Origin of the sequence: Aliamphritea spongicola (genome assembly GCF_017051665.1) — a bacterium.
Taxonomy (GTDB): domain Bacteria; phylum Pseudomonadota; class Gammaproteobacteria; order Pseudomonadales; family Balneatricaceae; genus Amphritea; species Amphritea spongicola.
The window spans coordinates 702,866-760,536 of record NZ_JAFIDL010000003.1 but is presented as its reverse complement, the minus strand read 5'-3'; the positions used below and the strand labels follow the sequence as shown (position 1 = coordinate 760,536).

44 protein-coding genes (1 of these 44 cut by a window edge) are annotated in these 57,671 nt (G+C 51.5%); 15 read left to right on the top strand and 29 right to left on the bottom strand.

The window, feature by feature from the left end; translation table 11 throughout:
* Positions 1 to 642, bottom strand: the 5' portion of a protein-coding gene (locus JYB63_RS13415; RefSeq protein WP_205658351.1) for a winged helix-turn-helix domain-containing protein. The gene continues 561 nt to the left of window position 1, outside the view; 642 of the gene's 1,203 nt are visible here — the first part of the coding sequence; the start codon lies at positions 640 to 642; its stop codon lies off the left edge, out of view.
* Between the two features lie 174 nt (positions 643 to 816).
* On the opposite strand from JYB63_RS13415, the gene JYB63_RS13410 reads away from it, so the two are divergent.
* Together JYB63_RS13410 and JYB63_RS13405 are read left to right on the top strand one after the other, a co-directional pair.
* On the top strand, positions 817 to 1,260 hold the full coding sequence (locus tag JYB63_RS13410) for a DMT family transporter (protein ID WP_205658350.1): 444 nt from the start codon (positions 817 to 819) through the stop codon (positions 1,258 to 1,260).
* 305 nt (positions 1,261 to 1,565) lie between these two features.
* The gene (locus JYB63_RS13405; protein WP_205658349.1) at positions 1,566 to 2,666 is read left to right on the top strand and encodes a malate dehydrogenase; all 1,101 of its coding nucleotides are present in this window, start codon (positions 1,566 to 1,568) and stop codon (positions 2,664 to 2,666) included.
* Here JYB63_RS13405 and JYB63_RS13400 read toward each other — a convergent pair.
* Positions 2,659 to 3,585 (bottom strand): LysR substrate-binding domain-containing protein, encoded by a 927-nt coding sequence (locus JYB63_RS13400; protein ID WP_336510886.1) that lies wholly within the window; start codon positions 3,583 to 3,585, stop codon positions 2,659 to 2,661. The two genes, JYB63_RS13405 and JYB63_RS13400, sit on opposite strands and share 8 nt — an antisense overlap.
* Before the next feature lie 195 nt (positions 3,586 to 3,780).
* Here JYB63_RS13400 and JYB63_RS13395 point away from each other — a divergent pair, with 195 nt between their 5' ends.
* Complete coding sequence (locus tag JYB63_RS13395; RefSeq protein WP_205658348.1) at positions 3,781 to 5,037, top strand: M24 family metallopeptidase; 1,257 nt, start codon at positions 3,781 to 3,783, stop codon at positions 5,035 to 5,037.
* 70 nt (positions 5,038 to 5,107) lie between these two features.
* Here the strand turns inward: JYB63_RS13395 and JYB63_RS13390 are convergent, their stop codons facing one another.
* The 3 genes from JYB63_RS13390 to aptA form a co-directional block, all read right to left on the bottom strand.
* A complete protein-coding gene (locus JYB63_RS13390; RefSeq protein ID WP_205658347.1) occupies positions 5,108 to 5,770 on the bottom strand; it encodes a TetR/AcrR family transcriptional regulator in 663 nt (220 codons plus the stop codon).
* A 213-nt stretch (positions 5,771 to 5,983) separates the two neighbouring features.
* Positions 5,984 to 7,474: a CoA-acylating methylmalonate-semialdehyde dehydrogenase gene (locus tag JYB63_RS13385; protein ID WP_205658346.1), complete on the bottom strand. Its 1,491-nt coding sequence runs from the start codon at positions 7,472 to 7,474 to the stop codon at positions 5,984 to 5,986.
* Positions 7,475 to 7,552: 78 nt separating this feature from the next.
* The gene (aptA, locus tag JYB63_RS13380; protein WP_205658345.1) at positions 7,553 to 8,893 is read right to left on the bottom strand and encodes an omega-aminotransferase AptA; all 1,341 of its coding nucleotides are present in this window, start codon (positions 8,891 to 8,893) and stop codon (positions 7,553 to 7,555) included.
* 135 nt (positions 8,894 to 9,028) lie between these two features.
* On the opposite strand from aptA, the gene JYB63_RS13375 reads away from it, so the two are divergent.
* The 5 genes from JYB63_RS13375 (at position 9,029) to JYB63_RS13355 (ending at position 17,143) form a co-directional block, all read left to right on the top strand.
* Positions 9,029 to 9,955 (top strand): LysR family transcriptional regulator, encoded by a 927-nt coding sequence (locus JYB63_RS13375; protein ID WP_205658344.1) that lies wholly within the window; start codon positions 9,029 to 9,031, stop codon positions 9,953 to 9,955.
* A gap of 83 nt (positions 9,956 to 10,038) precedes the next feature.
* On the top strand, positions 10,039 to 11,523 hold the full coding sequence (locus tag JYB63_RS13370) for an aldehyde dehydrogenase (protein ID WP_205658343.1): 1,485 nt from the start codon (positions 10,039 to 10,041) through the stop codon (positions 11,521 to 11,523).
* A gap of 473 nt (positions 11,524 to 11,996) precedes the next feature.
* Complete coding sequence (locus JYB63_RS13365; protein WP_205658342.1) at positions 11,997 to 14,006, top strand: methyl-accepting chemotaxis protein; 2,010 nt, start codon at positions 11,997 to 11,999, stop codon at positions 14,004 to 14,006.
* Positions 14,007 to 14,616: 610 nt separating this feature from the next.
* Positions 14,617 to 16,248 carry a methyl-accepting chemotaxis protein gene (locus tag JYB63_RS13360; protein WP_205658341.1) on the top strand — a complete coding sequence of 544 codons (1,632 nt, stop codon included), beginning with the start codon at positions 14,617 to 14,619 and terminating at the stop codon, positions 16,246 to 16,248.
* 202 nt (positions 16,249 to 16,450) lie between these two features.
* A complete protein-coding gene (locus tag JYB63_RS13355; protein ID WP_205658340.1) occupies positions 16,451 to 17,143 on the top strand; it encodes a pirin family protein in 693 nt (230 codons plus the stop codon).
* Between the two features lie 2 nt (positions 17,144 to 17,145).
* Here the strand turns inward: JYB63_RS13355 and JYB63_RS13350 are convergent, their stop codons facing one another.
* The 8 genes from JYB63_RS13350 to JYB63_RS13315 all read right to left on the bottom strand — a co-directional run bounded on the left by JYB63_RS13350 (position 17,146) and on the right by JYB63_RS13315 (position 26,973).
* On the bottom strand, positions 17,146 to 18,666 hold the full coding sequence (locus JYB63_RS13350) for an aldehyde dehydrogenase (protein ID WP_205658339.1): 1,521 nt from the start codon (positions 18,664 to 18,666) through the stop codon (positions 17,146 to 17,148).
* Between the two features lie 87 nt (positions 18,667 to 18,753).
* A complete protein-coding gene (locus JYB63_RS13345) occupies positions 18,754 to 19,269 on the bottom strand; it encodes a nitrous oxide reductase accessory protein NosL (RefSeq protein ID WP_205658338.1) in 516 nt (171 codons plus the stop codon).
* A gap of 14 nt (positions 19,270 to 19,283) precedes the next feature.
* Positions 19,284 to 20,117 (bottom strand): ABC transporter permease, encoded by an 834-nt coding sequence (locus JYB63_RS13340; RefSeq protein WP_243431962.1) that lies wholly within the window; start codon positions 20,115 to 20,117, stop codon positions 19,284 to 19,286.
* The gene (locus JYB63_RS13335) at positions 20,114 to 21,055 is read right to left on the bottom strand and encodes an ABC transporter ATP-binding protein (protein WP_205658337.1); all 942 of its coding nucleotides are present in this window, start codon (positions 21,053 to 21,055) and stop codon (positions 20,114 to 20,116) included. Before JYB63_RS13335 ends, JYB63_RS13340 begins: the two co-directional genes overlap by 4 nt.
* Positions 21,055 to 22,413 (bottom strand): nitrous oxide reductase family maturation protein NosD, encoded by a 1,359-nt coding sequence (locus JYB63_RS13330; RefSeq protein ID WP_205658336.1) that lies wholly within the window; start codon positions 22,411 to 22,413, stop codon positions 21,055 to 21,057. The genes JYB63_RS13335 and JYB63_RS13330 overlap by 1 nt, the downstream gene beginning before the upstream one ends.
* Positions 22,414 to 22,465: 52 nt before the next feature.
* Positions 22,466 to 24,373: a TAT-dependent nitrous-oxide reductase gene (nosZ, locus tag JYB63_RS13325; RefSeq protein ID WP_205658335.1), complete on the bottom strand. Its 1,908-nt coding sequence runs from the start codon at positions 24,371 to 24,373 to the stop codon at positions 22,466 to 22,468.
* 23 nt (positions 24,374 to 24,396) lie between these two features.
* A complete protein-coding gene (gene nosR / locus JYB63_RS13320; protein WP_243431961.1) occupies positions 24,397 to 26,589 on the bottom strand; it encodes a transcriptional regulator NosR in 2,193 nt (730 codons plus the stop codon).
* Between the two features lie 21 nt (positions 26,590 to 26,610).
* Positions 26,611 to 26,973, bottom strand: a complete 363-nt coding sequence (locus tag JYB63_RS13315) for a copper-binding protein (protein ID WP_205658334.1) — start codon at positions 26,971 to 26,973, stop codon at positions 26,611 to 26,613.
* A 360-nt stretch (positions 26,974 to 27,333) separates the two neighbouring features.
* Between JYB63_RS13315 and JYB63_RS13310 the strand changes: the two genes are divergently transcribed.
* Positions 27,334 to 27,978: a glutathione S-transferase family protein gene (locus tag JYB63_RS13310; protein WP_205658333.1), complete on the top strand. Its 645-nt coding sequence runs from the start codon at positions 27,334 to 27,336 to the stop codon at positions 27,976 to 27,978.
* Positions 27,979 to 28,059: 81 nt separating this feature from the next.
* Here the strand turns inward: JYB63_RS13310 and JYB63_RS13305 are convergent, their stop codons facing one another.
* The 6 genes from JYB63_RS13305 to JYB63_RS13280 form a co-directional block, all read right to left on the bottom strand.
* Positions 28,060 to 29,802, bottom strand: a complete 1,743-nt coding sequence (locus JYB63_RS13305) for a SulP family inorganic anion transporter (protein ID WP_205658332.1) — start codon at positions 29,800 to 29,802, stop codon at positions 28,060 to 28,062.
* A gap of 352 nt (positions 29,803 to 30,154) precedes the next feature.
* A complete protein-coding gene (locus tag JYB63_RS13300) occupies positions 30,155 to 30,430 on the bottom strand; it encodes a hypothetical protein (RefSeq protein WP_205658331.1) in 276 nt (91 codons plus the stop codon).
* A gap of 258 nt (positions 30,431 to 30,688) precedes the next feature.
* Positions 30,689 to 32,053, bottom strand: a complete 1,365-nt coding sequence (locus JYB63_RS13295; RefSeq protein WP_205658330.1) for an NAD-dependent succinate-semialdehyde dehydrogenase — start codon at positions 32,051 to 32,053, stop codon at positions 30,689 to 30,691.
* A 172-nt stretch (positions 32,054 to 32,225) separates the two neighbouring features.
* Complete coding sequence (locus JYB63_RS13290; protein WP_205658329.1) at positions 32,226 to 33,149, bottom strand: dimethyl sulfoxide reductase anchor subunit family protein; 924 nt, start codon at positions 33,147 to 33,149, stop codon at positions 32,226 to 32,228.
* A 144-nt stretch (positions 33,150 to 33,293) separates the two neighbouring features.
* The gene (locus JYB63_RS13285) at positions 33,294 to 33,980 is read right to left on the bottom strand and encodes a 4Fe-4S dicluster domain-containing protein (RefSeq protein WP_205658328.1); all 687 of its coding nucleotides are present in this window, start codon (positions 33,978 to 33,980) and stop codon (positions 33,294 to 33,296) included.
* 21 nt (positions 33,981 to 34,001) lie between these two features.
* Entirely contained in the window at positions 34,002 to 36,941 is a 2,940-nt protein-coding gene (locus JYB63_RS13280; protein ID WP_205658327.1) for a molybdopterin oxidoreductase family protein, read from the bottom strand.
* Positions 36,942 to 37,698: 757 nt separating this feature from the next.
* Between JYB63_RS13280 and JYB63_RS13275 the strand changes: the two genes are divergently transcribed.
* The 4 genes from JYB63_RS13275 to JYB63_RS13260 all read left to right on the top strand — a co-directional run bounded on the left by JYB63_RS13275 (position 37,699) and on the right by JYB63_RS13260 (position 42,458).
* Positions 37,699 to 38,445 carry a sulfite exporter TauE/SafE family protein gene (locus tag JYB63_RS13275; protein ID WP_205658326.1) on the top strand — a complete coding sequence of 249 codons (747 nt, stop codon included), beginning with the start codon at positions 37,699 to 37,701 and terminating at the stop codon, positions 38,443 to 38,445.
* 331 nt (positions 38,446 to 38,776) lie between these two features.
* Positions 38,777 to 39,775 carry an AAA family ATPase gene (locus JYB63_RS13270; RefSeq protein ID WP_205658325.1) on the top strand — a complete coding sequence of 333 codons (999 nt, stop codon included), beginning with the start codon at positions 38,777 to 38,779 and terminating at the stop codon, positions 39,773 to 39,775.
* A complete protein-coding gene (locus JYB63_RS13265; protein WP_205658324.1) occupies positions 39,762 to 41,549 on the top strand; it encodes a cobaltochelatase CobT-related protein in 1,788 nt (595 codons plus the stop codon). Before JYB63_RS13270 ends, JYB63_RS13265 begins: the two co-directional genes overlap by 14 nt.
* A 513-nt stretch (positions 41,550 to 42,062) precedes the next feature.
* On the top strand, positions 42,063 to 42,458 hold the full coding sequence (locus JYB63_RS13260; RefSeq protein ID WP_205658323.1) for a DUF3461 family protein: 396 nt from the start codon (positions 42,063 to 42,065) through the stop codon (positions 42,456 to 42,458).
* Between the two features lie 59 nt (positions 42,459 to 42,517).
* Here the strand turns inward: JYB63_RS13260 and JYB63_RS13255 are convergent, their stop codons facing one another.
* The 4 genes from JYB63_RS13255 to JYB63_RS13240 form a co-directional block, all read right to left on the bottom strand.
* The gene (locus tag JYB63_RS13255) at positions 42,518 to 44,626 is read right to left on the bottom strand and encodes a metallophosphoesterase family protein (RefSeq protein ID WP_205658322.1); all 2,109 of its coding nucleotides are present in this window, start codon (positions 44,624 to 44,626) and stop codon (positions 42,518 to 42,520) included.
* A gap of 188 nt (positions 44,627 to 44,814) precedes the next feature.
* Positions 44,815 to 45,258 (bottom strand): universal stress protein, encoded by a 444-nt coding sequence (locus tag JYB63_RS13250; RefSeq protein ID WP_205658321.1) that lies wholly within the window; start codon positions 45,256 to 45,258, stop codon positions 44,815 to 44,817.
* A 44-nt stretch (positions 45,259 to 45,302) separates the two neighbouring features.
* Positions 45,303 to 46,805, bottom strand: a complete 1,503-nt coding sequence (locus JYB63_RS13245; RefSeq protein ID WP_205658320.1) for a tripartite tricarboxylate transporter permease — start codon at positions 46,803 to 46,805, stop codon at positions 45,303 to 45,305.
* A 29-nt stretch (positions 46,806 to 46,834) separates the two neighbouring features.
* The gene (locus JYB63_RS13240; RefSeq protein WP_205658319.1) at positions 46,835 to 47,326 is read right to left on the bottom strand and encodes a tripartite tricarboxylate transporter TctB family protein; all 492 of its coding nucleotides are present in this window, start codon (positions 47,324 to 47,326) and stop codon (positions 46,835 to 46,837) included.
* A gap of 527 nt (positions 47,327 to 47,853) precedes the next feature.
* Here JYB63_RS13240 and JYB63_RS13235 point away from each other — a divergent pair.
* Positions 47,854 to 49,068 (top strand): ROK family transcriptional regulator, encoded by a 1,215-nt coding sequence (locus JYB63_RS13235; protein ID WP_205658318.1) that lies wholly within the window; start codon positions 47,854 to 47,856, stop codon positions 49,066 to 49,068.
* An 8-nt stretch (positions 49,069 to 49,076) separates the two neighbouring features.
* Entirely contained in the window at positions 49,077 to 49,598 is a 522-nt protein-coding gene (locus JYB63_RS13230) for a tripartite tricarboxylate transporter TctB family protein (protein WP_205658317.1), read from the top strand.
* A 1-nt stretch (position 49,599) separates the two neighbouring features.
* Here the strand turns inward: JYB63_RS13230 and JYB63_RS23380 are convergent, their stop codons facing one another.
* The 6 genes from JYB63_RS23380 to JYB63_RS13200 form a co-directional block, all read right to left on the bottom strand.
* Positions 49,600 to 50,979, bottom strand: coding sequence for an anaerobic sulfatase maturase (locus tag JYB63_RS23380; protein ID WP_272873573.1), 1,380 nt, complete (start codon positions 50,977 to 50,979; stop codon positions 49,600 to 49,602).
* A 165-nt stretch (positions 50,980 to 51,144) separates the two neighbouring features.
* Complete coding sequence (betC, locus tag JYB63_RS13220) at positions 51,145 to 52,695, bottom strand: choline-sulfatase (RefSeq protein ID WP_205658316.1); 1,551 nt, start codon at positions 52,693 to 52,695, stop codon at positions 51,145 to 51,147.
* Positions 52,696 to 52,865: 170 nt separating this feature from the next.
* Positions 52,866 to 53,798 carry a Bug family tripartite tricarboxylate transporter substrate binding protein gene (locus JYB63_RS13215; RefSeq protein ID WP_205658315.1) on the bottom strand — a complete coding sequence of 311 codons (933 nt, stop codon included), beginning with the start codon at positions 53,796 to 53,798 and terminating at the stop codon, positions 52,866 to 52,868.
* Positions 53,799 to 54,151: 353 nt separating this feature from the next.
* Positions 54,152 to 55,429, bottom strand: a complete 1,278-nt coding sequence (locus JYB63_RS13210; protein ID WP_205658314.1) for a TRAP transporter large permease — start codon at positions 55,427 to 55,429, stop codon at positions 54,152 to 54,154.
* A gap of 10 nt (positions 55,430 to 55,439) precedes the next feature.
* Complete coding sequence (locus JYB63_RS13205; RefSeq protein WP_205658313.1) at positions 55,440 to 55,964, bottom strand: TRAP transporter small permease; 525 nt, start codon at positions 55,962 to 55,964, stop codon at positions 55,440 to 55,442.
* Positions 55,965 to 56,105: 141 nt separating this feature from the next.
* Positions 56,106 to 57,353: a TRAP transporter substrate-binding protein gene (locus JYB63_RS13200; protein ID WP_205658312.1), complete on the bottom strand. Its 1,248-nt coding sequence runs from the start codon at positions 57,351 to 57,353 to the stop codon at positions 56,106 to 56,108.
* Positions 57,354 to 57,671: the final 318 nt, after the last annotated feature.

The following is a 57,671-nucleotide window of genomic DNA, read 5'->3' as shown; positions in this document are numbered from 1 at the left end:
AGCGTTAAGAAAACGCCTGATCAAGTATTCCAGATACTCCCGCTCATCAGGTACAGACGTATCTATTCCGTCAGGCAATGCCCGCTCTGCCAAATCATAAACCTTCTGAAAGCCACGCCGCTCCACAGCCATCAGCTCACCTTCCATGAACAACTGCTCCAACGCCCGCTTAGCAGGTTTCCAGTCCCACCAGCCCACTGTGCCTTTACGGGGTTGCTCGAAATCCCGGGCCATTAACGCCCCCTCAGCAGTGATTCTTGCTCTGATCTCCTGCATCAGACGACTATGATCATCCCGGTTAAACCAGTGTTTATCTCCCCCGGCGATCGCCTGCTTTCGGGGCAAACTGAACCGGTAATCTCGCATCGGCAAATACGCCGCCGCATGGGACCAGTATTCAAACACCTGCTTCTTCGCAACCAGAGCATCAAGATGGTCCGGATGGTAACCGGCTACCCGGTTCCACAACGTGTGATGATGCGCACGCTGCACCACCGAGATGGAATCGATCTGCACATACCCCAGCCGAGTAACAGCCTCCAGAGTCTCTTTCACGCCCTTACTGCGGGGTTTCTGCACGCCCTGCGCCAGCAGAACAAGTTTACGCGCTTGGGCAAGGCTAAGCTCCGACACAGCTGTCATATCCATCCCTCATATATTGCATTTCGATGATCATAAACCCTCCGCCCACCGGGACCAATACAGCCACAAAAGTATTATCAGCCCGATAACCGCCACGATCTGAAACCGACAGAATTTAACTTCCTGACGGAAGGTCTATAATGACGCCCGCATTTCTTTCAACAGGATAACCCTATGGTCTGGTTAAGTATTTTTCTGGTATTCATGGCCGGCGCAATGCTGCCCCTGCAGGCCGGCATCAACTCTCAGCTGGCAAAAGCCAGCGGTCATGCTATCTGGGCATCCGGACTGTCTTTCGTTGTCGGCACCCTGGCCTTGCTGAGTATATTCTTGATGATGCGTCTGCCATGGCCAGGCATTATTCAGCTCAAAGAAGCCCCGGCAATCGCCTGGACCGGCGGTTTAATGGGCGCGTTTTTTGTAACCTGCATGGCTTTCTTTGCGCCAAAACTGGGTGCAACAACCCTCCTGGCACTGATCATTGCAGGGCAAATTGTGATGTCAGTGTTGCTGGATCATTTCGGAGCCGCCGGGTACATCCAACAGGAAATAACCCTGCCCAGAATACTCGGCGTACTCCTGATTGCCGCTGGCGTGGTACTGGTTAAAAAATTCTGAAGCAGGTGTTCTCGCTGAATCAGAACTCTGTTCTGAATAAAGTAACGATTTCATTATGCAAAAAATGAAACAATGTAGAACACATCTTAAAGCTGACTTTTAAGTCAACTTTAAGAGTCGCACTATCTTTTAAAAACAGTTATTTACAAACAGAAAGCTTCGAATTCTTCTGTAAAAATCTTCCCTGACACCTGCTAACCACTCCCACATCGCGGAAATACAACTCTCCGTCACTGTCTTCTTAGCTTCATACAAAAGTTGTAGGCTGAATTTACTTTCCCCACAGAACAGTCAGAGGTGACACAATGAGAAGGCCAGTTCGTATTGCGGTGACAGGCGCAGCCGGTGCCATCGCTTATAGCTTATTATTCAAAATTGCTGCCGGCGAAATGATGGGTAAAGACCAGCCTGTCATTCTGCAACTGATTGAAATTCCGGAAGCCATTGGCGCCTTACGGGGGGTCGCTATGGAACTGGAAGACTGTGCCTACCCATTACTCCATACTGTCACCCTGCACGATACGGTTGAAGAAGGTTTCAAAGGTTGCCACTACGCCCTGTTGGTTGGCGCACGCCCCAGAGGACCAGGCATGGAACGAAGCGACCTGCTGGAAGTTAATGCCGAAATCTTTGCCCGCCAGGGTAAAGCCTTGAATAAATTTGCCAGCCGGGATGTAAAAGTACTGATTACCGGTAATCCGGCCAATACCAACGCACTGATCGCCAGCCGCAATGCTCCGGATTTAAGCCCTTCACAGTTCACCTGCCTGACACGGCTGGATCACAACCGTGCCAAGGGCATTCTGGCCAGCCAGACCGGTGCGTCATCACGGGATATCCACAACATTATTATCTGGGGAAACCATTCCCCTACCCAATACCCGGATCTGCACCACGCTACGATTCACGGCACACCGGCATTGCAGCAGATTGATCAGGACTGGTACCGGGAACAGCTCATTCCCAAGGTACAACAAAGGGGTGGGGAGATCATCCAGGCCCGGGGCTTATCCAGCGCCGCATCTGCCGCTCAAGCCATCGTCAATCAGATGCATGACTGGGTACTGGGCACTGCGCCGGGGGAGATTGTCAGCATGGGCATTCTCAGTGATGGCAGCTACGGCATCGAAAAGGGCATCTTCTTTTCATTTCCGGTGCGCTGTAACTATGGCCGTTATCAGATCGTTCCCGGTTTTGATATTAATGACTACAGCCGGAATATGCTGCGCACAACCGAACAGGAATTACTCGACGAAAAGGCAGTGATTGAGCACTTACTGCCCGCAGAAACTGAAGCCTCACATATGAACTTGTCTATCTGTCTGAAATCCGGCGTCACCCTGTATGCAGATGACACAGGACCAAAGTCAGAATGCACCTTCATGCGCACCAATCGGGTTATGTAGCGGATCCCCGCCCAAGCAACCAATAGTAAAAACTTTGCAAACCGGGCTGCCCTGCCCGGTTTTCATTGATACCCAACCAGTAACTGCGACCGGACGTCACCTCCAGCTCACCAACCCGCTGTAAGCTACCGTCAGCCAGTTGCTGATCCATAAGCTGTGCCGTTCCTAATGCAACTCCCTGGCCACGTCGCGCAGCATCCACCAGCACCATATAATTGCTAAAACGGCGGGCATTTCTCACGGTAATATGTCTGTCAAAAGCACTGAACCACACCTTCCAGTTGATCCAGTTAGGTTCAAGCCTTTCAAAGTCCAGCAATTCATAGTTGAGCAAGCCAGTCACCTCCCCCACCTCACACATACTTCTGGCCATATACTCAGGGCTGGCAACCGGAAATAACACCTCTGCGAACAGCTCTGTCAGGTTCCAGCCTATGCGCTGTCCGGGATCGTAAGCAATGCTCAGATCGATATCATCCCTGAATAAGTCTGGTGTATGGTCTGAGCTGATCAGGCGAACATTCAGAGCCGTTTCCGGATGCGCCCGGTAAAACTCGCTGATCACACCGTTCAGCCAGAACTGCGAAACGGCCGAATTGGCCGCAATGCTGATGCTCTCCACTTCCACACTGTCCTGCAGTTCATCCACGCCATCGGCCAGATAGTTCAGTGACGCACTCACCCGGGCATGTAACTGTTCACCTTTAGCAGAAAGACACACTTTACGGCCCTCACGGTGAAACAACGCAAAACCAAAATATGTTTCCAGATACTTAATCTGTTTGCTCACCGCTGCCTGGGAAACATGTAACTCCTCTGCCGCCAGCGTGAAATTCATATGCCGCGCTGCCGCTTCAAACACCAACAAACTGTGCAGTGCAGGCATCCTGTGACGAAAGCTTTTGGCAGATCCTTTCACGGCATTCCCCTCATAACAGATACTCAATCACTTACTGTCCATAACTAAAAGTTATCTGAATGCATAACCAGACAGCTAATGTTCCAAATACAGGTAACTCTTATACTCACTATACCAGCGATCGCTGCCGGTTTATCCAGCCCATCAGTGCTCATCGCAACAGAATAAGAATAAGTTATTAAAAGGAGAATACCGATGACCATGCTTGACTGGCACGCCGAACGAACTGACCTGGCCGGCCTGCAGCTACTTGATCAGGCGCCGGAAAGTGCAGGTATTGATCTGGCTGCAGTACGCCGCTATCGCCTGCAGCGGGTAAGAAAACAAATGCATAGGTACGGCATTGGCGCGCTGATCATTTCAGACCCTGTCAATATTCGCTACGCCAGCGGTGCCCGCAATATGCAGGTATTCTGCTCCCGCAATACACCGTCACGCTACTTACTGGTCACCGATTCCAGGAACATCCTGTTTGAATTCACCGGCTGTGAACATCTGGGCGAAGGCTTTGAAACCATTGATGAAGTTCGCGCTTCCTCTACCGCCAGCTTTGTTGCAGCCGGATTTGATATTGCTGAACGTGAACAGAAATGGGCCCGGGATATGCTGGCCTGCATTCATGAAATTACCAGCCCGGATGTCACCATCGGCATGGAGCGTATGAACGCCGGCACAGCAATCGCCATGGCGAACCTGGGTGCCAGAATTGTAGATGCTCAGTTGCCAATTGAAATGGCTCGCTGCATTAAATCTTCGGAAGAAATGAAATGCGTCATCGCCTCGTTACGGGCCACAGAAAGAGCAGTCGCTAAACTCCGGGACGCCATCCGCCCCGGCATTACCGAAAACCAGCTCTGGTCGGTGTTACATCAGTCCGTTGTTGCGGATAACGGCGACTACTGTGAGACCCGGTTGCTAAACTCGGGCACCCGCACCAATCCATGGTTTCAGGAGTGCGCCAGCAAGCAAATTCAGGCCAATGAACTGATTGCACTGGACACCGATGTGGTCGGTTGTCACGGCTATTATTCGGACTTTTCCCGTACCTTTCATGTTGGGCCGGATGCTCCAACCGAGGAGCAAAAGACACTGTATAAACTTGCTTATGAGCAAGTACAGAACAACATGGGGATTATTCAACCGGGAATGAGCTTTAAAGAATATTCAGACAAAGCCTGGAACATTCCGGAAAAATACCATAAAAACCGTTACTACCTGTCCGCCCACGGCGTTGGCATGACGGGAGAATACCCTTACCTCTATCACCATGCTGACTACCCTGACGCCGGCTATGACGGCATCATCAAGCCCGGAATGACACTCTGTGTGGAAAGCTATATGGGCGCGGAAAACGGCAGCCAGGGGGTAAAACTTGAAGAGCAGATACTAGTGACAGAAACCGGCATCGAAGTACTGTCGCAATTTCCCTTTGAAGAAACTCTGCTGACTTAACAGCAAAGCCGCCCTGCAGATACAAAAACAGCGCCCGCGGCGCTGTTCTTCTTTTATGGCTGATGCAATATCAGCGAAGCCCCACACCTTTGAGGATGACATTAGCAATAAAGTCACTGGCACCCTGATAATCAGTCTCTTCCAGTTCATCTTTCTTCATCACCAGGCAGATCTGTGTGGAGAAATCCGCATAGGTCTGAGTAGACGCCCAGATCACAAAAAACAGGTGATATGGGTCCACTGGGTCCATCTTGCCCGCTTCAATCCAGCTACGGACCAGCGCAACATCCTTCTCCAGGGAATCAATCAGATTCTCCTGCAGGTACTCACGCAAATAAGGCGCACCATTGATGATCTCGTTGGCAAACACCTTGGAACCGTTCGGATGGGTGCGGGACATGTCCACCTTGCGGCGAATATAGTTCTCCAGAATTTCAGCCGGCTCGCCACCATCCTGATCCAGCAGCAATACCATCTTCTCCACCCAGAGATCCAGAATCTGCTGCAACACCCGGCGGTAGAGAATCTCCTTGGAAGGAAAGTAGTACAGCATGTTCTGCTTGGACATCCCCGCTGCTTCAGCAATGCTGTCCACTGCGGTGCCATTAAAGCCGTTTCGGGCAAACAGATCTTCCGCTACCTGTAAAATTCTGGCTTCGTGGTTTTCACGAATCACCGAACGGCGACGGGCTTTTTTCGGCTGGTCGTTTTCACTGGCAGGTAATTCAGACATACAACATTCCACAAGTTAATAACGGGATCAGGCAATCCTGAAGGCCATGAATTTTAGCACGCAAAAACCGTTTAGGAAGGACTTAACTGAACGATCACGTAAAATTAATCCCGTATTCCGGACATAAAAAAACGGCACAGATCTGCATCTGTGCCGTTTGCGCCTCGTCTGTAAGCCCGGTGATCAGGCTTACAGAACACGTGATTCGGCGAATCAGCTCGGGAAGGAGAAAGACACACCTTCACGAACACCGCTGGAAGGCCAGCGCTGAGTGATCGTCTTACGCTTGGTGTAGAAACGTACCGCATCCGGACCGTAGGCATGCAGGTCACCAAACAGTGAACGCTTCCAACCGCCGAAGCTGTGATAAGAAACAGGCACTGGCAGTGGCACGTTAATGCCCACCATACCCACTTCAATGTTGTCAGAGAAGTAACGTGCTGCTTCACCGTCACGGGTAAAGATACAAGTACCGTTACCGTATTCATGATCGTTGATCAGCTGCATAGCGGCTTCCATGCTGTCCACGCGAACAACCTGCAGAACCGGCCCGAAGATTTCTTCCTGGTAGCTGGTCATTTCAGAGGTTACGCCGTCAATCAGGGTTGCACCAACGAAGAAACCGTCTTCAAAGCCTTCAACCTGAGGGTTACGGCCATCCACAACAACGGTTGCACCGTCCTGCTCAGCACTGTCGATGTAACCAACTACTTTCTGCTGGTGCTGACGGGTAATCACCGGACCAAAGTCATTGCTGCTGTCAGTAGCAGAACCCACTTTCAGTGGCTTCATCGCTTCCTTCATTTTCGCAACCAGTGCATCTGCCGCAGCATCACCCACTGCAACCGCTACCGACAGCGCCATGCAACGCTCACCGGAAGAACCGAAAGCAGCACCCAGCAGTTGGTTAACCGCGTTATCCATATCCGCATCCGGCATAACGATGGCGTGGTTCTTCGCACCGCCCAGTGCCTGACAACGCTTACCGTTAGCATTTGCGGTGCTGTAAATGTATTCAGCGATTGGTGTAGAACCCACAAAGCTTACCGCCTTAATACGCTCATCAGACAGCAGAACGTCAACCGCTTCTTTATCACCGTTAACAACGTTCATAACACCGTCCGGCAGACCCGCTTCCTGCAGCAGCTGCGCAATGAACAGAGTAGAGCTAGGATCACGCTCAGATGGCTTCAGTACGAAGGTGTTACCGCAGGCAATCGCCATCGGGTACATCCACAGTGGCACCATTGCAGGGAAGTTAAACGGCGTAATACCGGCAACCACACCCAGCGGCTGGAACTCGCTCCAGGAATCAATGCCCGGGCCAACATTACGGCTGTGCTCACCTTTCAGCAGCTCAGCAATGCCACAGGCATATTCAACGTTTTCAATACCGCGCTGCAGTTCACCGGCAGCATCGTGAGAGATCTTACCGTGCTCATCTCCGATCATTTCGCAGATTTTATCCGCGTGCTGTTCCAGCAGAGCCTTAAAACGGTACATAACCTGTGCGCGCTTGCCGGTTGGGGTGTTACGCCATGCCGGGTAAGCCGCCTGTGCAGCTGCAATCGCTTCTTCAACGGTCTCTTTTGCTGCCAGTGCAACCTGCTTGGTCGCCAGGCCGGTTGCCGGGTTAAAAACGTCCTGCGTGCGCGCAGCATCGGTGCGTACTTCACCATTAATCAGATGTCCAACGATTGTCATTACTGACTCCTAAATTCTGTATTTCAATTATGCACTGGCCTGCCGCAGAGGACTGCAGCAAGCCCTTTATTATCTTTATCAGTCCAGCTCTGCCAGGGAATCACCCAGAGCGTTAATGATGTTATCCATTTCATGAGCTTCAGTGGTGAACGGCAGACCCAGCTGAATAGTGTCGCCACCGGCACGTACATAGAAACCCTTCTCCCAGCACTTAAGCATCACTTCAAACGGACGCAGTGCCGGATCACCCGGTGCAGATTCAATGGTAATAGCACCGGCCAGACCGTAATTACGAATATCCGTCACATACTTGGCCCCCTTCAGGCTGTGCAACAGCTCCTCGAACTGTGGTGCCGCTGCCTGAACCCGGTCAACCAGTTTTTCTTCAACCAGCAGATCCAGCGCTGCCAGACCGGCGGCACAGGCAACCGGATGGCCTGAATAGGTATAGCCGTGAGGCAGTTCAAGCATGTGCTCCTTGCCACCTTCAGCCATAAATGTATCGTAAATCTCCTGCTTGGCAACCACTGCCCCCATCGGTACAACACCGTTGGTCAGCTGCTTGGCAACCGTCAACATATCCGGAGTTACGCCAAACTCTTCCGCACCGGTATAAGACCCCATCCGGCCAAATCCGGTAATAACCTCATCAAAGATCAGCAGGATGTTATGCTTGTCACAGATCTCCCGCAGCTTCTGCAGGTAACCCTTTGGTGGCGGAATAACACCGGCAGAACCGGCCAGCGGCTCAACGATCACGGCTGCAATGTTCGATGCATCATGAATGGCGATCTGCGCTTCCAGATCTTCCGCCAGGAAGGCTCCCTCTTCCGGCATACCTTTTACAAAACGGTTTTCCGCCAGCATGGTATGAGGAATGTGGGTGGTATCAACACCCTGACCATACAGTACCCGGTTACCCACAATGCCGCCCACACTGATACCGCCAAAGTTTACCCCGTGGTAACCCTTGGCACGGCCGATAAAGCGAGTCTTGCTGGCCATGCCCTTTTTGCGCCAGTAAGCACGGGCGATTTTCAGCGCAGTTTCAACAGACTCTGAACCGGAGTCGGTGAAAAACACACGGTTCAGACCGTCGGGCATCAGCTCAGTTACTTTATGCGCCAGCTGGAAAGCTTTCGGATAACCAAACTGGAACGCCGGTGAATAGTCGATCTCACCCAGCTGCTTGCTGACCGCCTCAGTAATTTTTGGGTGGCAGTGGCCCGCACCACAGGTCCACAGACCTGACAAACCGTCCAGAATCTGCCGGCCATCTGCAGAGGTGTAATAGCGGCCTTCAGCAGACACGATCATCCGCGGATCTTTTTTGAACTGACGGTTGGCAGAGAACGGCATCCAGTACGCATCCAGCTGCGCCTGAGAGAGTCCTGCAAACTTATCGTTATTGTTGTTCATACAACACTCCGGTAGAAAACATCTCAAATAGTGATGACTTCATTATGGCGATGGTGTTAGTTTATTAAATTCATAATTTATAAACTTAAGATAAGCTATTAGTTATCTATAAGAAGAATCCGCCAGAGCCCTATCATGAGTCAGATCGTTTCACGCCTGCCAAGACAAATTGGCGATGCCCACATCCGCTTACTGCGCATCTATAAAGCTGTCATTGAAAACGGCGGATTTGCAGCAGCGGAAGTTGAACTGAACATCAGCCGGCCGGCTATCAGCCTGGCAATGAATGAACTGGAAAGCCTGCTGAATATGAAACTCTGCCAGCGGGGCCGTTCAGGATTCTCAGTGACAGAACAGGGCGAACAGGTATATCAGGCGAGCCTGCAGCTGCTCAGTAACCTGGAAACCTTCCGGTCGCAGATCAATGCCATCAATACAGAACTGAAGGGTGAGCTGAATATCGGTATTACCGATAACATGGTGACTGTGCCCCAGATGCGTATCACCCGGGCACTGGCAAAACTGAAACAGCGGGGGCCGGACGTTGTGATCAATATCCGTATGATCCCCCCTAATAAAATTGAATCAGCCGTGCTGGAAGGCCGTCTTCATGTGGGGGTCGTCCCTGACATCCGTACCCTGACCGGGCTGAATTACACCCCTTTATACAATGAACAGTCATTACTTTACTGCAGCGACGAACACCCCCTGTATGGCATGAAGGACTGGCAGATCACCCCGCAGCAACTGGCAGAAGCCAATACGGTTATCCCCGCCTATCCACAAAGTGCAGACGCCAGAAAACAACATACGGACTTACAAACCAGTGCCAGCTCCACCGACCGGGAAGGTATCGCCTTTCTGATCCTCAGTGGTGAATACCTGGGCTTTCTTCCCACTCACTTTGCTGCCCGCTGGGTGCGGGAAAAACGGATGCGCAGCATTCAGCCACAAAGCCGTTTCTTCTATACCGAGTTCTCTGCGATCACTCGTAAAGGCGCACGGCCGAACCTGATTCTGGATGCCTATATGGAAGAACTGGAGAAGCTCGAAAACAGCTAACCTACCCCACCCGGGGTATATCTTATCTGTACAAAACACATATTATCCGAATTATCATTCAATTTTATGTGCAAGGTATACAGATGAATTTAACCGACTGGAACCAGCGGGTTGAAGCCCTGACGATCCCCTCAAAAGCCTTCATAAACGGGAAAAATGCTGATGCGCTTTCGGGTAAAACCGTTGCCTGCATTAACCCTGCCAACAACCTCAGCCTGGGAGACATAGCCGACTGCGGTCCGGAAGACGCTGACCTGGCGGTGAACATTGCCCGGCAAACATTTGAGCAGGGCCCGTGGTCCGCAATGGCCCCTGCGGAACGGAAAAAAATCCTGCTGCGCTGGGCCGACCTGTTGGAAAAGCACAGCGAAGAGTTGGCCTTACTGGAATGTCTGAATGCGGGAAAACCGATCTCGGACACGGTGAATGTCGATGTACCTGGCGCGATCACCACCATTCGCTGGACTGCCGAAGCCGTCGATAAAGTATATGAGCAGATTGCCCCTACCGGTGAAGACAGTCTCGCACTGGTAACCCGCCTGCCACTGGGGGTCATACTGGCAATCGTACCCTGGAACTTCCCCCTGTCGACCACCGCCTGGAAACTGGCACCGGCGCTGGCGACCGGCAACTCCGTGATCCTCAAACCGGATCAGAAAACCCCTTTAACCGCATTACGGATTGCTCAGCTGGCCACCGAAGCCGGCCTTCCGGACGGTGTACTGAACGTTCTCCCCGGTGACGGGCCGGTGCTGGGCCAGCACTTATGTCTGCACCCGGGCATTGACGGTCAGACGTTCACCGGCTCCACCGCGGTGGGTAAACTGCTGATGCAGTATTCCGGTCAGTCAAACCTTAAGCGTACTTTCCTGGAGCTGGGGGGTAAAAGCGCGAACATCGTATTTGCCGATGCCAATCTTGAAAAAGCCGCACAGATGGCGGCCGTTGCCGGCTTTTATAACTCCGGCCAGACCTGTACCGCCGGTACCCGCCTGTTGATTGAAGCCTCTGTTTACGATGAATTTCTGGAAAAGGTCAAAGCCTATACTGAAAGCTGGCAGCCGGGTAACCCACTGGATCCGTCTTCCGCAATGGGCGCACTGATCGACCAGCGTCAGCTGGATACGGTGCAGCGTTACGTTAAAATTGGCCTGGAAGAAGGCGCTGAGCTTCTCACCGGCGGTGAAGTCGTTGACCTTGGAAATGGCGGCTTCTATCACCAGCCGACGATTTTCAAAAACGTCCATAATCAGATGCGTATTGCCCGGGAAGAAATCTTCGGACCGGTTGTTTCAGCCATTCCTTTCCAGGACATGGATGACGCCATCCGTATTGCCAATGACTCCCCTTACGGGCTTGCCGGTGCAGTATGGAGCAGCAACATCAACACAGCTCACCGGGTAGCCGCTGCCGTCCGCACGGGTACCATGGGGGTAAATAATTATTTCGGTGGAGATATCACTGTGCCCTTCGGCGGTTTTAAAGAATCAGGTAATGGCCGGGATAAATCATTACATGCGATGGATGATTATACTGAATTAAAAACAACCTGGATTGAATTTGAATAATTTAAATACCCGCTGCATTTTTGTAGCGGGTTATTTAAACAAGTTATCAGCCAAACAAAAATAACATTTTATAACGCACTTAATAATTCAATTAAAAATAATCGATTATTAATTTAACAATACTGCCCCGCTTCTGCATATCTTTCCTATATCCGCCTCCTACACCCCGCCAATGTTACGTTTATGTGACACACGAACGAATTATTATTTCTAAAACAACATATAAGCATATCTAAAGCAAAGCTGAAGAATTGCGACATTTAAATGATTTAAGTGACAATTATTTCAGCGACTAACCATTTTGACATGTGATTTTTTTCTTTTCCTAAATCGATCTTTATATACTCAGACACACTAATTTTCTGATCAGGAAACAGCTATTTTCCGAAGTTGATCAGAGTATTTAAAGTCGTAGGGTTAAGGATAAAGCTGCGATAAATACATTCATTTTGCATAACAGGATTAAAATAATAATGAACTTAACCGTTACGCAACGTATTGGCGGTGGTTTTGCCATACTGGTTATTTTATTGCTGATCATCAGCGGTTCATCTTTCCGTGGCCTCAGCCAGGTTAACCATCAGGTAAAAATCACTAACGATGAAATCACCCCGATTATTGTGCGCAGCTCAGCGATGGCTGTCTCCCTGCTTTCATCCAACAAATCAATGCTGCAATATCTGGACAGCACTGATGAAGAAACGCTGACGCTGTATCAGAGTAATTTTGAACAACAACGTCAGCAGTATCAGCAACAACGGGAACAGTTACTGGAGTTTGCTCAAACCTACCCGGCTGTCAGTGACGCTGTCAGCGGACTGGACAGCAAAGCCGATGACTACTTTTCATCCGCTGAACAGGCGTTAAGTGGCCACCAGCAATACCTGCTGTTAAGTAATCAGTTAGAGCAGGCTGAACAGGCACTGCGCAGTGAGATACATTTCTTTTTTAATGACATTGAACTGCTAATTACCTTTGGCATTTCTGAAGCTGAAAAAAGCAGTGGCCGGGAACTGAAAGAAAACCTCAAAGCGGTTGAAGTGGAATTTAACACTCTGCTCAAAACCACCCTTGAAGAACAAATTACACCGATTGAAGAATCCTTTGCGACCGAAGGGTATGGTTACAGCGTACTGGCCCTGAACACCCGGCTGCAGAAAATGATCGATGCCGGCAACACCATCGCACCGGACCTGAAAAAATATACTGCTCCGATTGAGCATGCAGCCAACGGGCCGGACGGACTGACCCAGCTACACAAACAGAAAGTAAAGCTGGATGCAGAGCTGGCAGCCCTGGTAACCCGGCTTTCAGACAGCGCAGATGCCAGCAACCAGGCACTGGCACAACTGATGCAGGATGCTCAGGTACTGGCAGCCAGAGCCGCCGCTGACGCCGAACAACAGGTAAACCTCGGCCAGACAACCAATATTGTCATCAGTCTGCTGTCCGTTCTGATCGCGGTGGCAATTGCGGTCTGGGTAAGCCGTAATATCCGCAACGCCATGCACCGTATTATGAATATTCTCCGGGTCATCGCAGACGGGGATCTGACGCAGCGCTTAGCGGTCACATCCAACGATGAATTCGGTCAGCTGTCCCGCTGGGTCAATGAGCTGGTAGATAAACAGGAAGACGTCATCCGTCAGATTCACACCGCCGCAGGTCAGATCAGCAACTCTGCCCAACAGGCCTCTGATATTGGCCACCGTACCCACAACATGATGAATGACCAGCAAATGCAAACCACCCAGGTAGCCACTGCAATTCATCAGATGTCTGCGACGGTTTCAGAAGTGGCCCAGAGTGCTGAACTGGCACAGCAGCAGGTGACCAGCATCGATGCTGCCGCTAACAGCAACCGGGAACTGATGCAGCACAGTATCGAGCGGGTCAACGCGCTGGCCGAAGAACTGGAACGGACCGGCCGGGTTATCAACCAGCTCAACGAAGACAGCATGAACATCGGCCGGATTCTGGAAGTCATCGAAGATATCGCCGGGCAAACTAACTTACTGGCCCTGAACGCAGCCATTGAGGCCGCCCGTGCCGGTGAACAGGGTCGCGGTTTTGCCGTAGTTGCCGACGAAGTACGCAATCTGGCCAGCCGGACACAAAACTCCACTCAGGAGATTCAGGGCATGATTGATAAACTCCAATCCGGCGCCACTGATGCGGTCCGGATCATGGACAGCAGCCGGCAGGAAGCCCAGTCCAGCGTTGAGCAGACCGTCCAGGCAGGTGATTCACTGAGCGAAATGGTCCGTCAGTTAGGTGAAGTCCGTCAGATGTCCATCAGCATCGCAACCGCGGCTGAAGAGCAGACAGCCGTCAGCATGGAGATCTCTCAGTCAGTACAGCAAATTGCCGATACTGCAGAGTCCGGCTTACAGGATGCCAAAGAAAGTGCCCGGGGCAGTGAAGTACTCTCAGACCTGGCAATGCAACAGCAGGCTATGATCAATCAGTTTAAGCTCAACTGATCCACGAAACATGTGTCTGAACGCGGCTTTCAGGTTTAGCCCTGAAGCCGCGTTTTTTATTATCCCGGATAAATATGACTGGTGAGATATTAATAATCATTCCCAAAAAACAGATTAAAACATTGACTTTTAAGTCAGAAAAATCAAATAAAACGCTATTAATCTGAACTGAAAATTAACAAGAATAAAATAAAAAGATTATTTTATTTAGCCACGTTTACCTCACAAATTTTCCTGCATTATCCCCTGAAAGCACTGCTTTACCATCTGTAAAAATACCCCTTCAAATCGTGAAAAAACCTTATAAAACATAAACATCCAAGCCGGCACATTTGACAACACAAAGCCAAACAAACGTTTAATCAAAGCAAAAAATCCTTTGCAAACAACGAGTTAAAATCCGCCTGTTTTATATGGTTATCTCCCAAAATGGGGGTCATAAAATTGTAACGGGCTTCTCAAGCGGGAAATTCGGATGCTAGGATGAAAAAACTGGGACGACATAAGTGCTGCTTTGGTTCGGCAATTTTGAACCTAATCAGATTATCGACTGGTAGCGCCACGCGTAAGGATACAATTCGTAAACTGATGTACTACGGAATCGCTAGTTATGTTTAAGAATATATCCATAAAATCCAAGCTGATTATTATGTCAGGCTTACCTATTTTTGGTCTGATAATCGTTTTAGCGACCGCTCTGTTTGAACTCAAAAGCACCGTCAGCGGCTCCGCCCGAATGTATAATGACCGTGTTGTACCCCTAGAAGACCTGAAAGTCATTGCTGATGACTATGCCGTACTGGTTATCGATGCAGTAAACAAAGCCAACGCCGGCCTCATACCGGTCAGCCGCGCTGTTTCAGACATCGAGGCTTCCAAAACAGAAATCGCCGCCAAATGGCAAAAATACATGGCTACCGAGCTGACTGCCGAAGAAGCCAAACTGGCGCAGGAAGCGGAACAGCTGTTTATCTCGGCCAACCGTGCCATCGACCGTCTGCTGGCTTCGCTGAAAACCTTCTCCGGTGATCCGAAGAACAACCTGTCAGAGTTCGACGGCCCACTGTACAAAGACATTGATCCGATCAGTGAAAAAATCACCGAACTGGTTAACCTGCAGTTACGGGTTGCCAAACAGGAATATGAAAACATTGAGCAACTCTATGAAGAAAGCATGCTCTATCTGGGTACCACCAGCCTGATTGTTATCGGTGCCTTTCTGTTCTTTGCTGTCGGTGTCTACCGTTCAGTTATCCTGCCGTTACAGGCGGCCCAGAAAACCATCGAAACCATTGCTGAAAATTCAGATCTGACGCTGGAACTGAATGTGGAAAACCACGATGAACTGGGCGCAATGTCCACCAGCTTTAACAAAATGCTACAGCAAATGCGGGACATCATTGTGCAGATCAGCAGTGCTGCCACACAGCTGTCCGGTTCTGCCACCGGGATGACTGAAGTCAGCAGTCAGGCCAACCAGAGCATTGATTCCCAGCGCCTGGAAATTGAACAGGTGGCTACCGCGATGAATGAAATGGTTGCTACCGCCCATGAAATTTCCCAGAACGCTGAAATGGCTGACAAAGACGCCCAGGACACCAGTGAACAGGCAATCCAGGGTAACGCCATTGTTGAAGAGGCCATCCTTGCAACCAATGCGCTGGTTAATGACGTTGTCACAGTATCCGAGCACATCCGCACACTGGAAGCAGACAGCGAAAGCATCGGCTCTATCGTTGATGTGATTAAAGAGATTGCCGAGCAGACCAACCTGTTGGCACTGAACGCCGCCATTGAGGCTGCCCGGGCCGGTGATCAGGGCCGCGGTTTCGCCGTAGTAGCCGATGAGGTACGTACCCTGGCACAACGTACCCAGCTTTCAACGCAGGAAATCCAGAATGCCATTGAACGCCTGCAAACAGGCACAATGAATGCGGTAAACGCCATGTCTGAGGGCCAGGAAAAGGCCAAGAATGCCGGTGACAAAGCCGCTGAAGCCGGTGATGCACTGAAAGCCATCTCGGTTGCCGTACAGAACATTACCAACATGAACACGCAGATCGCCAGCGCCTCCAGCGAACAGACCAGTGTCTCTGAAGAAATCGACCGCTCGCTGGTCACCATTCAGGACACCTCCAATGCATCCAGTGAAGGTGCACTGGAAATCGCCCGCTCCAGCGAGGAGCTCTCGGAACTGGCCAATAACCTGCAAAATACGGTTAGTCGCTTCCGTCTTGCTTAAAATACAAGCTTTCCCCTGATAACTGCCGGCTTCATGCCGGCAGTTTTATTTGCGGCCCTCCGGCCGGTCGGCCCGGGATATAACCACAGAATGACAGGCCATTACTGGCATTATCAAAAACAAGCAGTTAGGATAATTTTTAAGCAATACTGAGAAAATTAAGGCGGAAACCCAGCAAATACACCCACCAAAGAGAACAGACATGATCAGAATCAGACGTTCAGATGACCGGGGTTTTGCCCACTATGGCTGGCTGGAAAGCCGCTACTGTTTCTCGTTTGCCAGCTATTTTGATCCCGACTTTATGGGCCTTGCCAATCTGCGGGCCTGCAATGAAGACTCCCTGCACCCCGGTGCCAGTATTGATCCCTGCCAGTTCCAGCAAACCGAAGTATTCAGCCTGATACTGGAAGGTCAGGCACAGTTCCACGACTCCCTTGGCCGCAAGGGAACATTTAAAAGCCCCGGTGGCGCTGTGCTGCTGAGTGCTGCAAATGAAATCGACTTTAACCTGACCAACAACGGTGCCGGTAAGACCCTGCGTATGCTGCAACTGTGGCTCACCCCCACTAACGGCGTTCCACTTCAGGCCGACCTTCAGCAGGCAAAGCTCTCCCCCTCTAACGGTATCCTGCTGGTCGCCTCACCGGATGGTCGCGACGGCACCATGAAACTGCAACAGAACATCTGCATTTATAAGCTGAAACTGGGAAAAACAGCCTGTGGGTTACCCACTGAAAAACATGGCTTTTTACAACTGCTTAAAGGTGAGCTGGAAATAAACGGTTCCCGGATGGCTCCCGGAGATGCGGCACTGATCAGCGATGAAGCCATGCTCTCGGTACGTACAGGGCCACGCACTGAGGCCCTGTATCTGACAATGGGTGAGGACTAACCCTAGCTGCTCAGATCGATCCAGACGGTCTTATATTCCACGTACTTATCCAGCGCGTGGACCGATTTATCCCTGCCAAAACCCGACTGCTTAAAGCCGCCAACCGGCGATGAAATATCACCGTGGTCATGACAGTTCACCCAGATAACCCCGGCTTTAATCGCCCCCGCAGCCTGTTCCATCCGTTTCATATCGCGGGTCCAGACCGCAGCTCCCAGACCGTATACCGTTGAATTGGCTACTTCGATAGCCTGCTCAACAGAATCCACCGGAATAACAGACAGCACAGGGCCGAAAATTTCTTCACGGGCAATCTGCATATCCGCGCTGACATGATCAAAAATGGTTGGCTGAACATAACACTTCCGGCCAGAACCGCCCTCCTGTTCACCGCCACAGATCAGCCGTGCGCCATCATCCTGCCCTGCCTGTACATACTGAAGCACGTTCGCCGTATGCCGGGCGTCTACCAGACAACTGAACTCTGTTGCCGGGTCCAGCGGATCAGCCGGCACAATGGTTTCTGCCAGTGCTTTTACCTTCTCCATCAACGGCCGGTGTACCCTGCGGTCAACAATCAGACGGGAACCGGCATTGCAGATTTGTCCCTGATTGGAAAACGCCCCCAGCACAATGGCGGCAGCAGCTTTATCCAGATCTTCCACATCATCCAGCACAATGTTCGGCGTCTTTCCGCCACACTCCAGTGCAACCCGCTTTAGATTAGACTGACCGGCATACTGCATATACAGACCGCCTACCCGGCTGGAACCGGTAAATGCCAGCGCATCCACATCCATATGCAACCCCAGTGCTTTACCGGCTACATCTCCCATACCCGGCACCACATTGAATACACCGGCCGGAATACCGGCTTTATGGGCCAGCTCGGCCATACGGATAGCGGTCAGAGAAGACTGTTCAGCGGGTTTAAGAACGACCGAGTTACCGGCCGCCAGTGCCGGTGCTGCTTTCCAGCAGGCAATCATCAGAGGGTAATTCCAGGGAACAATGGCTGCGACCACACCCACAGGCACCCGGTGAATACGGGTTAAGGCATTTGGCTGAGTGGGCGCGATTTCATCGTAGAGTTTGTCTGCCAGTTCGGCATACCAGTTAACACATTCCACAGCCCCGGGAAGATTCATGGTACGGCTGTCGCTGATGGTCATACCCATGTCCAGACTTTCCAGCAACGCCAGCTCATCCGCATGGGCTTCCAGCTCTGCGGCAAATGCCTGCAGAATCTTTTTGCGCTGTTTGGGCATCAGCCGGGACCACACGCCGGCCTCAAAAGATGCCCTGGCCGCCGCGACGGCTTTATCAACGTCCACAGCATCACAGGCAGCGATGCGTGTCAGTAACTGACCGTCACGGGGGGAGATACATTCAAAGGTCGCGCCACTGGCAGCATCACAGAACTGACCATCGATAAACGCCCGGTTGGCAAAGCCGTTACCGGCCAGTTGCTCAACGCTGTTCAGCCAGTCCTGATAGGTATGATTCTGAACCTGTGTGGCCATGCCGTGCTTCCCTCTGAAAATCTGAATTTGGGCTGATTATAGGTCAGCTATTCAGGAAGCACTAATAGCCATCTGCTCTTAAGTTATTCAGTGGCTGTGGGTCATATTGACCAGCACCTCAAGGTCAATCTCGTCGAACCGCAGCACTTCCCCGCCCTCAATTTCAGCAAACGCCTTTGCGTCTTCCTGCTTAGAGAAACTGGCCAGCGTTGCTCCCATGGCGCCAGGCTTACCATGGCCGATTACAAAAAAGGCCTCGCGGGCATCCACATAGGTTTCTTCATCAGGATGATCCCAGGGAGAAATTGCCATGTCATGAACGAAGACCTGCTTCACGTTGTGCTTATTTTCCGGGTCGGCAATAAACGCAAACATATCCCGGGTTGAGCAGAACTTCAGATTACCTTCGATGCCCTTGCTGAACAGCTGGCCTTTCGGTCCCGGGTAATTGGTAATGATCATGCCGCACAAATGACATTCATCGCTGCTTTCCAATGCCACAGCCTGCTGTACCATCGCGGCCTGCTCGTCTTCTGTACAGCCTGTCAGAATGCCTGCCGACAACAGCAGTACAAACAGTATCTTTGTCAGTAAATATCTCATTCCGGCCTCCTGCCTTATAAACCGCGACGGTTAAAAATAAACATCGCCAGCGAAGCCGGCATCACCAGCCAGGCCATCAGACCTGCCAGTAAACCGTACATTGAGAACTGAGTCTGTTGCGCAATGGCCATCAGACCGGTGAGATTCTGATCCGCAAAATAGGTGATATTCACCAGCCGGAAAATATCAGTCGGGTTCAGCAACAGCATGTACGGGAACAGATTGGCGTCGACGTTACCTTCGGTGGATACCAGTAACCCAAGCAGGCCAAGATCAAATACCAGCACGAAGATAAACCAGACGATCAGCGCAATGCCCGCTGCCTTGGATTTTTCTGCCACACTGGCACTGATCACATAGGCAATGGCAATGAAGATCCAGCCCAGCAGAATGGCGGAGAAGATAAACACGCTGTAAGGCACCAGCAGATCGCTCCAGGAAGTGGTTGCGGAGAACATACCGATCATCACGGCAGAAGAACCAAAACCGATCAGTGTGGAAAACGCCATGATCGCCCCCTGCCCCAGCATCTTACCTAACAGCAACTGAGTTCGGGACAGCGGGTAGGTCATCAGCAACAGCAAGGTTCCGCTCTCATCTTCACCGACAATGCCATCATAAGAGAGCATCAGCGCAATCAGCGGAATGATAAATACCGCCAGACTCGCCAGACTGACAATGGTGGTCGACAGGGACGTGAAGCCCACCTTACCGGCTGCCGCTGCACCGAAATAAGCCAGGCCGATAGCCAGTACCGCAAAAATAATACAGATCGATAAAACCCAGCGGTTTCGCATACCGTCACGGAATTCTTTACCGGCAACGGTCAGTAACGGATTAATCATCATAGTGCAGCCTCCTGATCACAGTGGCGCTGTATAAAGTGAGTGTAGAGATCTTCCAGAGAAGGTAACTGAACGTCGATGTTATCAACCCCGCCCAGCCCCGCCAGAGCACGCAGGGTATGCATTTTATCCTGCATAGGCACAGCCATGTGCATACCGCTGCTGTCGTTGCTGGCCAGCAAGCGTAAATCTTCCGGCAGCTCTTCTGACAGGCCCGGTTGTCCGTGCAGCCGGAAGACTGCCGGCAGGTTTGCCTGGGCCCGCAGCTGTTCAATACTGCCGCTGGCAAGTACCGATCCGCGTCCCAGAATCAGTGCGCGGTCAATATACTTTTCAACGCCCGGTAACACATGGGAACACAGCACTACGGTACAGCCCTGATGCTTGAGCTGATCAATGCTGTGGTAAAAATCCTGGGTTGCAATCGGATCCAGCCCTACGGTAGGCTCATCCAGCAATAACAGACGGGGTTTGCCAAGCAGTGCCTGAGCCAGCCCCAGACGCTGACGCATCCCTTTAGAATAGGTTTTAACCCGGCGGCCGCAGGCATCTTTGAGCCCAACCTGTGCCAGTAACTCCAGACATTGCTGGCGACACTGCTTGCGGGCAAAACCTTTTAAGCGGGCAAAATATTCCAGTACTTCCAGACCTGTCAGCTGATCATAAAAACTGACGTTCTCCTGCAAGAAGCCCAGCTTGCCCCGCAGTTCGCGGGCACCGGCCTGGGTCGGATCCTGGCCGAACACGCTTACCTTACCGGACGTGGCTTCAATCAGGCCCAGAATCAGTTTAATGATGGTGGTTTTACCGGCACCGTTATGACCAAACAGCCCGAACACTTCACCGGCCTGCAAATTCAGATCCAGACTCTGCAGGGCATGCACCCCCAGATACTTCTTTTCAACCTGCTGTAATTCAACAATATTTTCTGTACTGCTCATCATTCTTTACCTGCCTGTATCTGTATTGCCAGCGCCTGCTCTTCTGCCACCGGAACGACACCCGCCTGCTTCTGCGGCCGTTCAGCCATTAATGGCTGGCTGTCAATCACACCCGGGCCTTTGAGCACCGGAAACTGCCGCTGTACCCAGCGCAGAGTTTCAATGGCCGGGCTGTTCAGCAGCAACTTGGCCGCCGGAAACTTCCATAACAACCGGTCGACGCTGTCATTCGGCTCGTATTCAATATCACCGACGCCGTCACCGTTCATATCCCAGCCCAGATAGTCACTCCAGTAGTTACCGGCCCAGTCCTGGGTCCGGGTTGAAACGTATTTCACCTGGGTTTTATTATTCACAAAGGCATTACCTGCCAGGGTATTATCTTCCGATGCAGCCGTCAGGTGAATGCCGATATCACTGTCGGCAAAACGGTTATCCGTGAATTCATTAAACAGTGAGTTGTAGATAAACAGCGCCTTACCTTCCAGCCCCACCCGGCGGGCATTGTTCGTGCCGGTTTTTTTCATATGGGGGTTATGGCGGTTCTGAATCCCGCGGATATCGTTATTACGCAGGGTAGAATTGGTGATGTAGTTCATCAGAATGCCGTAATTCACGTCATTCACTGAACGGTTATTCAGCACCGTCAGATATTTTGACTGCATCAGTGCATAACCTGTACGGGTGTTTTCAGTCAGGTTGCTCTGTAACAGGTTATTGTAGGAATACATGTAGTGCACGCCGTAACGCAGGTCGTGCAGATAGTTGGCGGTCAGCTCATTACCGTTACTGGTATCAATGTAAATGCCGTCCCGGGTTTCCCAGACTTCATTACCCTGAACCAGTGCCTTGCTGACATTAAAAAGGTGGATGCCATTACCACGGTCGGATGCCCGCAGCTCGAGCTTACCACGTACTTTGTTATCAATAATCCGGGCGTTCTGAGTGGCATCTACCCAGATACCAAAGCCGCCCCCATAAAGGCTGTTATTCTCGATCCGGCTACCCGTGGCGGAAGTTGCCAGCAGAATTCCGGCATCCTGATTGGTCAGGTCTTCACCCCAGTTTACAATCCGTAAATCATGGACGTAGCTGTCCGGTGCTTCTACCTGTAATGCGTGGCCTTTGCCCTGTGCATCAATGACAGCACCTTTTTCTGCGGTCAGCTCAACTGTCCGGCGCAGAATATAATTACCCCGGTATTCACCTTTCGCCAATACCAGCGTATCCCCCTGCTGACTATTGTCCAGCGCCAGCTGCAGGTCATCCTGCGGGGTTATCTGAATCACAGCCGCACTGGTTATGCTGCTGATCAGCAATGCCAGCAGGCCCAAAATCCTTCCAGTCAGATTCAGCATCTGTTACCTCTCAAACATGCCGGGCGGAAAATCCGCCCGGCAATTACTGCTGTTATGCAGGTTCAACCAACATACGGCCGCGCATTTCCATGTGCAGCGCGTGACAGAACCAGTTGCAATAGAACCACTGTACCCCTGGCTTATCCGCCATGAAGGTTACAGACGCGGTCTGTTGCGGGCTGATTTCCATCTGTACGCCGTGGTTTACCATACAGAAGCCGTGGGTTACGTCTTCAATCTGGTCAAGGTTGGTCACGACAACTGTTACTTCATCACCCTGCTTCACGGTGAATTCATTCATACCGTAAGAAGGTGCGATGGAAGTCATGTAGACACGTACCTTGTTGCCGTCACGGATCACCTTGTTATCGGTGTGAACGTTAACGCCGTCCGCTTTTGCCATCGCGATAGTGCCGGCAAAGGTCGGATCTTCACGGTCATACAGTTTGCGGGTTTTAACCTTGGAACGGTGTACGATCATGCAGTCATGCGGCTCAGCATAAGTCGGGCCGTCATGGATCAGTTTCATTTCGTCACCGGAGATATCGATCAGCTGATCGTTCTCGGCGTGTAGCGGGCCACACTGCAGGAAGCGGTCTTTCGAGAATTTCTGCAGAGATACCAGATACTTACCGTCAGCATCACGGGTTTCACCCATAGTGGTGTGGTTATGACCCGGCTGATAATGTACATCCAACTTCTGCACAATGTAGTCAACGTTTTCACCGTTATATGCGCGGATCGCTTTTTCAACGTCCCACTTACATACCTGGCTATCGATGAACAGTGTGGTATAGGCATTGCCACGGCCGTCAAAGGCAGTGTGAAGAGGCCCCAGACCCAGCTCAACTTCTGCGACAACGGTATCCCGTGGCTTGATCTCATTGGCAAACAGAGCATCAAACTTGTCCAGCTGGAATACAGTAACAGTCGGAGACAGCTTACCGTTGGCAACTGCATACTTACCGTCAGGTCCGGTATTAATACCGTGCGGGTTCTTTGGTACAGGCACATAGCGGGTCAGTTCAGAACCCTTACGGCCGTCCAGTACCGGTACGTCAGAGCCTGGCAGAGTAATGAACTGGCCGGCTTTAACTGCAGCTTCGATACGCTCAATGTTGAAGATAACCAGGTGGTCACGCTCAGCCTTCATGGAACCGGTCAGGTCGATAGCACCTTCAGAGTTGTAGCAGGTAGAGAACGCATACTTACCGGTGTAATCAGCATCGGTGTTATCCAGGTTACCGTCGACAATCACCTGCCATGCCACATCCATGCTCTCGGCATCAACACCGTTGAACAGGGTGTAGTAACCCGGTACGTCATCCATGTTCAGGCCGTTGTTCGGATGCGGAATACGGAATTCAGCATTGGCAAATACATACTTGGTGTGCGGTACTTTCTGCACCCGCAGACCGTGAATTGCCTGACAGTTAGGAATCGTGGTGATCTTGTCAGTCTTCATGATGTCACAGCGAATACGTGCAACACGAGTGTTTGCCTTATCGTTGATGAAGACATACTTACCGTCATAATGACCGTCAGTCATAGACATATGCGGGTGGTGGCTGTCACCGTTCATCGGTGCATTTTCACCCAGAATCGCCTTACTCTCGTTGGTAATACCCCAACCGGTGGCGCTGTCTACGTTGAATACCGGAATACGCATCAGCTCACGCATGGATGGCAAACCCAGAATACGTACTTCACCGGAGTGACCGCCACTCCAGAAACCGTAGTATTCATCCAGCTCGCCCGGACCTACCATACCGTCAGCACTGGCAGCCTGTGCAGTCGATGGCAGTAACGCGCTGCCCATACCGGCACCGAAGGTGCTGGCAACACCGGCCAGAGCTGCCGAACCACCCAGGAATAAGCGGCGGCTGACTTTCACATGTTCAGTTGCCTTCGGATCTTCTGCATCGATTTCCGGCAAGTTTTTATCTTTCGGATCAATCATCTTTCCATTCTCCACAATAAGGATTAAGCGTTCGGCACCGCTGCCGAGTCGGTCACATCCAAAGTCTCAATTTTTGCCATAGCAGCTTGCTGCTTAGCGCGTTTTCTGGCTTTAACCACCAAAGGTGGGCACTTGTCATTTCGGTAATAAGTCACCTGGCAATCCAGACACTGATGGCACTCATTGGCATTGATAGAACCATCAGGATGAATCGCCTGAATCTCACATTCGTTCGCACATACCTTGCACGGCTGGCCACATTCTTTACGGCGTTTCAGCCAGTCAAACAGACGCAGGCGTGCAGGGATTGCCAGGGCGGCCCCCAGCGGGCAGATGTAGCGGCAGTAGACCTTGCGGGTGAAAATGTTGATCACCAGCAGTGCCACCGCGTAGAGCACATAGCCCCACTCCCGGTTGAACTGCAGCAGGAAAGCAGTTTTGAACGGCTCAACTTCTGAATAGCGCTCAGCTTCAGACAGGGACTCCAGTGACACCGCAAACAGCGCCAGCAGAATCACGTACTTCAGCGCCCAGAGCCGTTCATGTACTGCGAAAGGAATTTCGTATTGCTTAATTTTAAGGCGACGGGCCGCTTCGTTGATCAGCTCCTGCAGCGCACCGAACGGGCACAGCCAGCCACAGAAGATACCCCGACCCCACAGCAACATGGTCATGGCCACGAAACCCCAGAGAATGAACAGCATCGGATCCAGTAAGAACAGATCCCACTGGAAATCCCCCTGGAAAGCATGCACAAAGGTAAAGACGTTCACCACAGAGAGCTGTCCCAGGGCATACCAGCCAATGAAGACAACGGTAAACACCAGGTAACCGTGACGCAGGCCGTGCATCAACCGTGGATAACGAACCAGCACATCCTGAATAAAAATAATGATGAACAGCGCCAGCAGAGCCACAGACAGAACACCGATCTGGAAGGCTTTTTCACGCCAGATGCTCACCCACAGAGCTTCCGGTTCCGCTTCTGCCACCGGGGCAACCGGCTCAGGACGTAACAGGTACTGTTCAGGAGTCAGATAGTCGCCGTAGAAACTGGTAAATACGCTGTCCAGTGCGCCGATCTGACGGCGTACCAGCAACTCCAGCTGCCACGGAGTGCCCGGGTCAAAGTCATACTGATCGCGGATCACAAAGATCGCCATTTCCCGGAATCCCGGAAAACCGTCGATATACACATCATCCAGGCGGTAGTAGTCAGTATCGTGGAAACTGATTACCTTACCGGACTGCTGTAACTGAGTGCGGTCGAAAATACCGCCGCGCACGTAACCGTTACCTTTGAAGGAGTACTCCCCTTCACCCATCACAGCAATCGCACTGTCACCCGGGTTCAGCTCGCCCATCAGCCAGTTGTACTGAGTATCGCCCAGCAGGTTACGGCCAACAGTGGGAATATCTAACGGTGCGTAATACAGCTCGATAAATTCTTTTTCAGCATCAGCCGGTGTTTTCGCCGCCTGATTTTCAGCCTTGGTGCCAACGAAAGCTTCATCAATGTCTTTACGCTGCAGCGCCAGCCGGCGAATGGAACCGTCACCGGTTAACTGAATCCAGTCCGCTTTTGAGAATACGTCAGGTTTCACAGTCGCCGGCGGTACAACCGCCAGTTTGGAAAGCCCCGCAATGTTAAGATGACGGGCCACTTTACGGGCCGCCCGCATGATGGCTTCATTCACCACCATTACGGTAACAGTCGCACCGGAAACCACATCCACATTGCGGACATCTTCGTTATTACCGGCACCAACCCGGACCTGATCTGTCACGTTCAGGCCCTGGTATTTATCGGCAAAATCAAAGAGTTTTTGTTCAGGAATGCCCACCAGCAGGATAGGCTCATGATGCTCAAGCACCCGGGTAGCGACTAACTGGCCATCCGGGTCCATAACTATAAGGGTGTTGATTGGCTTACCGGAATAAGCCGGAATATTGACGACATCATTGGTATTGAAGGCGTAACCGATTTCTTTGTCACCGGCGAAGACCCTCCGGATCAGAATATCATCGCCCTCCAGTGCTTCCTTATCAGCGACACGGGTCGCCTCTGGAAGGGCCTGCAGAATTGTTTCTGTCTGTTGTGCTTCACTGACCGGCACCATCGCCAGTGCACTGTTCAGCGAAACCAGCATCAGCATCACCGCAAGCCATACACGGCTCAGCAAACGTGCTAACTGCCTGCAATCTCGGTTCATCATCAGCAACCTCGGCAATCCCTATTACTGATCAATCACTTCAGTAATGGTGAACTTCATCATGTTCTGCTGCTTCAGACGAAACTCAATTGGCTGACCTTCTTTAAAGTCAGACGCCTGCATGCCCGGCGCCAGATTAAACTTCATCTGCATTTCACGCATATCCCATTCAGGAATACGCTGATGCTGAACTTTAAGCTGGTTGGTCTGTGCTAATACCCCTTTAACGACACCGGAAGTGGTTACCACTTCGGCCATAGACTGCACGCTGGCCATCTGCTTATGTTTATGATTCATATTGTGTTCTTCGGCCTGAGCAGTAAGTGCTGCTGCGCAGAGCATCACTGAGCATCCCACCAGCGCCAGATCTTTGAACGGAATAAACATAACGGTATCTCCTTATTTCTACCTGCGACGTTTTGTCACTGCGACGTTTTGTCACAGGTGAAAGTTTAAAGAGGCACCTTCTGAGGCGTCTTGACATTCATCAAGTGAAACAGGGATTAAAAATCAGGCGAAGTCTCTACTGATCCAGATCAGTAAATTCCCCGTAGACAGGGGAATATTTCTTTCAAAAAGAATAAGAAAATTATTTTTAATAACTTTGCGCTACAGTCATAGAATAATTCATTCATATACCTTTCAGATATTTCCGGTAAAGTCGCCAGTAACTGCCGCTGGCACACTTTAAACCAGCGCTTTTTCTATGCTGAATACGGCTGCACAATAACGATCAAAAGGTTAGCCATGGAACTCTTCTCTCTTCCCGTCAGTACCTATAGTGCTAAAGTGCGTATTGCACTTGGTCTGAAGAACATCACCTGTACTATTTCCCCACCTCCCGGGGGCTACAGCACCGATCAGTACATGCAACTGGTACCGCTGGGCACCATCCCTGCACTGCGGGTGGGTGATGAATATTTTTCAGAATCAGATGTGATCATGGAATATCTGGAAGATGCCTACCCGGCACACAGCCTGCTCACCAACGACCACCTGAAAAAAGCCCGGCACCGTTTTCTGGCCCGCTACCATGACCTCTGGCTGGAACCTCACCTGCGCCGTACGTTTGCCCACTGCGATCCGGCCACCCGGGTACAGGCTGAGCTGGATGATCACCTGAACAAATTTGAAGAACGTTTGGCTAAGCTGGATGAACTCTTTACTGCACAGCCGTTTATGGTGGATGAAAACATCGGCTATGCGGACTGCGCATTTCCCGCCACCATTGAACTGGCTGACATCCTGCTGCCACTGTTTGGCCGGGAACTTAAACTGGGGCCAAATATGACCGCCTGGCGGGCTGCTGTGCTGGCCAACCCGGTTGTGAAAAGCGTCACCGACGAAAGCCGCGCAGCTACCCTGGAATGGATGAACAGCGGCGGCGGTTAAACTTGCCTGAAAGAAGATCCACAAACAAAAAAGCCTGTTAAAAAACAGGCTTTTACGTTTAGGCGCTTTTGAAAAAGCAGATCAGGCTCGGGCAATCAGTGGCTGGCTGAATTTCTCGCATTCACGGAAAACATGCTTGTCACAGTTCTCACAGGTGGACTGATTCAGCTCCGGGAAAATACTGCTGATGGCAGAAGACTTATTAGCGAAGAAACGGTCTTCGCCGATATCATCAACCAACCCCAGTTTGGCAGCATTCTCCATAACCCCCGGCTTCATACCGAAGAAGTACAGACCGCCGCCTTTCGCCTTCAGTTTACCGTCCAGTGATACCAGCAGATCCACCCCACTCATATCAATGAAGTTTATCCCCAGACAGATGATCAGAATACGCTCCACACCTTCCTGCGCCGCTATCTGCTCAATCCGGTTCTGGATATGGTTCACCGAGCCAAAATAGATCGACATTTCTACCCGTAACACCTTCAGTTGAGGGCACTGCTCCCCTTTACCGTTGCGCGCATCCACAAAGCGGCGCTGCTCTGTATTCAGAGACATCTCGGTAATTTCAGGGGTTGAAGTCTTGGCCAGGAACAGCACCAGCGACAGCAATACACCCAGATAAATCGCAAACTCCAGTTCAAGAAATAAGGTTGAGACAAAGGTAATGATCAGCACAGAAGCTTCCGGCCGGCTGGCCACCATAATCTTCTTAATATGATGGAAGTCCACCAGGTTATAAGCCACCATCATAATTACGCCGCCCATGGCCGCAACTGGTAAATAAGCCGTCAGGGGCGCCACCAGCAACACGATCAGCATCAGCAGAACCGCGGCAAAAATAGCCGACAACGGAGACTTCGCACCTGCTGAATAGTTCACACCTGAACGGGTAAACGAACCGGAACCGGCATAGCAGGAGAAAAAACTGCCGACAATGTTCGAAAGTCCCTGTCCCAGAAACTCCTGGTTCGGGTAAATCCGTTGCTGGGATTTAATCGCAATCGCCCGACTGATAGAAACTGCTTCGATCAGGCCTAACAGCGCAATCGCAAAGGCTTCAGGGGCAAGCAGACGGATAGTATCCAGTGACAGATCAGGCATGGATAATGGCGGCAAACTGGTCGGAATCGCACCCACCAGCAAAATCCCGGAACCTTCCCCAAATGCCAGCGCGATCAGGCTGCCAAACACCATGGCTACCAACAGGTTCGGAATTTTAGGCAGGTAACGCTTAATGCCCACAGCCATCAGCAGGGTCATCATCCCGACACAGAAAATCGCCCAGTTAAGCTGATCCAGATTCGACAGGGTCACCATCCAGCTTTCCGTAAACGACAACCCCTTCTCCGCAGGAATACCGGTGATGTGTTTCACCTGACTGGTAGCAATCAGAATGGCCGCACCAGCGGTAAAACCGATCACAACTGTATGGGATACAAAGTCCACCAGTTTACCTAACCGGGCCAGACCAAACGCCAGCTGATAGATACCGGCCAGCAAGGTCAGAGTCAGTGCCATCGACACAAACTCAGCACTGCCCGGCTCCGCGTGACCACTCACGGCGGAAAAAACCACAATGGATATCGCCGTGGTCGGGCCGGATATCAAATGCTTGGACGAGCCAAAAAGTGCCGCGATAATCGGCGTCACCATCGCAGTATATAAACCATACTCAGGCGGCAAACCCGCTATCGTTGCAAACGCCACACCTTGTGGCAGAACAATAATCGCCCCTGTGATACCAGCAATAAAATCCGCTTTAACATCCTGAAATGTTAAGCATTTTAGCCAGACCAAAAATGGGAATAGACTATTTTTCATGGAGTCTCCGAATTCCTCAGATCAATACAACCAACAAAGGAGCAGCTGCTAAGACACAGTGCTCTGATCAAACAAACAGTATTTACCTAAACCTGATTCGAGATGACAGGACGTCATACAGGGCATGATTTAGCGGCTTTGAAAAATACGCTGGTGCAGAACGCAGTCAGGTACATCAGCCGGTGCGCATTTTATAACCAATCATCCGACTAAATCTATATCCATACGAATCGTAAGGAATGAAATTTGACGATTTTTTTTGTTCCTGATCATTAAAAAAACTGAATAGCAGGCAAAAAAAAAGCCGCATAAATGCGGCCCAAACGTGAGATCACTATGAAAAGGGTAAAGCTCAGTTAACCTTGATCGGGTTAGCCTGTTCTTCGTCACGCTGCTCCATGGAAGCAGCTGCCATTTTACGACCGAAAATTTCCATCACATCCAGGTTTGCATCCGGGTTCGCGCTGGCTTCATCCATCGCTTCAACCATTGCTTTTACGGTTGGCAGGGTCTTCTCAACCAGCTGAGTAATATAAAACTCAGTCGTAGTACCCGTGTACTTCTGGTAGCGGGTAAACAGATCTAATGTTTCTGCTGCTAATTCAATCTGAACAGTCTTAGTGGACATGATAACTCCTGATACATCTGAAAACGGTGGCCGGGTCACAGTATCTTAAACAAAAACACCGGTCACTATTAGTATAACCTGCTAAGTGCAGCAGCTGACTATACGTAACAATTTACCTGTGGGCCAGTAATATCCCTAGAACCAGTACCGGTAATTTTCTGGAGCCAAGTACAGGTCTAAATACGCGAACAGCTTCTAAAAGAAAATAAAATGGCCGCAAGTGCGGCCATTTTTCAACATCGTTCGCAAACTGCGCTGTCAGGCAACCCAGACGCTCTTAGCATTACAGAACTCACGGATGCCGTTCACACCCAGTTCCCGGCCGAGGCCAGATGCTTTAGTACCGCCGAATGGCATACGCACATCACTGGCAACCTGAGCGTTAACGAAAGCGGCGCCCACGTCCAGGCAACGGGCAAGCTGTTCACCTTTGGCAACATCCTGTGTCCAGATACTGGCCCCCAGACCAAAACGGGTAGCATTCGCCTGAGCGATCGCATCCGCTTCATCACGGACCGAAATAATCGCCGCAACCGGGCCAAAAATTTCCTCACTGAAAGCGGTCATACCCAGCTCAACTTCAGACAGTACGGTCGGCGCATAGAAGAAACCGTCACCCGGTAACATATCACCGCCGGTCAGCAGCTTGGCACCATCGGCAACGGTTGCCTGCAGCTGCTGGTGAACCTTGTCACGCAGATCCGCACGGGCCATCGGCGCCAGTGTCGTCTCGGCCAGCATCGGATCACCGGCCTGCAGTGCACGGCTGCGCTCAACCACCATTTCAGTGAACTCAGCCATCCGGCTGGACACCACCAGGAAGCGCTTCGCCGCAATACAGATCTGACCTGCATTGGCAAAGCGGGCCCGCATGGCAACATCCACAGCCGCTTCAAGGTCGGCATCATCCAGAATAATCAGCGGATCAGAGCCGCCCAGTTCCAGTACCGCTTTCTTCAGGTGCTGGCCGGCTAGTGCACCAATCTGACGACCGGCCATTTCACTGCCGGTAAATGCCACCCCGTGTACCCGGTAATCGGCAATCACTTTAGCGGCCTGATCAACGGAAATAGTCAGATCAGCAAACAGACCTTCCGGCGCACCGGCGTCGATGACCAGCTGTTCAATGGCTTTAGCACTGCGCGGCACGTTTGGCGCATGCTTAAGTAATACCGCATTACCCGCCATCAGGTTAGGAATCATGCAACGGAACACCTGCCATAAAGGAAAGTTCCACGGCATGATCGCCAGTACAGTACCCAGCGGTTCATAACTGACCAGACTGCGGCTTGCCGGTGTACTGATCAGATCATCCTGAAGCATGGTTTCAGCATGCTCTGCGTAGTACTCACAGGCACCGATACATTTATCCACTTCTCCCAGCGCTTCATTCAGCAGCTTACCCATTTCCAGAGTAATGGTTTCTGCCATTTCCTGGCGGCGCTCTTTGAGCTTACTGCCAATCGCCAGCACCAGCGCTGCACGCTCAACAAAGCTGGTATTACGCCAGTGCAGAGCAGCTTCACGGGACGCCGTCAGACGGCTTTCCAGCTCTGCATCAGACAGAAAAGCAAACTCTTCAATCAGTTGATTGTTATAAGGATTACGGGTTGCGAAATTCATATTCAACTCCTACGGGCAAAAGCTGGCCTGGGATTAATAGTTATAGCGGCCAAACGAAGCAAAACAGGCTGACAGACGCTGTGCACTCAACAGCGCTGAACTCTGCCAGAGACAAAAAATCCAGAGCAGCAGGGCCAACTCTGGATTTTTTAAAGGTACTCAGCCGGGTGTTTTATACCCGCTGATCACCGTGGAACAGACGTACAACGTGGCGCGCTTCAGCGAAGAACAACCAGCGCTCAACCAGCAGGCCGGCAATAGTTGAAGCTGCCGCAATCACCAGCAATGCAGAGCTGGCGCTCAGCAGAAGCAGGAAAGGCACTACGAAAGCAACACCCAGCATCAGCAGACGCAGACGCACCAGCTTGTTCGCTTCTACGGTGTAACCGAACTCGTCATTCAGGAAGCTGTTAGAGGTGTGACCCTGATCCAGCAGACGAACACTCGCCTGGGTAAAACCTGTCGCCGTGTTGATGGTGCTGCCTGCAGGCTTGCCGATCCAGAAGAAGTAGATCACTTTGCACACCGCACCCAGTACAACCAGCGCCAGTGCCAGCTGCTGCAGTACACCGGCCAGATCGCCACCAACCACTGACTGAACCGCAGCCAGCAGCACTGCACCGGACATCAGACCCAGAGCAATGTAGTTAACCGGTGTCAGGGAAGAGTTCCACTGACGGATGGTTTTCAGGCTGGCGTAGATCATGCTGGTACAGAACAGTGTCACCATGGCAAATACAGCCGTCAGAATGCCTGCCACAGATACCACTGCGCCGGTCATATCCATCCAGATAGCGCCAAGGTAAATCAGCATGAACGGGTACAGCAGGATCGCAAATACCGCTTCACGGGATAACCATGAGGTCTTGAAACGGCTGAATGCGCGCCAGGCGTTCTTAGGGTTAGCCAGGTGCAGCGTAGAGGACAGCAGACCACCTGAAATCATGACAAAGGACAGGATGCCTGCACTTAACAGCACAGAAGAATCCTGCAGTTGTGACAGGCCGCTAAGGTGTCCGATTACCATCAGGGTAATCAGGCCGTAGCCGGCGCCCGACATCACGGTAAATACAAGTACGGAAAAAGCCGGATGCATATTCGTGTCTCCGTTTTGGCCCGCTCGCCTGAGCCGGCCGGTTTGTCGCAGTGATTCAGCATATACCGGACAAACTGTTATTGTTCTTACCGGCGCATGATCTGTTAAATCAGACCAGCACCGGCATTACTGATGATCCCCGGATTAGCGGGAAATAACCTTGTTCACCCAGCCCTTAACAGTGGCTTTCAGTGACGGCTGATACTGCTCTACTACCGGCTTGTTACGCGGCGGCAGGTAAGTGTTAACCGGGTTATAGCCCAACTCAGGCATCAGCTGCTTACCGGCACGGTCACGTACCAGCTGGCTGACTTCTGAGTTCGGATCATCAAAGTCACCGAATACCCGTGACTTGGTCGGACAAGTCAGTACACAGGCAGGCTTACGCTCATCTTCTGGCAGACTCTCGTCGTAGATACGGTCCACACACAGGGTACACTTCTTCATGGTACCGGCATCCGGATCCAGCTCACGGGCACCGTAAGGACATGCCCAGGAGCACAGGTTACAACCCATGCATTTATCCTGGTCAACCAGCACGATACCGTCTTCGCTACGCTTATAAGAAGCACCGGTCGGACAAACCGTTACACAGGCCGCATCGTCACAGTGCATACAGGACATTGGCATGTTCACTGTCTTACTGTTCGGGCTGTCATCCACCTCATAGGTACGGATCCGGTTCAGCCAGGCACCGTTAGGGTCACGGCCGTACGGGTCTTTATCCGACAGCGGACCGATGGTGCCGGAGGTATTCCATTGCTTACACGCAGTCGCACAACCGTGGCAACCTACGCAGGTATCCAGATCAACTACTAGACCTAATTTCATCTTGTTATTCTCCGTCTGCAGTTACTTCTCACCACGTGTCAGAATGTCTGACATCGGGCGAACCAGATTAACGTTCTTGTGCGACGCATAGCTCAGCATATCCGGTGAAGGCTTAGCATTTGGCTGAGGCTTCAGTGCGCTGAAGCTTGGCCATGAGCCAGTTTCGCCCGGAGCAGCCGGAGTGATCTTAACGCGCAGGTCATACCATGCCGCCTGACCGGTAACCGGATCAGAATTGGTAACGCGGTCGTTAACATCGCCCTTCTGCGGCAGCAGTTCGGAGATAAGGTGATTCATCAGGAAGCCATCGGTAGCTTCGTTAGCATCGTCGGACAGACCCCATGCACCGCCACGCTTGGCAATTGCGTTCCAGGTCCAGACGGTTTGCTCGTTGGTGCCTTCCATCAGCTTAACCTGAACACGGATCTTGCCGTTGTGGGATTCAACCCATACCCAGGACAGATCTTCGATACCGTCACGTTCCGCAGCAACACGGTTCATGAACAGGTAGTTCTGCGACATGATCTGACGCAACCAGGCATTCTGGCTGTCCCAGCTGTGGTACATGAACATTGGACGCTGGTTTACTGCGTGGTACGGGTACTCATCGCGATCAATACGCTGTTCTTCCAACGGCATGTAGTAGGTTGGCAGCGGATCGAAGTACTTCACCAGACGCTCTTTGTGATGCTCTTCAGTTGGCATCGGGCCATCGTACAGACCCTGACCCGCCAGACGGAACGACTGAATCTTCTCAGAGTACAGCTCGATCACGATCTGCTTGGTAGAACCGACCCAGGCCGCTTCTTTAGCCAGTGTCAGGTAATCCAGGTTAGCGTGACGCATGTAACGCTGGTTTGGCTCCAGGTGCATTTCGAAGAAACCTTCGTTCTCTTCGTACGCTTCCCACTGACGTGGGTTTGGCTCACCGCGCAGGGACTTCTCGCCATCCTTACCGCGGTAACCCGCCAGGAAGCCGATACCCGGCTCTTTCTCGAAGTTCACGATGAAGTCTTTGTACGAAGAGTACTTACGCTCACCGCCTTCTTTAGTGAATGCTGGGAAGCCCAGACGGCCCGCCATTTCAACCATGACTTCCTGCCAGGACATTACGTCACGGTCAGGCTGTACCACAGGAATACGTACCGAGTCACAGGCCGCGTGCGGCTCAGAGATCGGACGGTCCAGCATCGAGATAGTATCGAAACGTTCCAGGTACGTGGTATCCGGCAGTACCAGATCAGAGTACGCCACCATTTCTGAGTTAAATGCATCAGAACAAATGATGAACGGAATCTTGTATTCACCGCTGTCTTTCTTAGCGGTCAGCATGTCCATGGTCTGTGCCGTGTTCATGCTGGAGTTCCAGGCCATGTTCGCCATGAACAGCATCAGGGTGTCGATTTCATACGGATCGCCCTTAACCGCGTTGCTGATCACCATGTGCATCAGACCGTGGCAGGAAACCGGTGCATCCCAGCTGTATGCCTTATCGATACGCAGCGGGTTACCGTTTTCATCAATCGCCAGATCTTCAGGGCAGGTTGGGAAGCCCAGTGGTGGTGACTTAAGCGGCGTGTTTGGCGCACATTCTTTCGCCGGCTTGATTCCAGGCGGAATGTGTTTCGGGAACGGCGGCTTGGCCAGGTGGCCACCCGGGCAGTCAACGGTACCCAGCAGTACTTGCAGCAGGTGAATCGCGCGGCAGGTCTGGAAACCGTTAGAGTGTGCAGAGATACCACGCATCGCGTGCATGGAAACCGGACGACCGATGAACTTGTCCTGCTTACGGCCAGCCCAGTCAGTCCACTCAACATCAATGGTGATGGTTTCTTTAAATGCAACGTGCGCCATTTCCAGCGCCATGCGCTCAATGTCTTCTGCGGCTACGCCACATTCTTTCGCCGCGTTTTCAGGGGCATACTGCTCATCCAGATACTTATCCAGCATGATGCTCATTGCAGTACGCAGTTTGCGGCCATCCGGTGCAGTGAATTCACCGAACAGTGCAGGGTTGATATCCGGCAGGTTCGCATCTACGAACTCTTCTTTCACCAGATCCCATACCTGTGGCTCGCCTTCCATGTTCTTAACGCCTTCACCGCGGTAGAACAGGCCGTCACCCACTTCACCCGGCGAATGAACAACCAGCTGTGCAGAGTTGGTGTAACGGATCAGGAATTCATCATCAACCAGCTGATTCTTCAGCAGGACGTGAACCATAGACAGTGCCAGTACGGCATCGGTGCCCGGACGGATCGCAACCCACTCATCGGCGATTGCCTGGTAACCGGTACGTACCGGGTTAACCGCAACAAACTTGGCACCGCGCTCTTTCAGCTTTTTCAGGCCCAGTTTAATCGGGTTAGAGCTGTGGTCTTCCGCCACACCCCACATCATGAAGTATTTGGTGTTATCCCAGTCCGGATCACCGAATTCCCAGAAAGCGTGGCCCATGGTGTACAGGCCGCCGGCTGCCATGTTTACAGAGCAGAAACCGCCGTGTGCCGCCCAGTTGTAAGTACCAAACTGGCTTGCCCACATACCTGTCAGGGCCTGCATCTGATCGCGGCCGGTAAAGTAAGCAAGTTTGCGCGGATCGGTAGCACGGATATGAGAAAGACGCTTCTCCATAATATCCAGTGCCTGATCCCAGGAAATTTCTTCGAATTCACCGGCACCACGCTCGGTACCCGGCTTACGCAGCAGAGGGGAACTCAGTTTCGCAGGAGAGTACTGCTTCATGATACCGGAGTTACCCTTTGCACAAAGCACACCCTTGTTGATCGGGTGGTTCGGGTTACCCTGGATGAAGCGAACCTTGTTATCTTCAACAGTTACTTTGATACCGCAACGGCAGGCACACATGTAACACGTTGTGTACTTGGTCTCCTGATTCGCGCGATCTTCAAATTCTGGCAGACCCGAAGCGACCGGAATCTTACTGGCTTGGCTTGTCATATTTATTATCACCCTAACATTGAACCGTACTGCCGGCTCAGGTGCGATTCACTTAATGTGAATTTTTTATTGTTTGGCTGAGGCGTTTTCCGGTTTGCCGTGGATACACAATTCAAACCTGAAAAAACCCGATGCTGCCAAACATGCTAGAAATTGCACTGCTCTCAGGCAAAGGCCAGTCATAAATCCCTTATGGGACCAAGGCTTGCTGAAAGCGGCGGGGCCTCACTCCCCACACGTAAAACATAAAGCTATAAGCTTATAACAAGAACCGGAAAACGCTATTCCCCGGTTCCTGTGCAAAATTCTGCTGCAGCGCCCGCTTAAATATTGGCAGGCAAAGCGTGCCGTCCGCTCTCACCTCAGAGCCGGAACTGCCCGCTGACGTAATACACCGTCTGTCAGAATCTGTTGTTGAGATGTGTTCTGATCAGCCCGGTTTATTCCGTAAAGTTATTAGTTATCTGTTTTCATCATATATCTGACTATACCTTCAATGATATTTAAACCTTTTATATGTAAGGTTTAATAAAACTAAACACTAGTCAAAAAGCTGTCTGAAAACGAATCATCCCGCTCCGAAACAGGTCGCAAACAGATTCCACTGCTTCATGCTGACCAACACACTGCTTACCGGGGGGTTGTTTTAGCTATCCGTTACCGCGTATGATTGCGCCCCGTTTTTCCCCGCGACCTGATTCCAATAACAACATCCATGTGTCGCCTTTAGCTTATTGGAATAATCGACAGGTATCTGATGGACCTCATAACCCTGCTGGCATTTACCGGCATCATTGCATTTGCAACCTACGTACAGACTGTGACCGGCTTTGCGCTGGGCATGATTGTGATGGGCACTGTCACCGCCATTAATCTGGTACCGATTGCCTTTACGGCGGTGGTGATCAGTGCCGTGACGCTGATTAACGGCCTGTTCGCACTGAAAGGTAATCTCAAGGCGGTAGACTGGCGCAAGGTCATGCTGACCACCGCCGGCATTCTGCCCGGAGTTATCGCCGGTCTGATTTTGCTGGATTACATGAGTGAAGAATTCAGTGAACTGCTACAGCTGTTACTGGGGATCACCATCATTCTCGGTGGCCTGATGATCATGCTTAAACCCCAGCCGCTGGAAAAACCGTCCCCGGATCTGGCGTTCACCGCCTCCGGCGCCACCGCCGGTTTTCTGGCCGGCCTGTTTAGTATGGCGGGGCCACCGCTGGTGTATCTGTTTTATCGCCAGCCATTCGAACTGCTGACCATTCGCCTGTGCCTGATGACAATCTTTCTCAGCAGCTCCGTCGCCCGTACCGCCATCGTTGGCATTCAGGGTGGCCTGACCTGGGATATGCTGATCTATTCCGTGCTGTGTATCCCGGTGGTGATGTTCTTTACCTGGGTGGGCAAACGTTATCCGCCACCGCTAACGACACCGAATATGCGCCGCCTGGCATTCTTCCTGCTGATCATCATCGGCGCCAGCCTAGTCGTCAGCACCTTCTGAATCCGGTTTCGGTCAGATCTCTTCTGCGCAGGTGAGCGTCTTCCCCCTCACCTGCTTTGCCCCTTACAGCGCGCTTTCATAACCTTTTGGCCTACCCCTTTAGCCATATAGAACGGTTGGCCATATGCAAAGGTAAAATCTGGCACAGGCCCATCCTTTACGCCTACAGTACACTACATCCATAATCGGCGTAATTTGTCTCTTATGATGTTTACAGTTCTGTGCTTTCAGCAGATAAATACGCCACTTAATAACAAACCGTTTTATGTGCCTGATTTTGCCGACAAGCACCTTGCAGCACCTTTAACACCAACATTTAACAGGTAGGAATATGTCCGATATTAAAGTACAACAACCGGATATCATGATTTCAGTACGCGATGTTTTCGGCATCGACACGAACCTTAAAGTACCGGCGTTCAGCGAGCGTGATGATCACGTCCCGGAAATCGATACTGCCTACCAGTTTAACCCTGAAGTGACTCTGGCCATTCTGGCCGGCTTCAGCCGTGACCGCCGCGTCATGGTTCAGGGCCTGCACGGTACCGGTAAATCCACTCACATCGAACAGGTAGCTGCCCGTCTGAACTGGCCTTGTGTACGTATCAACCTGGATGGCCACATCAGCCGTCTGGACCTGGTGGGTAAAGACACCATCGTACTGCGTGACGGTAAGCAGATTACTGAATTCCAGGAAGGCATTGTGCCATGGGCACTGCGCCGCCCGACTGCGCTGATTTTTGATGAGTTTGACGCCGGCCGTCCTGACGTAATGTTCGTTATCCAGCGTATTCTGGAGCGTGACGGTAAGTTCACCCTGCTGGATCAGAACGAAGTTATTCATCCTCACAGCCACTTCCGTCTGTTTGCTACAGCAAACACCGTCGGTCTGGGTAACAGCACCGGTCTGTACCACGGTACTCAGATGATCAACCAGGCGCAGATGGACCGCTGGAACATTGTGACCACCCTGAACTATCTGCCAACGGCTGACGAAGTGAAAATCGTCCAGTCCCGTCTGCCAAGCTTCAACGATGAAAAAGGCCAGCAGCTGGTTGAATCCATGATCGCCGTTGCCGACCTGACCCGTAAGAGCTTCGCTGCTGGCGACATCTCTACCCTGATGTCTCCGCGTACCGTTATTTCCTGGGCGGAAAACATCGAAATCTTTAACAACCCGGCCATTGCCTTCCGTCTGTCATTCCTGAACAAGTGTGACGAAGCTGAGAAGCCGATGATCGCTGAATTCTTCCAACGCTGCTTTAACCAGGAACTGTCTGAATCCTGGGCCCATCAGGCTGCTGAGGTAATGGCAGATGGCCAGCACTAAGTTGGAAATGTCCGAACTGGGCAGGGAAGAAAAGGAAAACGCTCCCCGGGTCGAAAAACTGCAGCAACAGGTTGAAGAGATCTGTGGTGCCATTGTACGTGCCGCCGCGAACGAACCTCAGTTTCGTTTCCGTGGCCGCCGGCCGGAAATTGGCGGTAAGCCTTCCGGTATCCGTGCCCCGCACCTGCAGCCGGATCTGAACAGCGATGACTTCGGTTCTTTCCGGGGCGCCGCCGACGGCATCGCCCTGCGCCTGCAACTCAGCGACATTGAACTGCACCGTTCCCTGATTCCGAAAACCGCAGTAGGTCAGCTGTTATTCGAGCTGATGGAGCAACTGCGGGTCGAGTCTCTGGTACCTGACTGCTATCCGGGTATGAAAGCGAACCTGCAACACCGCTTTGAGCAGTGGTGCTTTCAGTTCCACTCGTCCGGTCTGACAGAAAGCCATGTGGGCCTGCTGGTGTATACCATTGGCCAGATGTTCTGGAGCCGTCTGACACTCAACCACGTGATGGAAATCACCGAAGAGCTGATCGAGCCCCAGCGGATGATGCTGGCGCCTCACACCGGCAAGTACATGACCAACATTCGCAAGATGAACCACGATCAGGCTGCCTATGCTGAACAGGCGCTGGGGATCATCGCGGTGGTTGATGAGCTGGTTGAAGCCTATAAAGGTGAAGACAACGACGACGATACCTCCGATGAGGATATGGAAGAGCTGGTTAACAGCTTTGGCCTGATCCTTTATCCGGATGCCGGTCTGGAAGGTACCATGGGGGTCAACGGCCCGCAGGTCACCGCCACGGATTACCGGGAACTCATGCTGCAGCTGGAAAAATACAAAATTTATTCCACTGAAAATGACCGGGTCATCCACGCCAGCAAGCTGGTGTCTGAAGATCAGCGTATTCGCCTGCGTGAAGAACTGGAACAGCGCATTAAAGGTCAGGGGGTTAACGTGCCCCGCCTGGCCCGTGATCTGGCAGCGATTCTGTCGTCGCCGGAACTGGACGGCTGGAACTTCGGTGAAGAATCTGGCCATCTGGATGCCAAGCGTCTGACCCGTCTGGTGACATCACCGGAATACCGGCAGATTTTCCGTCGTGAACGCTACCAGCCAAAAAGTAATTGTTTGGTGACTTTCCTGATGGATAACACCGGTTCGATGAAAACCCATATTGCCTCCATTGCCACACTGATGGAAATCATGTGTCGGGCGCTGGAACAGGCCGGTGCCAGCACCGAAGTGCTGGGCTTCACTACCCGGGGCTGGCAGGGCGGCAAAATTTATAAACAATGGCAGCGCCGTGGCAAACCGGAAAATCCGGGCCGCCTGACGGAACTGGAACACATTATTTATAAAGACGCCGACACGCCAATCAAGCGGGCCCGGCTGGACATGGCAGCCATGCTTAAGCCAAGTCTGTTCCGTGAAGGTATCGACGGCGAAGCCCTGCTGTGGGCTGCTGACCGGATGACCGCCCGTTCAGAAGAACGGCGTATTCTGATTGTTCTGTCCGACGGTTGCCCGATGGAAACCGCCACCAACCAGAACAACCCGGAAGATTATCTGGATAACCACCTGCAACAGGTCGCCGGCATGCTGGAAACCCGCGGTGATATTGAACTCTATGCGCTGGGCTTCGGTCTGGATCTGAGTACTTATTACCGCCACAGCCTGGCGCTGGAACTGCCTGAACGTTTGGAAAACGGAGTCTTTAAAGAGATTCTGCAGATGATCGCCAAATACGGCCGCCGCTCACGCTAAAGGCCTTTTTGGCCTGCCCTTCCCGGCACCGGAAACCGCTTGGTTTCTGGTGCCATTTCAAACAAAATACTGGCCCTAAGCCCTACTAAGGTATGAGCATAGAATACGCGCCATCGTCCGGCAGGATCTGTGTGTCTCCACAGTAACCACGCTGCCAGCAGCGGGTTCTGCAGAGAGTTCCCCCAGATACACAGATCGGACGGCATACCTGAAACAGTCCTAAAGAAACACGTTCAGCCCACTGAACAAAGCTTCCCTCAGCTGTCTCAGCTCAAATAATAAGAAACATGTAATCCATGATTACCGGCACAACGCGCTTCCACAAGAAGTACAGGGTTCCGGTTCGCTGGCTACGGTCTGAGTGCTCCGTACCGGCAAAGCCTCATCTATACTGAGTACAGTAGCCATTGCGGTAGTAATGATAATATTGTTACTGTAATGCCCGGATGAATAACATATTTTTTGAGCCCGGTTATCCAAGCGATGATAACCCCTGAATGAGAACACGCAATAATGTCTAAGTATCCTACCCTGACTAAGATGGGCATTACCTCTGTCGAAAACATCGATAAATACACTGTACAGCACCAGGGCGAAGTAGATGTACTCAAGATCTACTACAAGCGTCCAAAAGGTTCATTACTGTCCCGCAGCAAGAAGTTTTCTTTCATGCGCGGCCGTAACTTCCTGCCAATCGAAGCCCGTAACTCCAAGGCTTTCGATCAGATGGAAAGCATTAACCCTGAACTGATGCACGCAATCGATGAGCTCAAACAACTGAATGCAATGCGTGAAAAAGACAGTAATATGGATCCTAAGCAACGCATGATTAAAGATCTGGATCACCTGGAAAAAGTGATGACCTCCAAGATCGACGATCTGCGCCGCCAGATTGAAGAAATGAAGTAAGCCACTTCAGATACAGAAAACGCAGCCTAAACGCTGCGTTTTTTTTTAGCCTGTAGCCCTTATCCCTTTTGCCAGCGAATCAGACAGGGGTGCCGGTAAAGTACTTCTGAATCCAGCTTCAGGCCGTTATTCTCCTGCTGCCATTGCAACGGCATCACTTCACCTTTGGTCAGATCCGCCAGCCGGGCGGCACCTTCAACTTTGCAGGGCATACTGATCCGTTTGAGATACACAGGCTGCTCCGGCAATACCAGTGCAAACACCTGCTGGTCACTGCTGAACAGCTGCACTTCCCCATGGTCAACCTTCTGACTGCCTATTGACCGTAGGTTGCTCGCACCCATCAGCTCTGAATACAGATTACTGACCACCAGACTGGCACTGCGGGGATTATAACGGCGGTCTACCACACCGTTTTTAACAAAATAACCACGGTCATTATCGGCAAAGGTATCCACAAACACATCAACGCTGCTTTGCGCTTTAGCCGCAATCAGGCTGCTGGCGATTCGCCGGGCAATCGCCGCGTCATCATAATTAGCTTCGGCTGGGTTTTCCCCCGCGAGCCGCAGGTGAAGCGAGAACCGCAGCCTCATTGTTGCGGCGATGTCTGCTGCTGCAGCCACTGCATCTGAAGGTGACTGATTGAGACCGATCCGTAACACAAAACCGCTGATCACGCCGTCCAGCAAACAGCTGTCCAGTACCTCCTGCATCCGGGCCTGATCATCCAGTTTAAATCCATGATTAATCACATGAAAATACCGGTCACCGCTTTGCTTCACATCTGCATGGGTATGTAACCGGGAAAGATACACGGGCACATCAAGCTCAGGTTTGAGATGCCGTAACTGCCCCGCCACTTTATCCAGATCCTGACTGGCATATGCCACTTCCCAACTGTGTACCAATGCCTGATGCTGTAGCAAACAATTCCGTTCAGCTTCATTCAGCAGGCCAAAACTGAACACAGTGAATTCATGGCCATGCTGCTTTAATACCGCCATCCGCTCACGAACATAATCATCCTGCAGATCATGCAAGGGTACCCGCAGTTTCTTCACGCCCATTTCCCATAGCGCCATCAGTGGATAGTCGTTACGAACCGGTTTACGGATGAATTCATCCAGCCCGCCGGAAGGGGGGATTTCCAATACTTCAGACCAGGTCTGTCGCAAATCAAATCCCAGCGGTGCATGACTTTGCTCCAACGGATGCACCGGCGTACAGCGAGCTTCGGCAGGCAGTACAGTTTGCTCACCTCCCAACTGACCATAGGTGCGGATGCTGTGACACACATGACCATGCTCATAAACATTCACCTGCAGGTACCCAAGCTTGGCATCTTCGTTACGGCCATGCTCCTCACCTTCCAGCGGCGGTACCCGGTACATTTCACTGTAATCCTGGCGAACAAAGGCTGTTGAAGGCAGCAGATAACAATCCGTTGCCCCAAAGCGGTTGTACCAGAAGTTGTGTACGTGCCCGGCAAACAGAGCTTCAACCTCATACTGATCCATCAGCCCCAGCAACCAACTGCGCCCGGGCTCAGCAATGTTGTCGTAGTGCTCAGGCTCAGAAGGCTCGGTGAGAAACGGCGGGTAATGAATATTGATAAAAAAGCGCTCGCCTATGTGCTGCTGCAGATAATTCTCCAGCCACTCCTGCTGTGCGGCTTCTGCCGACATACCGGTATTAATCACCGACGCATTCACCACCAGAAAATGTATGCCTTTATGTTCAAAGGCATAATAATGCGGACCAAAATACTCTTCCCACAGGGCCAGATAATCATCACACACCACCCCGGCCGGGGCCCAGTCGATGGGTTTATCCCCCACGTCATGATTACCCGGTACCAGATGCTGGGGGCAATTTAAGTTGGCGGTTTGCTCCAGAAAGCGCTCAACCGCATCTTTATAAGCATGGGGTACGCCGGGCACCGGATGAATCAGATCTCCGAGATTAATCACAAAGTCCGGCGCCAGTGCGTTAATGTCTTGCACCACATGTTTCATCCGGCCATTCGCCAGACGGTTCACCGGAAACGGTGAGTTAGACACCATATCCTGCTCACTGAGGTGGGTATCGGCCACCACAATCATTGAGAACAGCTTCTTACCAAGCGCCTCATTTTCCACAGAGTTTTGCATGTTTATTTCAGCCATCAGTATTTACCTAATTGTTTTTATTAGCAGAAACACCAAATCCGGAACGAGCGAACCCGCAGCGCAACAGCACTGTAAAAATTTAAATGTTGATATTTCTGGCAGGTCGACAGATACCGGCTGTTTAGCCGCAGCCGGTACAACCGCCCAGGCCTGTCATCTCTGAGCGGTAAGACAGGTGTGAAGGTTTACTTCACGACCAGTACATTCACACGGGCAATTGACGTGATCTTGCGGGAAATGCTACCTATGAGCATGCCTTCCACCTGCCCAAGCCCCCGTGTGCCCACCACGATAAGATCACATTCATGGCTGTCAGCCGCTGCAACGATGGCACCGGCAGGGTCCCCCTGAACAATTGCCTGATCGCAGCTGTCCAGCCCCATCTCTTTAGCGATACCTGAAGCGTGCTCAACAATTTCCTTACCCGCCCCTTCCAGTGCTTCCTGCCGAAGCTGATCCAGTGAGTTTTGCTTAACAAAGCGCTTCAGCTCACGGGGGATTTTCATATTGCGGATAACATGCACGACCAGTAACTCAGCGCCCAGCTGAGCAGCCAGCTTTGCCGCCGATTTAACAGCCAGAAAAGACGTATCCGAACCGTCTACTGCGACACAGATTTTGTTATACATATAACAGCCTCCACCCCCGGCATGCCGGGGGCTCCAGATTAAAATCAGCGACCACTTTCAGCGGTGGTCATTGGTTTAGGCTTACTGAAATAGCTCTTAACCAGCATACCCAGCGTAATTGCCGTCAGACACCAGAACACGATACAGATCGGGCTGCGCACAAAAATATCCACGCTGCCTTCTGATAGCAGCAGTGACTGACGGAAGTTATCTTCCAGCAACGGCCCCAGCACGAAAGCAATCAGGAAAGGTGCCGTCGGGATATCCAGACGCAACAGGGTAAAGCCCACCAGCCCCATCACCAGCATCACCAGTACATCAAACAGGTTGTTATTCACGGCATAGGCACCATAGGTGCAAAGGATCAGCACCACCGGATACAGCACCCGGTTAGGTACATCTGAAATTTTACTGATGTACTTAATCGACAATTTACCGATCAGGAACAGATAGGCGGAACTGAGCATGATGCCAATGAAGATCGCATAGATCATATCGATATTGTTCTGGAACATGATCGGCCCCGGTGTCAGGCCGTGGATCATAAAGGCCCCCAGAATAACCGCCGTGATTACATCCCCAGGAACACCCAGTGCCAGTAACGGAATCATGGTTGCCCCGGCAACACCGTTATTACCGGCTTCTGCTGCGGCCACCCCTTCGATTTCACCTTTACCGAAATTGTCAGAACGGGGAGACGTGCGCTTGGCCTCACTGTAGGACAGGAAAGCAGCCGGTGCGCCGCCAATCCCCGGAATAGCACCGAGGACAACGCCAAATAAACTGCCGCGGAAGATCGATTTAAAGCAACGCTTAAAATCCGCAAAGGTCGCATGTGCCCCTTTCAGCGCATTGGTTTCCAGATCCTGGAATACCGGCTTGGTAAAGTGATTGAGAATTTCCGGCAATGCGAACAGACCAATTAATACCGGAATAAAGTTCAGACCGGCCATCAGTTCATATTCGTTGAATACGAAACGCTCGGTTCCGTAAACAATGTCCAGGCCGACAGTGGCCAGTATCAGCCCCAGACAGGCTGAGATAACCCCCATCGCCAGACGGTCACCGGATACACCGGCAATAATCGTCAGGGCAAAAATGATCAGGGTAAAGAATTCCGGCGGGCCGAACTGCAAAGCAAAACTTGCCAGAAAACCGGCCAGCAGAATCAGCGCCAGATTCGACATAAAATCTGCAAAAACAGAAGCATAAAGTGCGATATCCAGCGCCTTACGGGCCTCCCCCTTGCGGGATAAAGGAAAGCCGTCCAGAACTGTACAGGCCGCGGCCGGTGTACCCGGCGCCTTAATCAGAATGGCAGTAATGGAACCGCCATAAAGTCCGCCTTTATACACCCCCAGTAACAGCAGGATGCCGGTCACCGGATTCAGTGAAAAGGTAAATGGCAGTACCAGCGCGACACCCATCGGCGTGGTCATACCCGGAATCGCACCGGTTATGGTCCCGATCAGCACCCCGGCAAACACTGCAAGAACATTGTCCCAGTTCAGAAACAGGACAAATGCATCAGCTATATTTTCAAACATTTTTTATTATCTCCCAATGCACATCCGTACTATGACTGAAACATACCCAGGGGCAGCGGCACATTGGCTACATAGGTAAAGAAGTAATACAGCAATACCGGCAGAATCACCGCTGTCGGCAGCAATATTTTCAGCCGGCGTTCGCCGCCCAGAAGCATGAGTCCCAATAAGACAACACAGGACGAAACCACAATGCCAAGGTGAGTAATTGCAAAGTAATACACAAACACCGCCAGAATCGCCGTCGCCAGTTTCAGTGATGCTACGCCGAATGACAGTGACTCACCCTCATCTTCGTCATCCCGGTTACCCGCCGGAAACATGCCCTGAAACAAAACGATCGCGCCGGCAATCGCCAGGCAAATCATGACAATCTGTGGCCAGAAATCCGGCGATAATGCGGCAATTTCAACACCGCCGGGTAACACCACTCCGGACGGAATAATCGCCAGTAATCCCAACAGCGCCAGCGCGACAACGCCACTGCCGATGATCAGATCCCAGGCTCTGGGAGTCAGCATAACCCTTCCTCCCTGTTTTGGCCTGAATATTCATTCGCTGAGTGTGTATAACCAGACTCAGCAGCTACGCCACTGCTGTGATAACAGCCACCGGTCAGGCCGGCGTTCATGGCTTTTCTCTCAGTGGAATTTCTCAAAGTACAGCCCTCTTATTGTTATTGTGTTGCGCATTTTTTGATCGTTTAAGAGCCGCTTAAGCTCTTTAATCTAATTACTTACAGTAAGTAATTTATTATTTATAGCTAAAAGACCTTCAACCTGCAAGAAAATCAAACCGATTATTTTTCATCCAAACAGGCAGGCAAAGCGCTGCCGGCCCGCTAAACAACTGGTCACTAACAGGAAAAACCGGATAACCATATGATTCGTAACTATCAGATTTCAAAACATTCCTTCTTTTCCCGCAGGGAGATTAAATACCCCGCCCTGCGTTGAACCCAATGGCAGAAAGCATTATTGTTACTTATATTACTTTCAGTAAGCAATAAGTACGCATCCATCAGTACTTTTCCGGATTGGAGCCACTCATGTCCAGCGAACAGCAGCGTTCCCGTGTCGATTTAGGCCGTGCAAACCGCCGCAGTGTATTAGCAGAAATACTTTACAATGCCCCTATCGCCCGGACAGAGATCGCCGAACGCACGGCATTAACCGGCGCATCCGTGTCACGCATCACCCGTGACCTGATCAATGCAGGCCTGGTGGTTGAAAGCAGCGCTTCAATCCCCCAGAACCGCTCGGGACGTCGTTTGATTGAGCTTAACCTCAACCCCACCGGCGCATACGTTATCGGTATCAGCATTAACGCTTTCGCTCAGTGGGTCAGCCTGTCCGGACTGGATAACAACATCATTGCCCGCCAGCAACTGGCACTGGAATGCGTCGACGATCCGAATGACGTACTCAACAGGATCATTGAAGCGGCGCAGACAATGATCGAAGAATCAGGCATAAACCGGCAGCAACTGATCGGCGGCGGTGTGGCCATTGGCGGTGCAGTTGAACCTAAATCCGGCCGTCTGCTGTTCTCTTCAACGATGGACTGGGGAGAAATGGACATTGCGCCACTGATGTCCGAACGGCTGGGCATTCCTATCTGCGTAGAAACCGTCCCTAACGCCCTTAATCTTGCCGAGACCCGTTTCGGCATTACCAAAGGCCAGCGTAACGTGGTGATGCTCAACGCTTCATTGCGGATGGGTGCCAGCCTGTTACTGGATAACCAGTTGCGCCGCGGAGTGCGTTTCTCTGCTGGCCAGATCGGCAAGTTACGTTTGCATCAGGCGGATAAGGCCGAATCCACCCTGTTGCTGGACGAGGTCGCGGCAGGTATCGCTGTGCTCAGTAAACTGACCGGAGAAGCGGATCTCACCAGTGGCCGCCGGGCAGCCGATACTCTGATGCAGTTGAAAAGTGCATCTGTCGGCGGTGATCAGGCCGCCACCGATGCCTTTTATCACGCCGGCCAGATGCTCAGCCAGACCATTGATGTTGTCGATACTCTGTTGCAGCCGGAAACAATCCTGCTGGCAGGCCCGATGGCGACGGTTCCTGCCTATATCGATGGCGTACTGGATAACTTCCGTCACGACGACAGTCAGGAATGCAGCAGCGGTGATAACCTGCAGGCAAACATTCTTGTCAGCAACGTCAGCCCTGAACAGGCGGCTATTTACCTGGCTTTCAACGAGTTTCTCGCCAGCCGGGATATAGAACTTAGCCAACTAACGGATACCGACTGAAGCTCTGAATGTACAAAAAAGATATTGGCATTGGTCTGGCAGGCATAACCCTGGCGCTCAGCGGAATTTTTTATCTGATTCCCCGCTTTATCGTGGTGCCACAGCAACTGGACAGCCTGGCCCTTTCGCCGGCATTCTGGCCAAACATCATCATGGGTATTCTGCTGTTCACCAGTACGGTAATCCTGTTTCAGGGGCTGGTTGCCCGGCGCAGACAACGCTGTAGCCCGACAAAGAAAACCGATTCATTATCCACAGAATCTACCGATACATATCCGCTGGACGGACCACGTACTATCGTTCTCTGCGCCGCCGTGGGTATATTTTTCTGTTATTACTGGCTGATTGACCATATAGGCATTTTGCTCAGCTCAGTATTGGCATTACTGGCCCTGATGGGGCTGGGCGGTGAGCGCCGTCTGAAAGTACTGCTGCCACTGGCCATCATATTGCCGGTGGTGCTGTATTACTTCTTTACCCGGGTTGCCCATGTATATCTGCCACAGGGTATTTTTTACTCGTATCCCTGAGTTATACCCTGCCACAGCAACGTTTAAACTTCTTACCGCTGCCACAGACACAGGGGCCATTGCGGCTGACACTGCCCGGATCTACCACCTGTATTCCTTCCCGGCGGGCGCGGATTTGCGGATGCTGCATGATATCCGCCGCCGAGCGCCCGTGACGGATCAACTGTGCCATCTGATGAATCCAGGGGCCGGCATGCTCAAAGAACGCCATATAGGATTTACACAGGTAGTTCAGTCCGTAGGTGCCATCGTGGGTTTCATTGAAACGGTGCTTCGGACAACCGCCATAACAGGCTTTCTGATAATCACAGCTAAGGCATTTATCCGGCAGAGTTTCATATTTCGCTGCCCCAAACGCCTGCTGCTCTGCAGATAACGCCATGCTTTCCAGCGATGTTTCATAGGCATTGCCCAATTTGTATTCCGGATACACATAATGATCGCAGGAATACACATCACCGTTATGCTCCATGACCACACCGCCGCCACAGTTTTTGGTGTAGATACACAGACTGGAAGGTTTACCCAGCCAGATCTCCAGCTGCACATCGAACAATTGTACTGACACCTTCCCCACATCAGCCTTGATCCATTCATCAAAGGCATCATTCATAAAGCGGCCATACCCCCCTTCCGTGACACTCCACTTCGTGACCTTATGATATTTCTGCTCCCCCTGATCCGGCGGAGCAGACAGATGCTGTTGCGGGTCAAAGCGTTCCACCAACGGGATGAACTGCATGTTCTCAGAGCCCATGTCCCGCAGGGCACGGTAAACTTCAGCCCCGGCGTTCTGGTTATGTCTGCCAATTACCGTCATGGTGTTAAAAGGCACGTCATATTCCTTAAGCCAGTTAAGCCCTTTCATGACCTTGTCGAAGCTGCCACCGCCTTTGAGGGTTTTACGGTACTTGTCATGAATCTCCTTCGGCCCGTCGATACTCAGTCCGATCAGGAACCCATGCTCGGCAAAAAACTGTGCCCAGGCCTCATTAATCAGAATGCCGTTAGTCTGAAAATGGTTATGGATAACCTTATCTTCCGGACAATATTGCTTCTGCAACGCCACCGCTTTCTCAAAATACGCCAGCCCCCGCATGGTCGGCTCGCCCCCCTGCCAGAGAAAATTGATCTCTTTACCCGGAGCATGTTGTTGGCTGCGGATATATTCCGGCACATATTGCTCAAGCAGCAACTCATCCATATTAAGAGAATTCGCTTTACGTTCTTCAAGGTAAACGTTGTCTTCCTTTTCCTTATAGAAGCAGTACTCACATTGCAGATTACACTTCGGCCCCGTGGGCTTGGCCAGCACATGAAACGGCGTTGCCGGCTGGCTGTGAAAGGTATTGGCAGGATTAAATTCAACAGGGCTGGACATACACTCACCTCACGGGCCCTTACATACCAGGGTATGTAAACATCTGGTTTATCTGATTTGTCTGGGTTGCTGGCAGGTCGCTGTGTTTAATTGTCTGGTTACAAACAGCTAAAAACAGCCCCCGGAAAAACAGACGCCGGGCAATACCCGGCGTCATAACACCGCTTATTCAGGTTTAAACGGTGTCGGCTCAACATACGGATAACGGGCTTTTGCCTTGGTCTGCACCGCACCGATGTGCCGCACGTAGCGGGCATCTTTACTGTGCTTCACTTCATAGGCCCAGCTGTCATCCTGTTCATTGGTAGTATTTTTGATTAACCAGCGTTCTTTCTGGGTCGCAATTGCCCGGCGCTTGATATCTTCAGGGTCCCAGCCATCCAGACAGATCGCCTTCAGTTCAGCCTGAATCGCGGCATAATCCGGCGTATCCGCCAGGTTATTCAGCTCCAGCGGATCGCTTTCCAGATCGAATAACTGATCAGGATAATTATGGGTATACATGAACTTCAGGCTGCCCTTCTTCACCATACGGCAGGGCTCAACCACCCCTTCGCCGGTGTATTCAGAGATCACCACATCACTCCAGCCGGAACGGTCGCCTGTCAGCAGGCCGGTCAGTGAATTACCGTCCATCGGTGAGGCGAACTCAGGCATATCTCCGTCGGTGGCAATGTCCACCAGCGTCGGCAACAGATCCACCAGGGATACGTTTTCCTTAATCCGCGCCGCTTCATAACCTTCCGGATAGCAGACAATAAACGGCACCCGTACGGAGTTTTCAAAGAAGCTTTGCTTATACCACATCCCCCGCTCACCCAGCATTTCACCGTGATCCGCGGTCAGAATCACCACGGTATTTTTGTCCTGCCCGGTGGCCTTCAGGGTATTCATGATATTGCCGACTTTATCGTCGATATAACTGGTCATACCGTAATAGGCATGGCGGGAGGTTCTGATGTTTTCATCGGTCACATCATGCTTTTCCTGCGCGTGCGCGTAGTGCAGCCACTTACTGTGCTGATCCAGCTCCTCAACCGGGATCGGATCAACCGTCGGCATTTCAATTTCATCGTGATCGTAACGGTCCCAGTACTCTTCAGTAATGATGTACGGGGAATGCGGATGGGTAAACGATACCGTCAGGAAAAAGGGTTTATCATTCTGGAAACGGGCCAGATCGTGGATTTTCTGCACCCCGGCATATTCCACTTCATCGTCGTAGTCCATCTGTAAACTGCGGACACATTTGCCGGAATCCACCACGGCGCTCATATTAATGCCGGTCGGCCGGTACTTTTCACCTTCAATCCAGTCCGGTACCCAGGAGAAATTAGACGGATAAATATCCGTGGTAATCCGCTCATTAAAACCGTGCACCTGATCAGGGCCGACAAAATGCATTTTGCCGCACAGAACCGTGTGATAACCGCTGCCCCGCAGATAATGGGCCAGTGTCGGAATTTGCCCCGGCATTTCGGTAGCGTTATCCCAGCACTCAATGTTATTGGCTAACCGCCCCGCCATCATAGATGCCCGGGAAGGCACACACAGCGGGAAATTACAGTAGGCGTTTTCAAACACCACGCCATTATCGGCCAGTGCCTGGATATGCGGTGCTTTAACCGTTTTATGACCATAGGCAGGTAATACTGACGGGGTCAGCTGATCCGCCATGATCAGAACAATATTGGGTCTTTCTTGCTTAGACGACATCATTAGTACCTTTTTCTCGTTGTCATCAGTACATTCGTCCGGGCGTCAGGGTATACCTGCGCCTTGCGTTGTCACGCCACAGACTTTATTCGGTAGTGCCGGCCCGGAAGACAATTCCGGGCCGAATGAAGCTGAGTCGCTTCGGGTATTGGTTTACTTAGTAATCAGGCTTACTTAATGGCCAGGCCGAGACGGTCAACAACGTCTTTGAAGCCGGTATATTGCTGTTCAACAAATGACTTGGTATCAGCAGAACTGCGGATATCAGGGATAGAATTCAGACGCTTGGTCTGCTCGATCCAGGTATTGTCCTGCTTGGTTTTAGACAGAACATCACGCCACTTGTCAGTTACTTCAGCAGGCATGTTCTTCGGCCCGTACAGTGCGCTCCAGCCAACGATGACTTCCAGATTTTTGTGCCCCAGTTCAGCCACTGTAGGTACATCTGCCACATCACTGAAACGTTCTTCAGAGGTCACGGCAATGGCCCGTAACTGGCCAGACTTAATACCGCCAATGACACCGGAGAGGTTCTGGAACATCACATCCACGTGACCACCGGTCAGTGCTGCAGCCGCCTTACCACCCCCTTTGAACGGAATGTGTTGCATGGCACCTGCCGGTAAACCCAGTTCATCCAGCATCATCACTACGGCGATATGCAGCAGTGAACCGACACCGGCCGAGGCATAGCTCAGCTTTTCGCCGTCTTTAACAGCCTTCACCAGATCATCAAAGGTTTTGTATTTCGAATCTGCATTCACCACCAGCGCAAAGGGATTCTTTTCCAGCAGGCCTAAGAAGGTGAAGTCGTCCCACTTATAAGGAATACGGCGGTTAATTGCCGGCACTGCAGCCTGAGAACCCACCCGGGCCAGCAGCAATGTATGCCCGTCCGGACGGGACTTGGATACATAAGCAGAACCGGTCACACCGGCGGCACCGGTTCGGTTGGTCACAATGACATCAGCACCGAGGTAATCCGGTACCACTGCCGCCAGATTTCGTGCCGCCAGATCAGCAGCACCACCCGGACCATATGGCGAAATCAGAGTAACGGGTTTACTTGGATACTCTGCCTGCGCCAGCGTGGCGCAAGTCATAAGTGATACGGCGGCTAGGCAACGCCGTAATGTCGATTTAATCGGGAACATTATAGATCTCCGTTTTGCCTGTCTGCGATCTGCGGTTAAGCAGAATCTATTGTTATTTTTTGACGTGACAAAATTAAGATAGCACTATTAATTACAGTAAGCAATTAATTGAAATTAATTACACGACTCTACACAACCGCTTCCCTCACCACGCTAACTAACTGTTTATAAATGCTTTTCACAAAAAATAATTTCTTACGCCTGAATTGCATGAAAAACTGTCCTGACCATTACCCGTTCTCAGACACAAAAAAGGCGCCCTCACAGGCGCCTTTTATACTCTTTAATTTATCCAGCATCCGCTATGTGTAGCTTAGCAGCCATAAACTGATGCTCGGGAAAAAGGCTACCACGACCCAGGTTACCATCAGCGCATACAGATACGGCAGTGTTGAACGTACCAGCTGCAGATAAGGTATCCCCGTCATACTGCTGGCCACATACAGGTTCAGACCATACGGCGGTGTAATAAAGCCGATCGCATCACCGATCAGGAACAGTACGGCAAAATGAATCGGATCTACCCCGATTGACGCCGCAATCGGTGCCAGAATCGGTGCCAGAATAATTGTGTTAGGCAAGCTTTCCAGTACGGTACCGGCCAGCAATACAATCAGCAGACAGGCGAACAGGATCGGATAGTAACCGCCCAACATATAGATCAGTTCGGTCAGAAACTCCTTCGCGCCCAGTAAAGACAGTACCTGCTGCATCACCACCGAAATTGCAATCAATGGTGCCAGCATGCCGGTGATCTGGCCGGAACGCATCAGAATAGCCGGCAGTGCCGATATCTTGATTTCCCGGGTAACCAGTACCCCTGCCAACAGACAGAAACCGGTTGTCATACCCGCCGCTTCCGTCGGCGAAAAGGCACCGGAATAAATCCCCCACAGAACGATACCGATCGCCAGGAAGCCCAACCAGGCACGCATACCCGCCTTAGCAGCACGCTTAACCTGAAAGCTCTGAATGTTGCCCCAACCATTCTTCTTACAGATCCAGTAACACACCAGCTGCATGGCGATTACCATCAGAATCCCCGGAATCAGGCCGGCCATAAATAAATCGCCAATCGGCAGATTCATCATAAAGCCGTACACAATGAAGATAATACTCGGCGGAATAATAATCCCCACCGTACCACCGGCTGCAACGGTCGCCGCTGCAAACTTGGTTTCGTAGTTACCCTTGGTCATTTCCGGATGCATGATGCCGCCGATGGTCGCAGTAGTTGCCGAGTTCGACCCGGAAATCGCCGCAAACATACCGCAGGCACCCAGAGAAGCCATCCCCAGACCACCGCGTAACCAACCCAGGCAGGCATAGGCAAAGTCAGAAAGCCGTTTGGCAATACCGGCAGCATTGATTAAGTCACCGGTAAGAATGAACAAAGGTAAAGCCAGCAGGCCGTAGAAACTTAAGCCTTCGTATAAGGTTACCCCTACGTTGGCCAGTGTAAAATCGATGACCAGGCTGACGCCCACCACCCATAAAGAAATGACCAGAAAGATCGGCACACCGACGATAAACAGTGCCGTGACCGCAAGGCTGATCAATGTAATCAGTAAACCATCCATCAGATTCTCCTCAGTCGAACAGCGCAGCTTGCGTGGTTAATGAACGGCCATTTCTGAAGTCATCCACGTCCTGACGCAGGTTCTGTATCACCCGAATCAGAATCAGTGCCCAGGCCAGCGGCGTTGCCAGATAGAACCACCACTGCATAACATCGTCCGTACCCTGCACGATGGCAAAGTTGTCATACGAGATATAAACCTGCTCAACGGAGTAATAGATAACCACTGCGCCCATCACAAACCAGCACACGGCATCCAGAATCAGACAGATAAACTGTCCCTGATAAGGCATCCGCTCACGAACTTCACTGAAGCGCAGATGCGAACGGCGTAAGGTGTTATAGGAGGCTCCCATCCAGGTAAGCCAGAGAAACAGATAGATAGGTATTGTGGTACTCCACGGCGCCTGCTCATTAAAGAAAAAGCGTCGGATAACTTCCACAAAGATAATGCCCGCCATTGAGGTATAGGACACAAGAATTATAAATTTTTCGATATTTCGTTCTGCATAACGCAGCATCGAACCCAGAGACATAGCCAGGCCCTCCACCCATAAAACGGCTGATCGGACAATCAACGGTTTTGAAAACAAATGAACACATTAAAAGAAAGGGCCCCGGCAGCCTGACTGCCGGGGCCTGGTCATGACAGCATAGTCAGCTTTTATTGTTTTAACTTAAACTGACTTCCACCAGCGGCGGGGTTGAACGTTTTCCGCCAGGGTGTCCCGCGGGATTTCACGGGCAATTTTATGGATAGAACCGTAGGTATCCAGGCCGCCGGACCACTTATCCAGACGGTTACGCCACTTCTCCCATGGCTCAGGATTGAACTCAGGCGCACAGATCCGCTCAGCCTTGGCACGCTCCTCGTCAGACAAAGCAGCAACCCGTACGTTGTGAACATCGAACAGCGTACCCGGTAATGATGGTGTGGTTGCACCCACGGTATTCACCAGCGCCGCTTCCTGGGCTGCCTGAATCTTAACCTGTGTCAGGTAAGCAGATTCCATTACAGCATCCTGCAGTTCACCGCTGAAGCTGTCGAACTGCTTGGCGTCCATCATAGTTGCTTCAGTACCGCAGAAGAAACGCAGATCCACTGACTGGGAAACTACCGGTGACATATTGGCGTATGCTACTGCACCTGCCCAGGTTTCTGCACCGTCGATCAGGCCCTGCTTCAGACCATCCAGGGTTTCAGACCAGGCAATCGGTACCGGATTCAGTTCCAGCAGCTGCATCGCAATACGGCCCAGCTGGGTACCGGTTACGCGGTTTTTAGTACCCCGCAGTTCATCAATGCTGGTAATCAGTGGCTTATCTTTCCAGCCAAGGCCCATTTGCAGGCCACGCAGCTCACAGTGTGAGAACAGGAATTGCAGACCGTGACGGGTACGCAGCGGATCACGCAGCAGCTTCTGGCTGTCAGGGTGATAAAGGAAGTGATACTGAGACGCCCGGGTCGGGAACATGTAGGCGTAATCAAGTACGTTCAGATATGGAGCACCACCGGCGGAGTTCTGGGTGGATGCCGTGAACATATCAATGATGCCCTGCTGGGTCTTTTTCACACAGTTAAGCTGACCACAGATCTGGTTGTCACCCACGAACTCAATACGGATTTCACCGTCGGTCCGCTCTTCCACATCCTGAATGAAGTCAATTGAACCCGCACGCTCGATCAGCAGGTTATTTTCGTTAAAGCCCGATGCCCCGAACGTCAGGGTGTGTTTCGCGGCTTTCTTATAGCGTTTCTTGGACGTATCGTCTGCTGCCTGTGCCAACTGTGAAAGAGAGAAACTTCCCAGGGCAGAGGCCGCCAGCATAGTAGAACTCAGACCATAAGTTGACGCGACACGGAAAAAGTCCCGGCGGGAAACCCCTTCCTGATTCGAACCGGATGCACTTACTCGCTTATTCATTGCATATACCTTTAGTTATTTTTATTGCGCTAAATTGGCGTATTGCTCAATGGACAATATAAATAAAACACAAGATTTACACGTTTTCAATTATATTATGATAACAAAAGTCTCATTTATATTAATAAGTGCAACAAATAAGTTTTCAAAACTCATTGATGATGGTTAAAAAGCTGACATCAAATATCCTGACAAATCACAAAAAACCCCTTATAAAACAACAACCTTCAAAAATCACGACTATTCTCCCCCATGCCCCTCCGGTAAGCATTGGATATATAGAACGCCATGAAAAAAAATCTCAGAAAATAATAATTT

Coding starts and splice junctions, on each gene's coding strand:
- JYB63_RS13255 (WP_205658322.1), bottom strand. CDS start 44,626: ATGGCTGAAATAAACATGCAAAACTCTGTGGAAAATGAGGCGCTTGGT.
- JYB63_RS13340 (WP_243431962.1), bottom strand. CDS start 20,117: ATGATGATTAATCCGTTACTGACCGTTGCCGGTAAAGAATTCCGTGAC.
- nosZ (WP_205658335.1), bottom strand. CDS start 24,373: ATGATTGATCCGAAAGATAAAAACTTGCCGGAAATCGATGCAGAAGAT.
- JYB63_RS13275 (WP_205658326.1), top strand. CDS start 37,699: ATGGACCTCATAACCCTGCTGGCATTTACCGGCATCATTGCATTTGCA.
- JYB63_RS13370 (WP_205658343.1), top strand. CDS start 10,039: ATGAATTTAACCGACTGGAACCAGCGGGTTGAAGCCCTGACGATCCCC.
- JYB63_RS13235 (WP_205658318.1), top strand. CDS start 47,854: ATGTCCAGCGAACAGCAGCGTTCCCGTGTCGATTTAGGCCGTGCAAAC.
- betC (WP_205658316.1), bottom strand. CDS start 52,695: ATGTCGTCTAAGCAAGAAAGACCCAATATTGTTCTGATCATGGCGGAT.
- JYB63_RS13260 (WP_205658323.1), top strand. CDS start 42,063: ATGTCTAAGTATCCTACCCTGACTAAGATGGGCATTACCTCTGTCGAA.
- JYB63_RS13300 (WP_205658331.1), bottom strand. CDS start 30,430: ATGTCCACTAAGACTGTTCAGATTGAATTAGCAGCAGAAACATTAGAT.
- JYB63_RS13335 (WP_205658337.1), bottom strand. CDS start 21,055: ATGAGCAGTACAGAAAATATTGTTGAATTACAGCAGGTTGAAAAGAAG.
- JYB63_RS13285 (WP_205658328.1), bottom strand. CDS start 33,980: ATGAAATTAGGTCTAGTAGTTGATCTGGATACCTGCGTAGGTTGCCAC.
- JYB63_RS13315 (WP_205658334.1), bottom strand. CDS start 26,973: ATGTTTATTCCGTTCAAAGATCTGGCGCTGGTGGGATGCTCAGTGATG.
- JYB63_RS13405 (WP_205658349.1), top strand. CDS start 1,566: ATGAGAAGGCCAGTTCGTATTGCGGTGACAGGCGCAGCCGGTGCCATC.
- JYB63_RS13345 (WP_205658338.1), bottom strand. CDS start 19,269: ATGAGATATTTACTGACAAAGATACTGTTTGTACTGCTGTTGTCGGCA.
- JYB63_RS23380 (WP_272873573.1), bottom strand. CDS start 50,979: ATGTCCAGCCCTGTTGAATTTAATCCTGCCAATACCTTTCACAGCCAG.
- JYB63_RS13295 (WP_205658330.1), bottom strand. CDS start 32,053: ATGAATTTCGCAACCCGTAATCCTTATAACAATCAACTGATTGAAGAG.
- aptA (WP_205658345.1), bottom strand. CDS start 8,893: ATGAACAACAATAACGATAAGTTTGCAGGACTCTCTCAGGCGCAGCTG.
- JYB63_RS13375 (WP_205658344.1), top strand. CDS start 9,029: ATGAGTCAGATCGTTTCACGCCTGCCAAGACAAATTGGCGATGCCCAC.
- JYB63_RS13355 (WP_205658340.1), top strand. CDS start 16,451: ATGATCAGAATCAGACGTTCAGATGACCGGGGTTTTGCCCACTATGGC.
- JYB63_RS13265 (WP_205658324.1), top strand. CDS start 39,762: ATGGCCAGCACTAAGTTGGAAATGTCCGAACTGGGCAGGGAAGAAAAG.
- JYB63_RS13270 (WP_205658325.1), top strand. CDS start 38,777: ATGTCCGATATTAAAGTACAACAACCGGATATCATGATTTCAGTACGC.
- JYB63_RS13305 (WP_205658332.1), bottom strand. CDS start 29,802: ATGAAAAATAGTCTATTCCCATTTTTGGTCTGGCTAAAATGCTTAACA.
- JYB63_RS13310 (WP_205658333.1), top strand. CDS start 27,334: ATGGAACTCTTCTCTCTTCCCGTCAGTACCTATAGTGCTAAAGTGCGT.
- JYB63_RS13240 (WP_205658319.1), bottom strand. CDS start 47,326: ATGCTGACTCCCAGAGCCTGGGATCTGATCATCGGCAGTGGCGTTGTC.
- JYB63_RS13210 (WP_205658314.1), bottom strand. CDS start 55,429: ATGGATGGTTTACTGATTACATTGATCAGCCTTGCGGTCACGGCACTG.
- JYB63_RS13230 (WP_205658317.1), top strand. CDS start 49,077: ATGTACAAAAAAGATATTGGCATTGGTCTGGCAGGCATAACCCTGGCG.
- JYB63_RS13200 (WP_205658312.1), bottom strand. CDS start 57,353: ATGAATAAGCGAGTAAGTGCATCCGGTTCGAATCAGGAAGGGGTTTCC.
- JYB63_RS13350 (WP_205658339.1), bottom strand. CDS start 18,666: ATGGCCACACAGGTTCAGAATCATACCTATCAGGACTGGCTGAACAGC.
- nosR (WP_243431961.1), bottom strand. CDS start 26,589: ATGATGAACCGAGATTGCAGGCAGTTAGCACGTTTGCTGAGCCGTGTA.
- JYB63_RS13385 (WP_205658346.1), bottom strand. CDS start 7,474: ATGACAATCGTTGGACATCTGATTAATGGTGAAGTACGCACCGATGCT.
- JYB63_RS13360 (WP_205658341.1), top strand. CDS start 14,617: ATGTTTAAGAATATATCCATAAAATCCAAGCTGATTATTATGTCAGGC.
- JYB63_RS13280 (WP_205658327.1), bottom strand. CDS start 36,941: ATGACAAGCCAAGCCAGTAAGATTCCGGTCGCTTCGGGTCTGCCAGAA.
- JYB63_RS13365 (WP_205658342.1), top strand. CDS start 11,997: ATGAACTTAACCGTTACGCAACGTATTGGCGGTGGTTTTGCCATACTG.
- JYB63_RS13245 (WP_205658320.1), bottom strand. CDS start 46,805: ATGTTTGAAAATATAGCTGATGCATTTGTCCTGTTTCTGAACTGGGAC.
- JYB63_RS13250 (WP_205658321.1), bottom strand. CDS start 45,258: ATGTATAACAAAATCTGTGTCGCAGTAGACGGTTCGGATACGTCTTTT.
- JYB63_RS13410 (WP_205658350.1), top strand. CDS start 817: ATGGTCTGGTTAAGTATTTTTCTGGTATTCATGGCCGGCGCAATGCTG.
- JYB63_RS13330 (WP_205658336.1), bottom strand. CDS start 22,413: ATGCTGAATCTGACTGGAAGGATTTTGGGCCTGCTGGCATTGCTGATC.
- JYB63_RS13290 (WP_205658329.1), bottom strand. CDS start 33,149: ATGCATCCGGCTTTTTCCGTACTTGTATTTACCGTGATGTCGGGCGCC.
- JYB63_RS13215 (WP_205658315.1), bottom strand. CDS start 53,798: ATGACTTGCGCCACGCTGGCGCAGGCAGAGTATCCAAGTAAACCCGTT.
- JYB63_RS13205 (WP_205658313.1), bottom strand. CDS start 55,964: ATGTCTCTGGGTTCGATGCTGCGTTATGCAGAACGAAATATCGAAAAA.
- JYB63_RS13395 (WP_205658348.1), top strand. CDS start 3,781: ATGACCATGCTTGACTGGCACGCCGAACGAACTGACCTGGCCGGCCTG.
- JYB63_RS13390 (WP_205658347.1), bottom strand. CDS start 5,770: ATGTCTGAATTACCTGCCAGTGAAAACGACCAGCCGAAAAAAGCCCGT.